Raw genomic sequence first — 57671 nt, 5'->3', positions numbered from 1 at the left:
GTTAATAAACTGGGCGTAAACTCTAATAAAGATGTGCATAACAAATGTAACTTACTGTAATTACGGCAGTATAAAAAACGAACAAAAATGTGTATTTTTAGCACTTTTGACTATACTTAAATAACTTTCTTCTTCTCCCTAAGAATCTGAAAGTGTCTTTAGTTAGCGCAGGGCTCAAATACGAGCCCCTCTATAACCCAGAGTTCTTATAGCTCTGGGTCTTTTTTTGTCTAGGCGAAAGTTAACGGGCTGCGAGAGTCGGGTTACGAGCTTAATCCCTCACCTAGTCCTATTATTACAATAAGCTCTTAAAAATTTATTTACCACAGAGGATAGGAGAAAACAGAGAAAGTGATTAAAGACAAAGATTAAAGAACTGTTGTTAGTTATTAGATTTCCAAAATTGAAGCTTTTTATCTGTGCAGCACGAAGCGCCTCGGTGTTCTCTGTGGTTCAAAAATAAAGGTTTTAGGAGATAGCTAACTGGTTGCGGGGATCGGACAACCGGACCTGGGCATTACAATAAGAACTTAGTGATTTATTTACCACAGAGGATAGAAGAACACAGAGAAAGTAATTAAAGACAAAGATTAAAGAACTGTTGTTAGTTATTAGATTTCCAAAATTGAAGCTTTTTCTCTGTGCAGCGCGAAGCGCCTCGGTGCTCTCTATGGTTCAAAAAAGGTTAAAGTTCAGAGTAGACGAGCTGCGAGGTTCAAGGCCCGTTACCCGAAACCCGTTACTCGAAGCTCGTGGCTCGTGTTTTAACCACAGTATTTATTAAACATCCAGCTGCCTCTGATAGCCTCATAATGAGAACCAAATTGCAGCGATAAACACACTATTGGCAAACGGTTCATTTGCTCAGCCATACTAAACACATCATAAAATTTATAACCATATTTAGAAGCTAATTTAAGCTCATTCACATAAAGGGCTTTGTAGGTAGGTGGTAGTTCACTCCAGTGCATTAACGCAATTTGAATAATGCCTAAATGAATATCTAACTTATATGGGCCTACTTTTTTGGCTTGCTGAATATAATTGTATACCCGCTCTGTTGGCCCCTCTTGATAACTTACAACCTGCGCTAAGCTCATCCAAGTTTGTGCCCAAGTTTGTCTAAGCTCAACCGACTTTAATAACGCCTGCTCAGCTTGTTGATATGTTTGCTTAACTTGTTCGGCTTGATCACTTGATGTGGTATCAACACCACTGAGGCTTAGTAATTTTATATGGGCTAAAAAATGCCAATAATGAGGATGCTCAGGATCCATATTAGTAGCCAATGTAATTGCATTTTCTGCCGCCTGAAGCGATGAGCCAGATAAAGCACCATCCGACTCTTGCACAATATTAAGTGCATTAAAGTACCACGCATTTGCACGCATACTTTGCATGCTGGTATAAGCGATAACAAGTACTATCATGGCTAATATAGCAGCAGGAACTACCTTGAACATGTTTAATTTAGTCATTAAATAAGCACTCGGTTAGCTGCAGCGGGTTAGTTATAAAAAGCATTGTAGCCTGCTCTTCACCTATTAACTGCGCTACTGTTTTTCTAGCTTGGCTCAATATAGGAGGTCGGCGCTTTACTGAATGGGCATCAGAGGCAACATAGTTCACTAAACCATCTTTTAGCATTTGTAACGCTATAGTTTGTGCGCTTTCGCCCCACTCACCTTCAATGCTCGATGCCGTTAGCTGAAAATCGCAGCCTAATTGGTTTAAGTGTTGAATATAATAAAGATTTGACTGAATATCGCGATTACGCTCTGGGTGCGGAATAATAACGCGTATATTTTGTTTAGCGAGCCACTGAATAAACTTATCGTAACCTTGCGGCATGTGTGAATGCGGTAACTCTAATAACAACACGCTTTTGTCTACTATTTTACCAATAAAAGGCAGTTTATTAGCCATCACCATTGCCATCAGTTCTATGTCTAAACGTACTTCAGCAGCGGCAGCCAACTTTACATTAATACCTTCTTTTTTTGCCTCTCGCTTTAAACTCTCTAAATCGTTTTTTATTTGAGCCGTCGCATTATTAAAGCGCCCCACATGTATATGTGGCGTTGCCACCATATGAGTAATACCATCGCTTTCGGCCAATTTCAAAAGCGCCAAAGATTCAGTTAAATCTTTAGCGCCATCATCAATACCCGGCAAAATATGCGTATGAATATCAATCATAAATTACTTAATTACACTTGAGGCTTTTCTGGTTGCTGTGAGTAATCGTAATAATCATAGTAACCATGACTATGCTCATCTTTAGATTTACTCATATCTACCTTATTAAGTACTACACCGGCAACGTGGGCTTTTACCTCAAATAAACGCTCAAGGCCGGCTGTAATTGGCTTAATACGGGTTATGTCGGATTTAACAACATATACTACCGAATCAACACTTTGTGCGATTACTAATGCATCACTTACCGCTTGTGTGGGCGGAGTATCAACAATAATGTGATCGTACTGTGTTTTTAACTCGCCAAGTAATTCAGCAAAACGTGGGTTTGATAAAAGCTCAAGTGGATTAGACGGTATTTGCCCGCTTGGCATAATAGTGACACCCGATTGAATATCAATATGCACACACTCAGTTAATTGCTCAGTACCTATCATTAAATTACTTAAACCTGGGTGAAATACCGGTATATCAAAACGTTTAGCTAATGTTGGTTTACGTAAATCGGCATCAATCAGTAATACCTTGCCCATTTGTGCCAACGACATCGCTAAATTAGCAGAGGTGGTGGTTTTACCCTCTCCTGGTGAAGTAGAGGTAACCGCTATAACCTGATGCGCTCGGTCAAGATGGGTAAGCAATAAACTAGTGCGTAAGGTACGTACAGACTCAGCAAAGCGGCGATAGGTATCTTCTAAATAAGCATGTATCGGGAAAAAGCTCTTTTTAGGCACTACAACATGCGGTAATAATCCTAACATACGCTGAGCAAGTTTATTTTCGACATCATTTTTATTTTTAACTGTATCGTTTAAGGCATCAAAAACAAAAGTCATTACCACCGCAAAACCAAAACTGGCTACAAAGGCTAAAATAACAATTAACTTTTTGTTAGGCTTGCTCGGTTCATTTGGTGCAAAAGCACGGTCTGTAAAGCGCGCAGCTGCAGAGCTAAAGTCACTGGTTACTTCAGTTTCTTTAGAGCGAGATAAAAAGGTATTAAAAATATTACGATTTGTTTCTACTTCACGCTTTAGTTGGTTATATTGGGTTTCTTTGCGGGTAATATCTTGATATTCAGCGCGAATTTTAGCTAAGTCACGCTCAAGCGCATTTACAGTTCGCGTTGTTCTGTTAAGCTCTTTTTCTATACCGGTAATTAACCCTTTAATTTGCTTATTAAGGTTAGTTTTTACGGTTGCAAGCTCAGCTTTAGCTGAGATCATTTTAGGGTGTTTAGGGCCGTAAACTTCACTAAGCTCACTCACCTTACGCTCAACAAGTACAACCTCGCGTTTAACATCTTGTACTACACGGTGCGAAGTAATTTCAGGCATGCTTCCAAGTAACTCTATGTTATCGTTACCATATTCGTTAATAACACGATTTATGCTTTCAAGGTTATTTTTAGTCGCACGCGCATCAACTAACTGTTTTGAGGTTTGCTCAAGCTCTTGGGTAACAAGGCCTGCTATACCTTCTATATCAACCAGCTTTTGTTCTTCTCGGTAAGCTTGTAAACGTACTTCAGAGCTATCTAGTTGTATACGTAATTCAGATAAACGCGTGTTTAACCAGCTTGATGCTTGCTGGGTAATGCCCATTTTAGCGCGCATTTGGCTTTCTATGTAAACCTCGCCTACTGTATTAGCTACTAAAGCTGCCAGCTTAGGGTCGCTCGACTCAAAACTTACACGCACTAATTGCGTTTTCATTATAGGAGAGACACTCAAACGTGACTTGAATGCAGCAAGCAAACCTAACATCTCGCGCTCTGCTTGCTCCTCTTCACTAAGATCAGAACTTTCTTTTTTATTTAAAAAGGGCAGTAACTGCTTAACCATGCCTTTTAACTCACCTGTAAGTGAAGGTTTAGCAATAAAATCGGCATGATCTTTTAAATTAAGTTTAGTAATTACCTCACGGGCAATGCTATTTGACTTAATCACTTCAAACTGGGTTAAATAGTACTCTTTTTTGGTGGAATCTAAGCCATAAATTTCATCAAAGCTGACCGCTTTGGTTTGCTCCGACTCAATCAATAAAGTGGCTGTAGCTACATATTTAGGCACTAAAGTTAAAGCAACCATTATAGTGAGCAATGTAACTACAATAGCAAAACCTAAAATTTTCCATTTGCTTTGCTTAATAACATTAAGATAAGCACCTAAATCAATAACTTCCTCGTTGTTGTTAGGCTTTTCAGAGTGTGTATTCATTTTATTATTACTGCCTTAAACTGCTTAAAACAAGCGCTGTTCTATTTTTATGGTGTCACCTGCCGCAATTTGGCTGTTTAAACTACCTTTTTGTTGCTGCTGTTTGGTTTGCTCTTTAAAAATAAATATTTTATCAACCGAGGCACGCTCGGTTAACCCACCGGCTAATGCTATTGCTTGATTTACTGTCATGGCTGGTTGGTAAGGATATGCACCTGGCTCTTTAACTTCACCATGTATATAAAAAGGCCGGTATTCTATAACTTGCGCATACACGTTAGGGTTAACTAAGTAATCAGGCTGCAGCCCTTCGCTTATTGTTTGCTCAACTTGCGAAACACTTAAACCCACCAGTTTAACCTTACCTAAAAATGGATAGTTAATCTCACCGCTATTACCAAGCAGTGAGGTTACATCTAAATCAGGCTGGCCAAATACTTTTATTTCTATTTTATCACCCGCACCTAAAATGTAGTTTTGCGAATCGTTCGCAAAACTACAAAAGCTCAGTAATAATATTAAGCCCGTTAAAATTTTAACCTTCATTCATTTCCCTTTAATGCAAATGTAAAGTTAAGGCCAACAATTACGCGGTCAAATTCAATATTAGTCTGGGTAGAATTGCGATCAATAAAATCAACATAGCCTGTTACCATACCAAAATTACTAGCTAAATAATTTAAACCTAGGCGGGCATTTTTTACTTTATCTTTTCGGTTAAAATTACCAGAGTATTGCTGGTCAACATAATTAGCACTTACTACAGAGCTTAAGTAGTCGCTCCAATCATGCTGCCACGTTGCACCGTAAACACTTTCGCGAATGTAATCGCCTTCTAATAACGGGTCTTTAGCGGCACGGCTGGTAACTAGTTGTAAAGTTGAATAGGTTAACGGCTTCCAAACTGCAGCAGCCTCCCAACTTAAACCACTAAAGTTATCGCGCAGGTTCGACTCAAAATCTTTATTTTGATAACCCACTTTAAATGAGCCAGTAGTAACCGCTGTGGCTTCCCACTCCATACCTAATAATACTTTTACGTCGTCTGAGTCACGTGAAATACCGTTTGAATCAATAACATCGTATTGATAGTTTTCTTGCTTTACTTCTAAAAAGGCACGCGTACCAGCTTGGGTATTATAGTAACCAATAATACCCAACATCGGTTTATCGTAATCACGGTACTGCGATATGGCCGTAAAATTTTGATAATTTTTGTTATAATAACCCGCTGTTAAAGCAACCTGGGCTTTAGAGCTTTGTGCGCCGTATTCGTAGCGAGCAGTTAAGTTTTGTTGTTGGTAGTTTACAAGCTCATCTAGCGCACTGCCCTGGCCTTCAGTTAATCCGCCACCACGTGGCTCGTACAACCAGTCGGCATCACCAGTAACATCTAAACGGTGTTGACTAGTAAACTCTTTATGTACACCTGCGCCCACATTTACTTGAGTAAAGTTATCGGTTGTGTCTTTATTATGAAACGACGTGCTTGATGCAATATCAAATTTATAGCTATCAGGGCCGTCTTCAATTAAGGCATTTAAACTCGGCGCTATGTTCCATATTAAACGTGACTGAGTGGCAGACGGCGTCATAAAAAAGTTGTCGTTGCTGCTCACGCCTAACTGTAGCGTAGGTGTAATCTCGGCGCCGTCTTTAGTCATTACACTGCCTGGTTGTAATTCTACCGCCAATGCAGGTGCACTTAAGCCCAACGCAACGAGTAAAGTGGTAATTGTATTAGTACGCATTTTCACTTTTAAATCCCTTAAAAATTGTCATAAAAATTATTTTAACATCAAACCATAAAGACCAATGTTTAATGTAATGTAGGTCGTATTCAACTCGCTTGGCCATTTTATCTAAAGTATCTGTTTCGCCGCGCCAGCCGTTAATTTGTGCCCAACCGGTAATACCCGGTTTGGTTTTATGCCTAAACATATAAAACTCTACTTTTTTTCGGTATTCTTCGTTGTGGGCAACCGCATGAGGCCTTGGGCCAACAATCGACATATCGCCTTTTAAAACATTTATAAACTGCGGCAGTTCGTCAAGGCTAGTGCGGCGCAAAAAGCCACCTAACGGAGTTATTCGGGCATCGTTTTTAGTTGCCTGAGTCACCACATCGCTGTTTTCGGTCACCGTCATCGAGCGGAACTTCCACACTTTTATTTTGCGGCCATCTAAGCCATAGCGATCTTGCTTAAATATAATAGGCCCTTTAGATGTCAGCTTTATTGCGGCAGCAATAGTCAATAATAGTGGGGTGATTAAAGTAACAATAATAGCTGAAACGACTATATCTTCTGTGCGCTTTATAAATTCATGAGCACCAATACACGGTGCTTCAAACACGCTTAATGTATCAACATCACCCACATGCTCAATGCGAGCATGTATTAAGTTTGAGAGTAAAAAGTCAGGCACTATGTGCACATCTACTGTGGTATCACCTAGCTGTAATAAAATATCAGCTATGCGCTTTTGTGCTTTCATGGGGAGGGCTATATAAAGTATGTCTATTTCGCCATTGCGTGCTGCGTCTACCGCACTTTGTATACGCCCCTCAACACCTTGCTGTTCGAGTTGTTCAAATAAACGTTCAGGGCTTCTGTCATCGTAAAAACCTTTAAAGTTAAACCCTAACTCATCGTGTTTTACAATTTCAGCATGTAAATAAGCAGCAGACTCTGTAGCACCAATAATGGCCACATTGCGTTGCGATAGTCCTAACTTGCGGCGATTGCGTTTATACAAATAAGCACCCAAACGCCAAATATACAAATAAGCTACACTTAGTAAAAACCAAATAGCTATTCCCACGCGAGAAAGCGACTCGGTAAACTTAAATACAAAAGACACGACTAATAAAAACGCAAAAGCAATGAGCACACTACCCCACGCACACATTACCATTGTTCTAAATTTGCCAGCACGCCAAGAACGGTAAGTAGAAAACAGCTCAGCACTGTACAAGTAGCTAAGTGCAACAGTGAGTGCAGAAACAGCATAAATAGGAGTGAGTTTAAAATTGTAAAGAAGAGCTGCACACTGAAACGCTAAAAACAACGCAAATATATCAAATAGTCGGTAAAAATTGGCATCAGAGGAACCTGAGGGTTTAAATGTCCTTGGAGATGTCATTTTGCTTAATTCCTTATAGCTAATTCAGTGTGAGTAGCACCTCACAAAATCCACGGGGATAATATAGTATTAGCCAATTTTGTTCAATTGCTGATTCCGACAAAAGTACTAAAATTCATGTTTAAATCTTTTAGCTAACTCTTGCTTTGTTCATTAAGTATTAAAATAAATACTCACATTTTATTTAAGTTTAATTAAATAACCCTTTAAACCAACTCCAAACCCCAAACGAATAACCTTCAAAAATATCAATTCCCAATGCCGATTTAATTAAATATATAACCAACAGAACAAATAAAAATAAAAATGTAATCGCAGCACTGAGTAAAAAAGCCTGTGTCATTTTAGCTATTTTTTGTTCTTTAGCGTTAAGCTCGCGCCTATTTCGACCTGCTAATAATACGTAGTAATATCGGTATTTAAATAGTTTAACTACGCCTCTACAATCAACAGTATGGTTACCCCACTGCCTAGCACCAATAGCTATTTTTAAATGGGCTAGCTGTTCATTAGTAAACGTAGTTTGAACGTTTTTAGGCATTCGCTCCAGCAAACTTCTAATTGCAGGATCATGCTTTAAGTTTGACAAAAAAACCTCAGATTAAACAATAACTAATTAACTTAAAAATACTTTTACAGGTTTCAATAATAAAAAGCCAATTAAAAATAATTGGCTTTTAAAGAGAGGTTATTATTTAAGATTAGCCGAACGGAAAGTATTAGACTTTTCCCAGCTGTTCTCTTGTTGTAATGGAAGTGACCCGTTTTGGTTTATATTAGCACCTGAGTAAGAATGCTGATTCCATATACGTGTTGCAGGAGCCCATTTACAACTACCTGTAGTTTTAACATGCACGCCATTAGTCGGCTGTTTATTTCCTAATAGAAGTCTATTAGATCCAGAAATAATTTCACCAGAACCATCACCATCTAAATCAACTACAATTGGATACTCACGTAATGTGCCAGATGACTGAGTAGTAGAGTAAATAACTTGGTTTAAATTAAAATCAAAAACCTCTAACTTTTCTTCATCTTGGTAAATAACTTCAGATTTTCCATCATTATTAAAATCATAAGCCACTGTACCCACTCGCATGCTAGAGATGTCATTCATAGGTGTTGTAGATAAAATAGCACCGTTAGAGTTAATAACCCTAACTTCATTGTATCCGGCATTAATTATTTCAGGAATGCCATCACCATTAATGTCAGCCAGTGAACTTACACCTGCTCCCTCTGATGCTGCTTTTACGCTCCACAATTTATTACCTTCATGATCGTATAAGCTTATGGTACCGTCTAAGTCTGTTTGAACTATTTCAGGATAAGCATCATTGTCAAAATTAACTGGTAATGCGAATGTCTCACCATTATCTGTGCCTTTTGACCAAATAACTTCTCCATATTGGTTATATAAAATACCATTAGCAAGAATTTCTTGAACACCATCCAAGTCAACATCAACGACTGTAGACTCAACAACACGTAAAAAAGAATGACTACTTGGTATCTGTAACGCAGTGACAGAATCATCATACAAATCCCAAATAACTTTTCCAAACAATATTTCAGGGTAACCATCTGCATCTAAGTCGGCGATTGTAGTACTACCGTATAGTAAACCTTCAACTTGTTGAGGTATTGATTTTTTGAGTAAACCTTCATTACTGTATATGTTTAATGTTTTATTTACAGAGTCATAAGCAAATATATCAACTAGCCCATCATTATCTAGATCAGCTACGGCAATAGAATAATACTGGTGAGTGTTAACATGATTGTAACTTACAGATCCGTCTTGGGCCTTAGTTAACCATAGTTCTGAGCCATCAACACCACTAAGAGCTCTTACAATTCCACGTTTTTTAAATTGCACAGAGTCAAAAGTAACAGCAATAATATCAACCACATCAAGCTCATTTATTAAACCATCACCATTATCATCATTTAACTGAGCAGCTAATGGCGTAGAAATTACATCAACATAAGTTGGTTCATATTCACTGGCAGTCCAATTCCATTTATCAACGATATTAATTTCGTTACAAACAGGTGCTACTGTACTAGGTAAGTTACCATCAAATTCACCACCTAATAGCGCCATTGAACCGTAAAAGCTTTGGCCAATAATAGGCATTTTTGCTGTACCATATACACCCCTAATATCAGCATATGGTGCTAATATTACACCCTGCCAACGATTGCCTTTGATATCGAGTTTTTGTGCATTAGTAAAGTTGAATACGGTTTTACTTGCATGGTGGCGTAAACGTGCAAAGCTCTTGCCTTTTACAACTACGTTGTCATCACCTGTAATATTAAAAATTATAGTGGCATCAGCAGGTATACCCCATACTTTAAAAGTATGCGCTTTAGCAAAGTCACGAGCATCTAAATTAAATACTTGTGTATCAGAACTGCCATCACCTTGTAAATAAAGGCCTCCCCATTTACGGTAAACTATACCTGTTTCATCCAGTTCACTTAATTGCGTACTTAAATCTTTGTAGTATTGCTCTTGTTCATCAAAATTAAATGGCATGGCCGATTGATCTTGGTTAGAAAGGATTTTAGAGCCCCACTCCATTCCCCAACGTACACCCCAGTGAATGTCAGTACCACCACCGGCGATCATACTACCTACATATTGGCGACCATATTTAAAGTCGATAGTAGATTCACTAATTAAGTAATATTCTTCAGGGCTGTAAGGGCGAGTGTAACCTACACTGTAACCTTTAAGATCAATTTCACCAGCTGCAATAGCGCCATCTGCACGACCAAAATTCGATTTAAAATCATTAAAAACAAATGCTGAAAAATTATTGGCTACGCCTAAGTCTGCAGCTAGTGTTGTAGAGCTGGCTAAAGTAAGTGCGATCACTGCACTTATCTTTTTAAATTTAAGTAATGAGTTAGTCATTTTTTCCCTCGAAAATGAAAAAGTGCATTATAGGCACCAAGTTTATGTCATTTGTTTAATGAAAGTTAATTCTTTCACTTCTGCTGAACATTATATACACAAATAAAATCAAAAGGAACAAAAAACCCTACGAAAGTACTAATTTTTAGTACCTAAAAGGACACAAAAACATAATATCAATGAGTTACAGTAATAAAAAATCAAAATTAATTTAAAAAAAACACAAAACACACCTTAAAGAACTGCAACTTGTTAATTTTTTGTGAAAGACCAGAGGTTACATAATAATATAAGAGTTACTCTGTTGTAACTCTTATATTATTATATTGTCAGCTTGAAATTTGATGTCTAAAAGTGATTTGCGAGGGAGGGGGGTTTTAGTCAATGTTAAAAAATTAGCTACTAAACTTATTCTTTATTAATAAGTATGCAAATTTAGAATTTGTAATTAAGTAACGTTTCCACATTCTGCCGGGTTCTTGTATAACCCTGTAAAGCCATTCGAGCCCTGCTTTTTGCATCCACTGTGGTGCGCGCTTTACTTTGCCTGCTACAACATCGAACGTACCACCAACTCCCATTACAAAATCAACGCCGAGTTTGTCTTGCCATTTATTAATAAAGTTTTCTTTTTTAGGAGAGGTAATAGCTACAAATAACAACTTAGCGCCCGATTCACGTATTTTAGTGACTACTGCTTCTTCGTCATTCCCCTCTTTATTTCCAAAGAAATAACCATCATGATAACCAGCAATATTTAAATTAGGGTTTTGTGCTTTAACTACTTCCACTGTTTTGCTTACTACCTCTTCGGTAGCGCCAAGTAAAAATACAGGGAAATCGCGCTTGGCACTCATGGCTAATAATTCATGAAATAAGTCAACCCCAGCTACTCGCTCTGGTACATTGTGTCCTAAAAAGCGTGCGCCAAAAACAACGCCCATACCATCAATATTAATTACCTCACAGGCTTTAACCGACTGTGCTAAAACAGGATCTTTTTGCATATTAACTATCTTGGCAACATTAACCACTACATGCTGTAGAAATTGCTTTTGCTCAATTCTGTTTTCAATAAAAGACACTGTCTCTTGCATGGTAGCTATATCCATTGGTGCTTTTAAAAATTCAATACGTTTCATATTAAGTCCGTTTTTTAAAGTTGTTCAGTATCATTTTGCTGCGTTATGCTAACTTTTTGGCGATTAAAATAAGCAAACGAATAGTAGACCCATGCTTGTGTCCAACGCACATAGTCAACCTTATTGGTAAAGTACTTATTTTTTTGATAAATAAAACGCTGCTTTTTAGGCATATACAAGGTTTGAATAGCGCGGTTTATTACTTTTTCGGCCATCGCAAAGTCATCTGACGTTTTACCTACTTTTAATAGCGTAAAAATAGCCTGAGACACGCTGTGCATATCGAGTGGGTAACGATTATTATTGTAATATTTTGCGGTGCCATCTTGCTCAAACAAATGTGCTTTATAATAGGTAAAGCCTTGTGCAATTGCGGCCTCAAACTCATCCGTTTGTAGCTCATCGCTCAGTAAACGCAACGCTTCCAAATTATAACCGGTATGAAAGCCATCAATAAACTGGTGATGATGGCGAGCACCATATACCCACGAGCCATCAGCCCCCTGCTCGCTTACAGACTGGCGAGCCGCATTTAAAGCAAGCTGTTTGTAGTGTTGGTTATTAGTCAGTACAGCAACTTTTGCAACCCATGCTGCGCCCCAAAGGCTAGCATTATGCACAAAAGCAGTTTCACCTGGAATATAACCAAAAAACTGCCTACCATCACATTCTTTGTATAACGTTTTTACAATAAAGTGAGCACTATCTATTGCAGGCTCTAGGTATTTACTTTCATTAGTTACTTCGCTTAACGCATATAACGCCTGTGCTACATATATAGTAGTAATAACATTCGGCTTACCTTTAGGTACAAAAAACGCACGGGCATTCCAATCAAAATGGTAGCCCCAGCAACTATGCTGCCAAATAGTTTTATCACTTTGCTGAGTTAGCAACCAATCAGCTAGCTCTTTGGCCTCATCTAAGTATGTTTGTTCATTTGTAACTTTATAGTCTTCTAATAAACCTAAAATAAATAAGCCAATGCCTTTTGGGTTGCGCTTTTTAGGTACTCCAAATAAAGGCCTTAAATTCACAGCTAAGCGTTTATGTAATTGAATCCACGCAAGGCCAATAACACCTTTTTTCAAACGAGGGAAAAGCTCAAATAACTTGCTATTTAGGCCGTCAAATGGATCAGCTCCACTGTAATTATTGGTTATGGCTTGCTGAAGTAATAACTTATTTAATTTATGTAATTTCATTATAAACTTTTTCTAATGAAGGAATGACAACATCAAATGAAAATTCAGTATTAAATTTTCCAAATGCATTTATTTTAACTGCGTTTTTAAGCTTTTCATTAGAGAGGTAATTGTCTAGGTGTTGTACTAACTGCTCTCGGTCGCCGGCTTTAAACAATAGGCCTGTAACATTATGTTCGATGGCATCTGATATTCCTCCAACGTCAGAGGCTATAACAGCTAAATGGCTTGACATAGCCTCTATTACACCCATAGGAAAGCCTTCTTTGTAGCTAGGTAGACAATAAATATCAGAAGAGCGAAATAATGCTTTTTTAGCCTCGCCACTTACCCAACCAGCAAAAATAATCTTATTTTCAACACCTAACTCAGTGGCTAGTGACTTATAAAAATCGAGATTGCCTGTACCGCCTAAAGTTAGAGTTATAGTAGGATAAATATGGCTCACTTTTGCAAATGCATAAATTAGATCACTTACGCCTTTAGCTTCTTCTAAACGACCTAGAAATAAAATATGGCCAGCGGTAGGATCTGGATTTTCACAAACCTGCTCTGTTGCATTATAAACAATCGAAACTTTTGTTGAATTACCTAGGGTATCGTTTAACCATGCGTACCAACTCTTAGACAAAACAATAATTTTATCTGCTTTAATAAAGGTATTTAAAATATGACGTTTGTTCCCTGCGGTCGATGCATCATAAAATAGCTTAAATCCCCCACCATGTAAGTGAATAATAACCTTGCCACCTAAAAGTTTAATAAGCCTAACAAGTAAAGATTTACGCTTATAACTACCATTTGATGCCATATGAATATGCACAAAGCCAATATCACGACTTAATAAATAAAAGCATACTACAATTAAACACTTTAAAAATAGAAACATAGATGTAGCAATATTAACTTTTTCTTTATGGCTTACAATCAGTTTAATATTCCATTTGTCCAATAAACCGTATTGTCGATACTGTTGGAGTACAGAAGCAATACCACCTTGCCCCTCTATGCTAGTCCCTATCATTAAGTTCATTAAGTTCCCTTTATATGGCAAATTGCTTGAATTGACTTTCCACTTCTTGTCTTTTTTAATTCTTTAACAAAGTTAAAAACAACGAGCATTTCTAGACCAAGACGCGATTTAACTGCTTTTTCTATTATTGTTTTTTGTTTCTCATTAAATTCATCATTAATAATAAGGTGAATGGTTATTTCACCATACTTAAATTGCTCAAATTGACTGCCAATTATTCCTTTTGCTTCTTTTACACATTGATCTAAAGCAAATACTTTATCTTTATTTGTATTATAAACATGCTGCACCTGCCGACCTTTAATCTCTTTTACAATAGGATAAACCCGCCCGCAAGGGCACTCTTTTTCGTCACTTAAAACTACTTGGTCGCCTGTTTTATAGCGAATAAGCGGGTAATATTTATTATTAAAATTAGTTCCAACTATTTCGTATACCTCATCCGACACATGCTCAAGCTCTACGTGCGAATAATCTGTAAGTAAATGGTAACGTCCATGTTCACAATTAGAAATTGCAGCAACACGTTCAAATAAACCATACCAATCAAATACTTTACATTTAAAACGCTCTTCTATTAACGCCCTATCATCTTTCGTTAACTGCTCAGAAGAGGTGATAATTGACTTTAGCCTTGAAGGATAATAATCATTATTTTCTTTTAAAAATTTTGCTAATAACACTATTGATGAGGGATAGGCTTGAATTATATCAACTTTATAACTTACCATTTTATCAATGTACTGCTGCATTGTTTCTTTTGATAAATGAAAAGTGGATAACATCAACATTTTTTCAAAAAAAGAATATCGCCATAAAGCACCCGTTTTTTGCTCTAATGGCACAATTAAGTCACCTCGTAACCAGGCCCTTTTATCTCCTTTTTTGTAACCCGCCCATTCGAGCAAACGTTTAACAAAAGCAAATTCTTTAATCACCGACTCCATAGATTGTGGGATCATCAAAGGCGAACCTGTAGTACCACTCGTTGAGCCTTTTACTATCACTTTGGGTTTATTTTTAGAAAGTAACCCAGACGGTTCTGCTTTTATACTTTCTTTCGTTAATCGAGGAAAAGACTCTAAATCACTTGCATCATATTTTTCGTAGAACATGGTATTTTCAACAGCATTAATTAATGCGCTGTTTAATTCACTTTCAACATAACTATCTAATGTATTCTTGTTGTATTCGTTATTTTCAATTCTTTTTAAAAAGCATTTGCTTTCTCTATTATCTCGTAATTTCAATCTGATGATCGCGCGAACAGAAATTAATAAATTTTGAATTAGTATTGGCGAGTTTTTATAAATTTTTTTTTGAAACATATTATTAAGTAGCTTTTTAATGAATAATACGAGCAGGTATTCCTACCGCAGTTTTGTTATCAGGTATATCGATAATAATAACAGCATTAGCGCCTGTTATTGGTATCCCACTTTCTTCTTCACCACTTATTGTCACACAAGAATCAATAACACAATCGCTGCCAATGGTTGCACTCTTATGAATTAAAGTCGCAATTCCTCCATATCTAAACGTAGTACTTTTTCCTATGCTTGCTTCAGAAAATACAGCACTATTATGAACTAGCCTAATAAGTAAATTAATTACCTTGGGAAATAAAGGGATCTTACTTGTATAGAACCAATTTCCCAAACGATATAGCATCATACTGATAATGTTACTCATTGATGTAAGCTTCGTATTTCTTATACATGTACTCACTAGAAAAACTTGTATTAATCTTGTTAATTGCATTTAAGCCAAGCTTTTTGCGACACTGTTCATCCAATATTAAACCTTCTATTTTATCTGCTAAATCTGTCTGGTTCATAAATTTATACAACAAACCATCATTTGAATCACTAATAATTTCTGCCGACCCTCCTACATTAGCGCCCAGCACAGGTAGGCCTGCAGCCATGGCTTCGAGCAACGCATTTGAAAACGTATCATTTGAGGGTAAAACAAATGCATCGTAATTTGGCAGCAGCTGTCTTACATTATTTCTTTCACCTAAAAAATTAACATGCTTCTGTAAACTTAAGTCATTTACTACGTGCTTTAACTGCTCTTCTTTGCCATCTGAAACTTGACTACCAATACAATCAAGTTCGATTTTAAAGCCTTTATCTAATAATATTTTTACCGCTTTAAAAATATCGGCATGTCTTTTTTCTGGGCGGAGCCTTGCAACAACCACCAACCTAAATACATCGTTTACTTGATAACATTCCTTAACAGGGTAGTTTGTCTCTATCCCATTTTGCAGCGCCTCTATCCGTGTATTTTTAAGCTGATTAAAGCGTTTAAACTCCTCAGCTAATTCGCTATTCCCCATTACAATAGCGTTAGCAAACTTCATTTTTTTGATAGCAATTGTTTGCTTAACTTTACTCATAAAGCCAATTAAATGGGTTGTATTAATAAATACAACTTGTTTTATAAGTTTTGAAGATACAAATAAGGCTGGGTAGTAATTAAAATAAAAAATGGCAGAGGCAGTTTCTGCACTTGCTTGCTGTTTATTTAAATAATTAAAAACACGTTTTTTAGCATCCAAACGCGCTTTTATATTACTGTTAGTATCGATAATGGTAAGTTTAACCTCACTATTAAGCTTCTCTTTTTGTGAATTATTTAAAGAGAGCGATAGTACTTCTACATCTTTGCCCTGTGCTGCAAAATAATTAGCTAAGCGAATAACTTTTTGCTCTGTACCACCAACTTCTAAGCTAGCGATAACTAATATGACATTCATTTATTCTTCTCCATGCTGGATATATAATTGCTACACAATAAAATAAAAACAATAAATTATTTTGTTTTATAAACGAACTACCGCTTATTGAATAAAACGTTAAAAACGTTAAAACGATTAAGGGTAATGTATATGTTAAATCTCCTAAAAATAACCTTTTAATAGATGTAAAATAAGGGATTAAAATAATAATTGGATACATAAAAAGCCCTACATAACCCATATCAATAAGTGCATCGATCATGCCATTATGTGCATGGCCTAAATGGTAATAAAGCCGCCCGACGGTGAACTCTGCTGGCTGGTTTTCGCCCCAAAACACACCACCAAAACCATAGCCGAAAAGTTTATAGTCAATATTATTTAAGATAATCCCCCACATTTCGGAGCGACCAGAGCCTGTTAAATCTTTATCAAAAACATCAGTGATAATAAAAGTAATAATAGAGAACCCAATAAACCCAAGAGAAATAATCACTGGAATGCTAATTAATCTAGCGACAACAGTAATTCTTTTATAAAAGTTTAAAATATAAATCGAAGACAAAACAACAAAGAAGCATATTAACGGGGTAGTTGATTTACTCATTAGTAAACAAATAACAGGGATTAACCAAACAAACCATTTATATTTATCGCCCTTAAAGTGGCTAAATAACATAAACAACATAGTAAATACTGCTGTCCTGCCTAAAATATTTTTAAACCCAAAAATACCTTGCCATAAACCAAGATGCGCAGGATCGTTGCTACCATCATCAATACCAATAGAAGGGATAAAAATCGCGAATAATATACTTACTGATAAAGCCCATAGTAAGGGAGTAACGACTACTTTGATTAAAGCCTCTTCATCGTTACAAACAACTAAAGCCGCTGCAAATAAAAACGTACCCGCTAAAGCGCTTGACGCTATAAATGACTGACCAGCATACATAGAAAAAAAACTGGAGATAAATGCCACTGAGCAAATTATTATAGGAAAGATCGAAGATTGTAATAAACTTTTTAAATTACTCTTATACTTAACTTTATTAATAATAATAAACAAAGAAACAACATAGAAGATTAAACTTATTGGTGTAAATAAGCTACTCGCTGTGCCCTCAGGCATCATTTCAAACAAAAATGTAAAAGCACGGCTAAAAAAAAGTATCCCCAAGGAGAAAAACAGTGATAAATAAGAAAATCTAATCTTCATATTTTCTTATCCCTATTAAGTAATAGGTAGTATAAAAAAGAACTTACTACACAGTAATAAATAACTACAAATACAGATGAAAGTTCAATAAAACTGTATATGTCCATTTCAGTCATGATTGAATAGAGTGCTATAAGTATCTTGATAGGTAAAATAGCTTTTTCTAGATGTGACATAACATTCATCTTGTCAATTGTAAGATAAAGTGATGTGCTAGGGATATTTATAATTTGCATAACAATTATAAAAACATAAGCGTTTAATAATAATGCGACTTCAGTCCACCCGTCTCCTAGGATTAAGTTTATCAACTCAGTTCCAAGAAGAAAGACAACTAAAGCCATCAGTAAAGATGCAAATAATAATAATAGCTGAGTAAAAAAGTAACTTTTTAATAGCTTTTTAGTATTGTTTTGATTATCAACAAAATGCTTGTATATAACTTGGCGTAAGCTGCTTGCTAGTAGGTTTAAAGGCGCATTTAAAATCTTCTCCATAAAGAAATAAGATGCAATGATTTTTTGTGACTCAAAAGCAATTATGTAAAAAGCGACAAACTGAACATTAACAACATTAAACATTGCCTGGACTGCAGCATGGTAATTTTTAGCAAGCTCACTTTTTAACAACAGGTACTTCTCATGGAACTCAGTAAAAATACCGAAAAACTCTTTTTTATACCAATAAAAATAAAAGCATAAAGGTAGTATAACCGAAACAACTAAAGACCAAATAATTCCAAATAATTGAAATGTATTAAGTAAATACATCACTAGAAGTAATATACTGGCTCTAGCGATTTTTAAGAACGCCAAGTGATGAAAACTACCGCTCCTGGTGACTGAAAATGTTGCTATATTTTGCCAAAAAGCACCAATTAAATAAGGCACAAATAAAAAATAGCTATACCAAGGTAAATCTAACCCTTTATATATTAAATACCCAAACAGAAAAAAAGAATAAACAATCCCGCCGCATATTGTAAGCAGATAAAGTGCTTGTGTATAACGAGTTACTGTTTCATCGTCTTTTTTAACTATAAAGAACTCGAGACGAAAAGAACTAAAAATTAAAAATAAAGCGAGTACTGACGTTATTATACCCAATGAAGACAATGCAGATTCGTCATATTGCCTTGAAATATAAGGTAACGTTATTAGGTTTATGAGTTGGGTTAGGATAGTCGCAATAAAAATCCATGTAACTCCTCTAACAACACTCATTTTGCATTCTCACTGCGACATAATTCTAATGAAGTATTAAAAAGTACTATCATCATTTGTTATAAAATTCCGAGTACCATTTTACAAACTTATTAATACCATCTTGAAGATTAGTTTCTGGTTTGAAACCTATTTGTTTATTAAGCTCTTCTATGTCAGCGTATGTGCGAACAACATCACCATCTTGCATTGGTAAATACTTTTTATTCGCTTTTTTAGCAAGGGCATTTTCAATCGTGTTAATAAAAGACTCAAGCTGTACTGGTTGATTGTTGCCAATATTAAATAAACGATAATATTGTGAGCCTTCTTTTGTACTACCATACTCAACACATGGAACATGATCTTGAATACGAATAATGCCTTCAACAATATCGTCTATATAAGTAAAGTCTCTTTGCATCTCACCATTATTAAATACTTTAATTTCTCTATCGCTGGCTATTGCATCGGTGAATAAAAATGGGGCCATATCAGGTCGTCCCCAAGGTCCGTAGACTGTAAAAAAGCGAAGTCCTGTAGTAGGCAATGAATATAAGTGACTATAAGTATGCGCCATCAGTTCATTAGATTTTTTAGTTGCTGCATACAGAGATACAGGGTGATCAACTCTATCTTCTTCTGCAAAAGGTATTTTAGTATTTGCACCATATACAGAGCTTGAAGAAGCATAAACCAGATGCTTCACGTTGTTATGGCGACAACCCTCTAATATTGTTGCCATGCCTACTACGTTTGAATCAATATAAGCCATCGGGTTTTCTATTGAATACCTTACACCCGCTTGCGCTGCTAAATGGATCACTCTTTCGAACTTTTCGTTTGCAAATAGATCTGCAATAGCCTCTCTATCAGCAAGCTCCATTTTTATAAAACTAAAGTTATTAAAGTGTTCTATACGCTTTAAACGCGCAAGTTTTAATGCAGGATCGTAATAATCATTTAAGTTATCAAGCCCTATAACTTCATGACCTAATTGGCATAAACGCTCAGCCACAAAGTTACCGATAAAACCTGCTGCTCCTGTTACAAGATATTTCATAGATTAAACCCAGTTACCGATAGTCCACGGCCAATACTATAATAATTAATGTCTTTTTTGTTTATTCTATTTGGCTCAAATAAGTTTCGTCCATCAAATATGACTGCACTACTTAGTTTCGATTTTATCAAATCAAAATCTGGCGCTCTAAAATTCTGCCATTCGGTACAAATAACTAATGCGTCAGCTTTGTTTAGAGCGGACTCTTTGGTCCCCATTAAGCTTAAATCGTCTCGGCTACCGTAAATTCGTTGGGTTTCTTCCATTGCTTCAGGGTCATATGCTTGTACCTTAGCCCCAGCCTCCCATAACTGTTCCATTAAAATACGACTTGGTGCTTCTCGCATATCATCTGTGTTAGGTTTAAAGCTTAAACCCCACAATGCAAAAGTCTTACCTTTAATTGCATCTGGATTTTTTTCTAAGTCATAGTGTTTTGTGATGTACTCAAATAACTTATGCTTTTGAGCATAATTTACGGCTTCGACTGCTTTGAGTATTTTTGATTCGTAGCCTATGCTATCGGTCGTACGAACAAGTGCTTGTACATCTTTGGGAAAGCATGAGCCTCCATAACCACAACCGGGATAAATAAACTGATAACCGATTCGTGGATCTGAACCTATGCCATGGCGAACATGTTCTATGTCGGCACCTACTCGTTCAGCGATATTCGCCATTTCGTTCATAAAGCTAATTTTAGTAGCTAGCATGCAGTTAGCTGCATATTTAGTAAGTTCAGCACTTTTAATATCCATGACGATAATTTTTTCGTGATTTCGATTAAATGGTGCATAAAGTTCACGCATTTGGTCTTCTGCATCTGTCGAGTCTGTACCAATAATTATGCGATCAGGGCGTTTACAATCATTAACTGCAGCCCCTTCTTTTAAAAACTCAGGATTTGATACCACTGAAAAAGTTAAATCACTTTTTCGGCTATCAAGAATTGACTGCACTGTTGCTTTAACTTTATCTGCAGTGCCCACAGGTACCGTTGACTTATCGATAATAACTTTTGGCTTTTGCATATGTGTAGCAATAGTTTCTGCTACTTTTAATACGTACTTTAAATCTGCCGAGCCGTCTTCATCTGGCGGAGTACCTACTGCAATAAACTGCAGTTCACCAAATTCAACCCCAAATTGGGCATCTGTTGTAAATATTAAACGACCTTCCGCAAAGTTTTTTTCTACCAAAGGCGTTAGCCCAGGCTCGTAAATTGGGATAATACCTTTTTTTAAGTTTTCTATACGGGTTTCATCAATATCAACACAACATACATTATGACCTGCATCTGCGAGCACTGCCGCTTGTACCAAGCCGACATAACCAATACCATAAAAAGTAACTTTCATAACAATTCCTTACAAAATACCGCGAGTATCAATAACAACTTTTGAAGCAAACTCTGTTTTATCTGCTGCTTTAAATTGTTTATGATCAACTAATACTACAACGACGTTTGCTTGCTCTAGTGCGCTTTCTAGCGACACTAAACTAACATTTTTATCTACAAGGTTGGCTGGTAGCTCTGCAATGTTTGGCTCTACCGCGAGTATTTCACCAATATTTTTTGCTGCTAGCTCTTCAACAATATTTAATGCTGGGCTTTCGCGTAGATCGTCAATATCCGCTTTAAACGCAAGGCCTAGGCATGCAATCACTGGGCGTTTAAATTCATCAGCGGCTTTTGCTACTTTTTCTATTACGTAAAAAGGTTTTGCATCGTTTGTTAAGCGCGCTTGTTTAATTATTTTTGCTTCGTCTGGGCAGCTTGCAACAATAAACCAAGGATCAACCGCAATACAGTGGCCGCCAACACCTGGGCCTGGGTTTAAAATATTTACACGCGGATGACGATTAGCGAGCTTAATGAGCTCCCACACATTAATTTTTAATTTGTCACAAATTACCGACAATTCATTGGCAAAGGCAATGTTTACATCGCGAAATGAGTTTTCGGTTAACTTAGCCATTTCAGCAGTACGGGCATTGGTAATAATACACTCGCCGCGCACGAAAGTTTCGTATAACTTAACGGCTTTTTCGCTACACGCTTTGCTCATACCACCTATTACACGGTCGTTTGATACCAGCTCTTGTAATACATAACCAGGTAATACACGCTCAGGGCAATGAGCAACATTGATGTCGGCGGCATCGCCTTTATCTTGTGGGAACGTTAAATCAGGGCGCGCTTCACTTAACCAAGCGGCTAGTTGCTCTGTTGCACCTACAGGTGAGGTGCTTTCTAAAATAACTAAGTTACCTTTTTCAAGCACTGGGGCAATCATTTTTGCAGCCGATTTAATATAGCTTAAGTCTGCACTGTGATTACCACTTTCGCTATGAATAAATGGTGTAGGTACAGCTACCATAAACGCATCGGCTTTTTCTGGCGTTGTAGTCGCTCTTAAATTGCCGGTAGACACTACGCCGCGCACTATTATGTCGAGATCGGGCTCTACTATGTGTATTTCACCGGCATTAATGGTATTAACTGCTTTTTCGCTTACGTCTAAACCAATTACTTTCATACCACGCGATGCAATAACCGCTGCAGTTGGTAAACCTATGTAGCCTAAACCAACAACTGAAACTGTTTTAATTGTCATTACTAAATCCTTGAAAAAGTTTTAAACTTTATTTTAATCTTTAAAGTGTTGCTTAATTTTAGCCACAATGCGGTCACACGCTTTACCATCACCATAAGGGTTATGTGCACGGCTCATTGATTGATATTCTTGAGCGTTAGTTAGTAAGTTATTTACTTCACTCACAATGCGAGCTTTATCTGTACCTACTAACTTAACTGTACCTGCTTCTACCGCTTCTGGGCGTTCTGTGGTGTCACGCATAACAAGTACAGGTTTACCTAGGCTTGGCGCTTCTTCTTGAACACCACCTGAGTCGGTTACGATTATGTGAGCTTGATTCATTAAGTACACAAAGGGTAGGTAGTCTTGCGGCTCGATTAAATGCACATTATCAACATTTTTTAATATGCGGTTTACCGGTTCGCGTACATTAGGATTTAAATGCATTGGGTATAAAATTTGTGTATCTGGGTGCGCAGTTGCAATTTCGACCAATGCCTCACAAATTCGCTCAAATCCGCCACCAAAGCTCTCACGGCGGTGCCCTGTAACTAAAATAAGCTTTTTAGTTTCATCGAGTTCTGGGAATTTAGCTTTTAGAGTTGAAATTAAAGCGGTGTCGGTTTTTACTTTATCAACCACTTGTAATAGTGCATCAATAACGGTGTTACCAGTAATTACGATATCGTCAGCACTTACCGCTTCATTGAGTAAGTTTTGCTGCGATGTTTGCGTTGGTGCAAAATGCAGCTTTGTAATAGCTCCAGTAAGCTTGCGGTTACCCTCTTCTGGCCATGGTGAACTTAAGTTACCTGTGCGTAAACCTGCTTCTACGTGCCCCACTGGAATTTGCTGATAAAACGCCGCTAAACTTGCAGATAAAGTAGTGCTGGTATCGCCATGAACAAGCACTAAATCTGGTTTAAACTCTTCAAGAATAGGTTTTAGACCTAACAAAATATTTGTTGTTACATCGTACAAACTTTGACCCGGCTTCATAATATTTAAATCGTACTCTGGTACAATTTCAAAAAGGTCTAAAACTTGGTCAAGCATTTCACGATGCTGAGCAGTAACACATACTTTTGCATCAATACCGTCTGCTTCATTTAGCGCTTTAACTAGCGGCGCCATTTTTATTGCTTCAGGTCGCGTACCAAAAATACTTAATACTTTAATAGCCATGATTTCCCTTAATTTTTTACTAACCGATTTTGCATAAATTTATGCATTTGCCATTAATTGCTTAACGCGCTTGGTAAATTCTTCACCCAATAGGCTTGATTGCATTGCATACTCTACGTTTGCGAGCATATAGCCTAGTTTTGAGCCGCAGTCATGCGACTTACCTTTTAAATGATACGCTTCAATTGTTTCAAGATGACGTAACTGTAGTAATGCATCTGTTAATTGTATTTCGCCGCCAGCCCCTGGAGGCGTAAACTCGAGTAAATCCCAAATAGCAGGCGATACAACATAACGCCCTGTTATGGCTAAATTACTGGGCGCTTCGTCATTATTTGGTTTTTCAACCATGTTGGTAATGGCTGCATTTTCACCAGGCTGGATTTTTTTACCTGCTAAATCAACCACACCATAGTTGTGCACTTCGTCCTGTGGGACAGGCTCAACCATAATTTGATTATGTTGAGTTCGTTCAAATTGGGCGATCATTTGCGCAAGATTATCAACCTTTAGGTTTGACTTGTATTGATCGATAATTACATCGGGCAATAAAATAGCAAAAGGGTTATTGCCAATGATTGGGCGAGTTTCAAGTATTGCGTGGCCTAGGCCTAACGGCGCCGATTGACGAACCGAAATAATGCTTACATCACGCGGGATTATTGAACGCACCTCTTCTAACAGGCTGCGCTTTACACGGGCCTCTAAGGTTGCTTCTAGCTCAAAGCTAGTGTCAAAATGATTTTCTATTGCGTTTTTGGAAGCATGTGTGACTAGTATAATTTCTTTAATACCTGCTTTTACTGCTTCGTTTACAACGTATTGAATGAGAGGTTTGTCTACTAGTGGAAGCATTTCCTTTGGCGTTGCTTTGGTAGCGGGTAACATACGGGTACCCAAGCCTGCAACAGGCAAGACTGCTTTTAATACTTTCACTTCAATTCCTTTTATAGTTACTTTTGGTTATAACGTAGCTGTTTATAAATGCCGCTGCGAATAGCGAGTTTTAAATACTACTAACCATATGGGCGGGTATTATACACAACACAAACAATCGCTCAATATAAAAAGCAGCCTTTTTGATTGTTTTAGGTTAATTATTTGTTAACGGTTTATTTTGCTTTTTTGTAATCTATCATTTTAGTTTTAATGGGAATATAATTGCTTTGTTAACATTTTAGGGATGGGCTTTGTGCGCGTTGGAATTTGCATCATTATATTAGTGTCTTTTTTTGCTTGTGCACAAGACATGCTTTTACATTTGCGTAATAGCGATATAATAAGCCGTGCCAAACAATTTTACGGCGATGCAGGCCACCAACGAATAAAAACGTGGCTGAGTTTTATAGATGACTCTACCGATAAGAGCGAATGGCAAAAAATTCATTTAGTTAATGATTTTTTTAATAAGCATATAAAGTACAAAACCGATGACGAACTTTGGCAAAAAAAAGATTACTGGGCCACCCCTCTAGAAAGCCTTGGCGTGGGCATGGGTGACTGTGAAGATTATGTTATTGCTAAATATTTTACTTTAATCGCTTTAGGTATCCCCGAAGATAAAATACGCTTTATGTATGTACGCCAGCGTACGGTTAATCAACCTCACATGGTGCTTATATACTTTGAACAACCTAACCAAATACCGCTGGTGCTTGATAACTTTAATACAAAATTAGTGCCTGCAAGTAATCGGGGTGATCTAAAACCTATCTATAGTTTTAATGGCCAAGGTTTATGGTTAGCCAAATCGAAAGGGTTAGGTAATAAGGTTAAAAATAGTCGTGGCGTTTCTGCTTGGAACACCATGCTTGAACGAATTGAACAAGGCGAGCTTGCGCCTGCCAAAGGTAACAATAAAGGAACTAGTAGTTATGTCTCGACTCTTTAAACATGGATTGAGTTTAAAAACCCAAGTATATGGCTTGATCATTTTAATTTCGGTTATTTCATTTTGCGTACGTGTTATCACCGACGTTGATACAACCCGTAATTATTTACAAACGCAAATGGCCAGCCATGCGCAAGACACGGCTACCAGTTTAGGGCTTTCGATATCTCCATATTTAGAAGACGATAGCCTAATGATTGCACAAACGATGGCAACCGCTATTTTTGACTCTGGTTATTACAGCCAAATTAAATTTACCGATGTGCAAAATAATATAGTGTTTGAGTTACAAAACCCTAAACGCGTTGAATCTGTTCCTGGTTGGTTTATTAGTGCTGTTGAACTGAGTGCGCCCACTATGCATTCTGAAATAAACAATGGTTGGATGATGGCAGGTACACTTGATGTAACCAGCCATACTGGGCAATCTTACCTTACCTTATGGCAACACACACTCCGCAGCTTATATAGCTCATTTTTGCTATTAGCAGCATCGCTGGCTATTGCATTTTTAATTTTACGCGCAGTATTTAAACCGTTAAAAGCAGTAGAAGATCAAGCCACTTTAGTGACTCGAAAACGCTTTACCTTAAATAAAGAAATACCAGTAGCACGGGAGCTTCGCACAGTAACCCAAGCCATTAATAACATGGTTATAAACTTACAAAGTACGTTTGATTCGCTGACCAAACAAACACAAGCGCTTACTGAAGAAGTATACATAGATTCGTTAACGGGATTGGGTAACCGTAAGTCGTTTGAAAACCACTTTAATTCTGTTGTAAATAATATTACTGACGATGCGCCAATTACTGCGATGATGCTTACCCTGCCCTCGTTAAATAATATTAACCAAGTGGTAAGCTACCAAGATGGTGATCAGCATGTACTTGATGCTGCTAAAATACTTAAACAGCTTGCTGATGAGTTACCAAATTCAACTATATTTAGGCTTAATGGGGGTACGTTTGTATTACTGGCCCCATATGACGTTTTATTTTTAAATAAAGCCCGCCTAGACCTCATTGATAATTTAAGTCAAAAAGAAAACAGCTTACATATAAACGGTTACGCTAATTTAGCCATTGTTGGCGTTGAGCAAGGAGCGAGTTTAGGTGAAGTGTTATCGCTACTTGATACTGGTTGCACTATAGGTGAAGACACTACGTTTGATAAAAACGATAAAGAGTCATTATTTAGTGTTAACCAATGGCGTACCTTAATTAAGTCGATTATAAATGCTGGCGAAGTGAGTTTTTCGGTGCAACCTGTTAAACAAGCTAATAAAACTGATTCTCAGTGTTACTTTGAGGTATTTGCACACTTTATTCATGAAGGCGAAAAGGTAAATAATGGCCACTTATTCGCGATGGCTGAAAAGTTAAATTTAACCGAAGAACTCGATAAAAAAATTATACGTAGCTTTGTAGATGTAAAAGAGCAATACCCAAATGATGTATTTGCACTTAATATTAGCAAGGCATCCTTGTACTCAACTGACTTTATACAATGGCTTACCCTTTACTCGCACACTAAACCGGTAATTAAAACAAACTTAGTGTTTGAACTACATGAAATTGGTTTGCTTTATAACGTGCATGTTGCGTCTTTACATATAGATGCAATTAAAGAGCTGGGTATTAATGTGTGTATTGAACACTTTGGTACTAGCTTAACGTCGTTTAGGTATTTACAAGGTCTTGATATTGAGTATGTAAAAATTGATGGTAGTTATATTCAAGATTTAGTAACTAACCCACAAAGCCAATTTTATATTCAAACAGTTAATAATATTTGTCATGGTTTTGGTATTAAGGTTTTAGCCTGTTTAATTGAAAAAACCGAGACTTTAGAAATTCTCGAATACTTAGGATGTGATGGGGTACAAGGTAATTTAATACTGCCACCATCAAAAATTATTAAATCTAATGAAAATGGCGTAAATAAAGAGTTTACTTTTTGCACCGATGCGCTAAAATTTTGCAATTAGTACTCAACCAAGGGACGAGAAATGAAAAAATTAATTTTAGCTGGCTTAGTAGCTAGTGCGTCTGCTCTAACTGCTTTGCCAACCTATGCACAAACGGATAATAATGCTGTGGTTCAAGAAGTGAGCATAAATAGCATTATTGATATTCTTAATAACGTAACAGCAGATACTACGCCAGAGCAATTACGCGAAGATTTAGTAGAAGCAATAAAACGTATTTGTAAAAATAAAGAAAAAATCAAGCTAGACGAAAAACTACTTAATGGTGCGTGTGGTGCTGCTGATATAGATGCAATGGTTGCTGCTGTTGTGGCACGTTTTGGTGCAGACAATCCATTAATTTCTGACTTTTTAGCTGCTCTTTCGGATGCTGGTTTAGATACTGATGCAATTACCCTAGCAGCAATTACCGCAGGTGTTGATGCAACAACCGCTTCTGAAGCAACGGCTGCAGGCCCGGGTACTGGCCAGCCTGCTCCGCCAGTAGGCAGCTTACCAACATTACCAACACCTCCAGGTTCTGGTGGTACAGGCGGTGATAACGGTATATCTGAAGTCGGTAACTAGTTTTTACTATTAGTATATTCAAACGCAGCCAATTGGCTGCGTTTTTACTTTGTTTGAGTTTATTTTGAATCGTTTTATATTTTTTCTTATTTGCCTGATCTTATTTTTACTCCCTCTTCCATTAGGTAGTTATAGGCCTTGGGCAATTTTAGCTATTGGTATTTTAACTAGCTTTACCTTTATTACTCACTTGGCAAACAGTGTTTTAAATAACCAACAAGCACTCTTACCTCCTCGATATACTTGGCCGTTATTTACTGCCTTAGGCATTGTTGCTTTGGTGTGCGCGGTTCAGTTATTTGGCGTAAGTGTTGATGCTTTTCAAACAAAACAAATGTTATTAAAAACCAGTTTTTTAATAATGTTGAGCTGGTTAATATTTAATTACTGTAATAATGTAAATCGTATTAAAAAATTAATTTACGCCGTCATTTGCGCCGGTGTTTTTCAGGCTTTGTATGCTAGTTACTTAAACTTATCGCCCGATATTGTTAGCCCTTTATTTGGCTACAAACACACCGACAGAGCTATTGGTACTTTTACCTATTCTAACTTTTTAGCTAACTATTTAGCGCTGTGCTTATGCTTAGGCATTGGTGTTTTAATTAGCGAACTAAAACGCACTAACAACGGCTACAAGCCTACTTTAAAACAAACCTTACGTGCTTGGGCTGAGATTATATTAAGCTCTAAAATAATTTTGCGTATATCGCTAATTATTATAATTGTGGCGCTTATTTTAACCCGTAGTCGCATGGGTAATTCGGCCTTTTTTATTGCCTTAATTATAGTGAGCTTACTGGCGCTGTTTGTTTATAAGCAAAAGCCTAAAGCCTTTAAATTGCTGATTGTGAGTTTTTTCATTATCGATTTAATCATCATTGGTGCCATTTTCGATGTAGAAAAGGTAAAACAACGTATTAGCGAAACCAGTTTACAATCGGAAACTCGCGATGAAGTTGTACGCGACTCAATCCCGCTGATTTTAGATAACCCGTTATTAGGCTCGGGCGGCGGTACTTTTTACACTGCGTTTCCTGCGTATCAGTCTGAGCCCTACTCTGGTTATTACGACAATGCGCACAACGATTATGTGCAATTTGCAGTTGAGCTGGGTATTCCTACTACGGCGCTATTGGGGCTGTTAGTGGTTTATTGTTTATGGTTATGTATTAATACTATGCGAACGCGCAAAACGGCGCTTTATCAGGGTGTGGCGTTTGGTTGTGCTACAGCTATTGTGGCAATGATGCTGCATTCGTCGGTTGATTATTCGCTACAGGCGGGGGCTAATTCTATGTTGTTTATAGTAGTGTTATGTTTAGCTTTATTAACCAATAAGTTGCCAGCACCTAAACGGATTAAAAAACGACGAAGTGAAAGTTAACGGGCTGCGGGGAGCGTGAAGCGGGTTACGAGCCTAATCCCGAAACCCGTAGTTCGCAACCCGCCGTGAGCAAGCTCTAACACCTAACACTTCATCCAGTTATATCATTACAATAAGATCTTAGTGATTTATTTACCACCGAGGGTTGGAGAAAAAAGAGAAAGTGACTAAATACAAACGTTATGAGCATTAGAAAAGTAAAAGGTATTAGGCTTTTTGCTTTGTATTCTCAGTGCAGCGTGTGGCGCCTCGGTGTCCTCTGTGGTTCAAGAATAAAGGTTTTAAATAAAGTTAACGGGTTTCGAGCTTAATCCTTCACCCAGTACTATTATTACAATAAGATCTTAGTGATTTATTTACCACCGAGGGTTGGAGAAAACAGAGAAAGTGACTAAATACAAACGTTATGAGCATTAGAAAAGTAAAAGGTATTAGGCTTTTTGCTTTGTATTCTCAGTGCAGCGTGTAGCGCCTCGGTGTCCTCTGTAGTTCAAGAATAAAGGTTTTAAATAAAGTTAACGGGTTTCGAGCTTAATCCTTCACCCAGTACTATTATTACAATAAGAACTTAGTAATTTATTTACCACCGAGGGTTGGAGAAAACAGAGAAAGTGACTAAATACAAACGTTATGAGCATTAGAAAAGTAAAAGGTATTAGGCTTTTTGCTTTGTATTCTCAGTGCAGCGTGTAGCGCCTCGGTGTCCTCTGTGGTTCAAGAATAATTTTTATGTTTTGGGTTTAAGTGATTTATTCACAAAGAGGGCTAAGAGACGCTGCGCTTTTAGTTATTTAGCCCGCAACTCGAAGCTCGTCGCTCGTTGCCCGTCGCCCGCCGCTCACGACATTAAAGAATGACGCGACATGAAGTCGCTGCTGCAAATCAGCAATAATATCAATCTAAAACCTATCGCCTGTTCAAATTTACTGCTCTTCTAAATCAAATTCGGTGGTGTGGCCGTCGCCGTGTATGAGCTGGTAACGGTCTAAATTACCGCCTTTGAGGGTAACCAAACTAATAGCCGAATCACTTACTAGGTACTTTTGCCCTTTGCCTTTAGTTTGGTGTTTGTCTACTTCCATATGCCAGCGTTTGGTAAAAAAGTTAAGCGGACTTTTAGGACCATATAAAATGGAGTCGAGCTTATCAAGCACATTTATTAGCTTACGCGGGAACTCGTTTTTTATGCCACTGGCTGTAAGCTGCCAAATTCTGTTGGGGTGATCGCCAAAGCGCTTTTGCACTGAAAAACAAAACGAATAATGCACGTCGCCTGATAAAATCAGCGTTTCATTTGGGGTGTCGGTGCGTCTAAATGTGTCGAGCAATTTTTTAGCTGAGCCTTCGTGCGCCATCCAGTTTTCTACATCAACCATAAGCGGTTGCCCACACATGTTAAAAACCGCTTGAATCGCCTCTATTGATTTAACCCCAAACACCGGTGCGGGCGATACAATAATGACTTGGTCATGGCTGAGTAGGCTTTCTTCAAGCTCAGTGAGTCGCTCCCAATCTAACAAGCCTGAGGGTTCATTAAAGTTCTGCTCGTTACGCCAGCGGTGTGTTCGGGTATCAAGCACCACCACTTTAGGAATAGTTGTTAGCTCATAATGCCAATGGTTAAAATCGTTTAGATGTTTATCAAATGCTTTGAATTGCCATTGCTTATCCCCAGCTAGGCTTGTTGTAAATGGAGTAAGTAGCGCACCAGTTTTTTGCAGTGCGTCGTTCCCCATTCCCTGAAACAGCCAATAGCTTGCTAAGCCATTATTTACAATACGCTTGCTACTGGGGTTTTGATTAATGGCTTGCTCCCACCCGGCGGTGAGGTTCCAATCATCAGTGACATCGTGATCATCAAACATCATTAAGGTAGACACATTGGCACATAATCGCTCTACCTCAGCTAAGCCTTTAGCGTAATCAATGAGTGTGGATTTTTCTGTGCTAAACAATGCTTGGCTTTTTTCGTTACCGCCTGAGTAATTTAGCTTTGATAAGTCAACATATTGCCACGCGGTACTACTAAAATTAAGTAAATACAGCGCTACAAACTCTTCAAAATGAATAAGGTGGTTATACGCTTTTACGCTAGAAAAATGCGGCTCGTCTTTTTTTAACCAATAACCTATGCCTAATTTAGAGCGCTTTTTCCACGAGGTGGTGGGTAATAAATGATGGCGGCCATAAAGCTGTTGGCTAATATCGTCGGGTAAATCCAGCGCAAGCGGTTGCTCTTTGTAAATGCCTAATTGCTTAATGAGTTGATGGATAGCTAATAACATAGGCCCTGCTACATCGTCAGCATATACCTGATCGCCCGAGAGCAATAGCAACTGCGCCCCTTGTTGATTATTACTGCGTTGAGTAGCTTGCCACTGACTTGAACTAACTAGGCTGTCTTTTGCGGGATGATGTGCATTGCGACATGAGCCATGCAATATTTGCGTCAGTCTTTTGGGGATCACAAACGCAGGTAACGCACCATCATTAAAACTAAACGCTGATAAATCAACAGGGCTGTCATCAAAAAACAACTGATATTGTAGTAATATATCGCGCGGGAACTGGCTGTTTATGGGTTTAATAACTATAAACTGTAAAAATAAATGTTCACCCAGTCTAACGCTATTTTGTTCGCTATAGCATTCGTAACCCATTAGCTCTATACGGCCGTTTACCTGCTTTGAGGTAGCAAACTGAATACAAACTGTGGTTTTTTCTGCTCGGCGCACCATAGGCCCCATAAGTAACAGCGGGTGTTGCACCGAGAGAGTCGTCATGAGGTTAGCCTTTAGCTGCTAATTTAAATAAAGAATAAAAATTATCGGTAGTGGCCTTTGCCAATTCGTTAAAGCTAATACCTTTTAGTTCACTAATATAGTAAGCAACGTCTTCCACGAACGCTGGCTGATTAGTTTTACCACGATACGGTACTGGGGCTAAATACGGCGAGTCGGTTTCAATAAGCAGTCTATCAAGTGGGATTTGTTTTACCACTTCTTTAAGCTCTATCGCGTTTTTAAAGGTTACAATACCTGAAATAGAAATATAAAAACCCATATCAATGGCTTTTTTAGCCATATCCCAATCTTCGGTAAAGCAATGTAATACCCCACCGCAGTTTTCTGCTTTGTGTTCACGCATTAGATTAATGGTGTCGGCACGTGCGTCGCGGGTATGAATAATAAGTGGCTTTTGTAATTCGTTGGCTACTTCAATATGGCCAACAAAGCTTGCTTGCTGCACTGCGTGAGTATCTTTTGCATAATAGTAGTCAAGCCCGGTTTCGCCAATAGCCACTACTTTGTGGTGCGAGGCTAAATCAATTAATTGCTGTTTGTTGAGCGCGTCTTTTTGATCAAGCGGATGTACACCACATGACGCTGATACGTCGTCGTAATGCTTAATTTGCTCTAGCATATTAGGGAACTGATCAAGTGTGACGCTCACACATAAAAAGTGTTCTACTTTTTTTGCGCGGGCGTTATCAAGTACTTGGTCTAGGTTTAAATCGAGTTTATCAAAATCAAGACGGTCTAAATGGCAATGAGAATCTACAATCAAAATAAGGCCTGTTTTTACTACATGGTATAAGTTGGATTGCCGGAGTTTAACATAGTACCCAGCAGTTTTTCGATCTTCGCGTTTAGGTTTGTTTTATCATCTAAAAAGCTAATGCCGATCCCCGGAGGGTTTGAGCTTTGTGCACCTTGCGGAGTGATCCACGTGACTTTACCGGTGACCACATCGTCTTCTAAGGCATCAGGTAAGGTTACTCGTAAAGCGAGTGAATACCCAGGCTCATAACGCATATTGGTGCGTACAAATAGCCCCCCTTTTTTTAAAAAAGGCATGTAGCAGCGATATAGTTCGTCAAGGTCATCTATATCAACTAATAGCTCTTGCATATCTAATCCTTTTTATTGGTTGCGTAATGTATACGCTAGTCGTGATACCGCAAGCGGTAAGTTTAGCCCAAGAATTTGTATGTTATTTTGTAAAAAATCATTCAAGGCTTGCTGTGCAACTTGGTAGGCTTCAAAACTCATGCCGTTTAAAAGCTGCTGTTTTAGCTGCTCACTTAAAAATAAGGTAAAAATACGAACAAGCTCAGGCTGTTTATTTATTATATCGACTAACGCATTGAAATTATGGCTTTGTTTAAACTCAGTTGCAAATTTATAGAGTGTATCAATACTTTCTAGCTGATTTTGCTGTTGCCACTGCTTTACTTGCAGGGGTTGACTGTAAAACAATGATAACCATGGGTAGTTAGGCACATTTAAAGAGCTTAGCCACTGCTGTGCTAGCTGGCTATTGGTTACTTTGACCTCAGTTTTAGCACAGCGGCTTAAAATAGTCGCTGGTAATTGTGCCACTTGGCTGGTTGTAAGAATTAAAAACCGGCTGTTACTTGGCTCTTCTAAGGTTTTTAATAATGCATTTGCTGCCGCCGTTGTCATTTTTTCGCAGTTTTCAATAATCGCCACTTTGTTGCCATTTTGCGCCGCCGACTGGTGCATAAAATCGCTTATGCCGCGAATGTCGTCTACACCTATGCTTTGCCCTTCTACTTGAGTAACGCGTTTATCTGGGTGCGTCCCAGCTAGGTTTAACGAGCAGCTTTTACACTGCCCACACGGCGTTAGCACGCTATTAGGTGCACTTAACTGCGATTGTGTATTGTGACATAACAAACTGTTAGCTAATTGATCGCTTAGCTCAAACTTGCCTACCCCAATAGGCCCGCAAAATAGCTGCGCGTGATGAAAGCGCTGCGCTTTATAGCTTTGAGCTAAACGTTGCTCTACATCGTTAAGCCATGGCAATGCCATATTATTTTAACCCTGAAAAAAACGTACGCAGTACATTGGTAATATCACGGTGTACTTTATCAATACTTTGGTTGGCATCGACTGTTTTTATGCTGTCGTCATCATTTGCAAGCTCAATGTAACGCATACGGGTGCGCTGAAAAAACTCAATGGCTTCTTGTTCAATTCTATCGAGTTCACCACGCCCTTTTGCCCGTTCAAGACCAATAACAGGGTCAATATCAAGGTAAATGGTTAAATCGGGTTTTAATCCTTTTAACACCATAGAGGATAACGACGCTAACGTGTTTGCACTAATTCCGCGTCCACCGCCTTGATACGCCTGTGACGATAAGTCGTGACGATCAGCCAATACCCATTGCCCTTGTTCTAGTGCAGGGTTTATTACATTGTGCATTAGCTGTGAGCGAGCTGCGTACATAATAAGTAGCTCAGTTTCAAAGGCGATTTCTTCTTGATGCTCTGCTTTTACTAAAGTACGTAAGGATTCAGCTAGTGGTGTACCACCGGGTTCACGCACATTAATAAAATCAATATGATGATGGTTTAAAAAGTTTTGGCACAAGGCAATAGCGGTTGATTTACCTGCGCCCTCTAGGCCTTCTATAACTATAAATTTTGGTTTCATAAACACTAATTCTTTTTATTTAAAATATACCGGTTAACCGCCGCATTATGTTGCTTTAATGTGGTTGAAAACTGATGGCTGCCATCGCCTTTTGCTACAAAGTAAACATACTCGCTTTTAGGCGGGTTTACCGCGGCTAAAATCGCTTCTTTGGATGGCATGGCAATGGGTGTGGGCGGTAATCCGTTAATACGATAAGTATTATACGGTGTGTAATTTCTCAAGTCTTTACGTTTAATATCACCGTCAAAATCTTCGCCTAGCCCATATATTACGGTTGGATCGGTTTGTAAGCGCATATTGGTATTTAATCTATTTATAAATGCCGATGCAATTAACGGACGCTCGCTGGCAAGCGCGGTTTCTTTTTCAATAATAGAGGCCATGATCAGTGCTTCATAGGCGGTATCGTAAGGTAAATCGCTTGCCCGTTGCTGCCAAGCATCAGCCAACGTTTGCTGCATTTTTTGCGCTGCTCGTTTTAATAAACTGCTGGCAGTATCATTGCTATGATAATGATAGGTATCGGGGAATAACCACCCTTCTAGATGGGTTTGCTTACCTATTATTTGCTCGCCAAGTTGCTCAAGTTTTAAATCGTTTTGTAAGTGTGTAGAAGTACTCAGGGTATTTAAAACATCCCTAAGTGCTTGGCCTTCAATAATGGTAAAGCTGAAACTAATTTGCTGACCTTGATTTATTTTTTTGATGTTATTAAGCACGCTATCTGCGCTTAGCTCGTACAAGCCTGCTTTTAAATCGGTCAAGGTTGGGTCGAGCTTCGCTAATATTTGAAAACGCCAACAGTCTTCTACCCACTGTTGCTGCTGCCATTGACGGCACAACTTATTAAAGCCGGTGCCTTTTTTAACTTCAAATTGGGTGTTATCGGCTATCTGTAATGGCGTTTGAATGGTTGCCTGTAATTGCTGATAGCCAATCACTGAGCTAAAAAAAGCCAGCAATAATACTGATACTATAACTTTTAACACTAAGCCTCCTTGGCTACTGTTAGTAATGACTTACTGTGAGCAATATCAAAACAGTGCTCGCCTATGCTTTTTACCGGCACAATTTTCATTAAACTATTACATACAAATACCGCGTCTGCTTGGGTAAGCTCATCAACGCTGATAGTTTTAAATTCAATTGCTAATTTATCACATAAAGATTGCAGAAAAACACCTTTAATGCCGCACTCATCAAGCCTGGGGCTAATTACTTTATTATTTTTTATTGCAAAAATATTAGCCGCTGAGGTTTCAATTACATTGTTGTTGTAGTCAAGTACAAGTGCATCATCACTTTGCTCGGCTTGTAGGGCATTTTTAATCAATACTTGCTCAAGCCTATTTAAGGTTTTAAGCCCTGCTAAGTGCGGTTGTAAAGCCAGTTTAATTGGGCTAATAGCTAAACTAATTCCTGTCTCGTGTAAGCTGTGATAATGCGCTGGATAAGGTAAAACACTAACAATAATGTTTAAATTACATTCGCTTGGTGGCGCATAGCCTCGCCCGCCCTCGCCACGTGTTACCACTATTTTAAGAACCGCGTGAACCTGTGATGCTATTTGCTGAGTAATGTGCGACTCAAGTGCTTTAAACTCAAGCGCCGGAAACCCTAAACGCTGCGCGCATTCAATTAAACGCGCTTTATGATAAGCCCAATGCTCAACCTGTCCATGAGTAATAATTGCGGTTGTAAAAAAACCATCGCCATAGTTTAAGCCCCTATCGCGAATACTTATGCTACTGGTTTCACTTGCTGTTATTATTGTTTGCATATTTTTTTACACATAAAAAAACCCAGTTAAACAACTGGGTTCTTATTGTCGTTCGTTGTTAAAAAAGATTATACCTTTTTAAACAGTAACGAGCCATTAGTACCACCAAAACCAAATGAGTTACACAACGCGTAATCAAGTTTGGCGTCTCGCGCTGTGTGCGGTACGTAATCTAAATCACAGCCTTCATCTGGGTTGTCTAGGTTAATCGTGGGTGTTACTTTTTGCTCGGTCAGCGATAAGATAGACACTATCGACTCAACAGAGCCCGCTGCACCTAGTAAATGACCCATCATCGATTTAGATGAGCTTACCATCACATCTTTCGCTGAATCACCAAAAATGGTTTTAACCGCTGAGGTTTCGGCTTTGTCACCCGCGTGAGTAGACGTACCGTGTGCGTTAATGTAGCCAACTTGCTCTGCATTTACTTGCGCATCGTTTAATGCGTTTTCCATAGCCAGTGCTGCACCTGCGCCGTCTTCTGGTGGCGAGGTCATATGGTAGGCATCGCCACTCATGCCAAAGCCAACAAGCTCTGCATAAATTTTTGCGCCACGTGCTTTAGCGTGTTCGTATTCTTCAACAACCACAACACCAGCGCCATCAGAAAGCACAAAGCCATCACGGTCTTTATCCCACGGACGCGACGCTGCTTGTGGGTCGTCGTTACGCGTTGAAAGCGCACGTGCGGCATTAAAGCCACCCATACCAATTGGCGTACACGCTTTTTCTGCGCCACCGGCAACCATTGCATCGGCATCGCCGTAGGCAATCATACGTGCTGCATGGCCAATGTTGTGCAGGCCTGTGGTACATGCGGTTACAATTGAAATATTAGGACCACGCAAGCCATGCATTATTGATAAATGACCCGAGATCATATTAATAATGGTAGACGGTACATAAAACGGCGATAACTTTCGTGGACCGCTGTTTAGTAATTTAATGTGGTTTTCTTCGATTAGGGTTAAGCCACCAATGCCTGAACCTACCGCTACACCAATACGGGTTGCGTTTTGCTCTGTTACTTCGAGGCCTGAATCTTGAAAAGCTTGAACACCCGCTGCAATGCCATACTGGATAAATAAATCCATTTTTTTAGCATCTTTTGGCGACATATAAGCCGATGCATCAAAATCATTGATTAAACCAGCGAAGTGAGTACCAAATTTTGATGTATCAAAGTGGGTAATATTTTGAATACCACTTTTACCATCTAATAAGCCTTGCCAGGTTGATTGCACATCATTGCCTAGCGGCGTCAACATTCCTAAGCCAGTTACGACGACACGACGTTTAGCCACGGTTTGCCTCCAATAAGGAATTATTATTATACCAATTAACTTAGCTCAGTTTATTTCAGCGTTAACGCTGTTGCTAGTTATGTTATTAGTATTGGGGATGATCATACCCAAGCTACCTCAAAGTGCGAGTCTCAAACCAATAACCAACGCTGAGCAATAACAACTTAATTGCTGATGATAGGTGAGGGTTTGGAATTGAATCATGTACTTTGAGGTGGTTTGGATATAAAGATTAAAGGCAGCGGATGCTGCCCTTAATTTGCGATTAATTACTCAGCGTGAGCTGTAACGTAATCGATTGCAGATTGTACTGTAGTGATCTTTTCAGCTTCTTCATCTGGGATCTCAGTGTCGAACTCTTCTTCAAGAGCCATTACTAATTCAACAGTATCAAGAGAGTCTGCACCTAGGTCATCAACGAATGAAGCTTCGTTTTTAACTTCTTCTTCTTTAACACCTAGCTGTTCGATGATAATTTTCTTTACGCGTTCTTGGATATCGCTCATTCTTCTTTCCTTTATTAAAAACGCCAATGCGTTATTTTCAGATTGCGGCGTAGTTTACGTCCGATAATTCTCTGATTCAATCTTTTGACCATAAATAATTTGCTGGTCAAACCTCTTGAGTGTTTATTTTATCTTTTATCGCTTATTTTCACAGCGATTTCAAGTATGTTTAAAGCAAGTTTGCGAAAAATTCAATATTTTTTAGCAAACTCATTGGTAATTTGTGGTTTAACTATTTCGCATTGCGAAGCTAAACCATGTACATCGCACCATTTACATGCAAAGTTTCACCAGATACGTACGCAGCGGCGTCAGATGCTAAATAACACACAGCTGCTGCAATCTCATCTGGCTGGCCTAAACGACCCGCAGGTACGTTTGCAAGCGTTGCTGCTTTTTGCTCATCTGTCAAATCATCCGTCATGTCTGTTTGGATGAATCCTGGTGCAACCACGTTAACAGTAATACCACGAGAAGCAACTTCACGCGCTAATGATTTAGAAAAACCGATAACACCCGCTTTAGCTGCCGCGTAGTTCGCTTGGCCAGCATTACCCATAGTGCCCACTACTGAGCCAATATTGATAATACGGCCGTTCTTTTTCTTCATCATTGGGCGAAGTACCGCTTTAGATAAACGGAAAATAGAGCTTAAGTTGGTGTCGATAATATCGTCCCACTCACTCTCTTTCATGCGCATTAATAAATTATCGCGCGTAATACCGGCATTATTTACTAAAACATCAATATCACCTAAATCGGCTTTAATTGCTGCTAATGTTGCCTCAATTGACGCAGGATCGGTGACGTTAAGCGCATAACCCTTACCGTTATCACCTAAGTATTCGCTAATTTTAGCCGCACCAGACTCACTTGTCGCTGTGCCCGCTACCTTTGCGCCTTGTGCCACTAAGGTGTTTGCAATCGCTTTACCAATACCACGGCTAGCGCCGGTGATCAGGACAACTTTGCCCTCTAAAGAAAATAAATTACTCATATTATATACTCTTATTTAGCTGTATCGATTGATGCTAGGTCGTTAACTGAGCCACACACCATCGCTTTATCAATGCGTTTTGCAAGTCCTGTTAATACTTTACCAGGGCCAAATTCATAACTTTGCGTTACACCTTGTGCAACTAATGCTTGCACTGTTTCAGTCCAACGAACTGGGCTGTATAACTGACGTACTAATGCGTCTTTAATTGCATCGGCTGAACCTTCAGCTTTTACATCAACATTATTAATTACATCACACTTAGGTGAATTAAATGTTAAAGCCGCTAAGTCAGCGGCTAATTTTTCAGCCGCAGGTTTCATAAGTTCACAATGCGACGGTACGCTAACCGATAATGGCAGTGCACGTTTTGCGCCGGCTTCTTTACATGCGACTGATGCTCTATCTACTGCATCTTTATGACCGGCAATAACCACTTGGCCTGGCGAGTTATAATTAACCGGTGAAACAACCTCACCTTGTGCAGAGGCTTCACATGCTGCTTTAATTTCGTCATCACCTAAACCAATAATAGCGGCCATAGAACCCACACCCGCAGGGACAGCTTCTTGCATGTATAAACCACGGTTTTCAACCAGTTTTACGGCTTCACTTAGACTGATCACATCGCTACATACTAGTGCTGAGTATTCGCCTAAGCTATGCCCTGCCATGACAACGTCTGCATCTGGATTTGCAGCTAACCAATGACGGTAAATAGCAACGCTTGCTGTTAATAAAGCAGGTTGAGTACGGTGAGTTTGATTTAGTTTTTCTTCTGGACCGTTAAGAACGAGATCTGCTAGGTCGTATCCTAGTGCGGTTGATGCTTCTGCAAATGTGGCTTTTACTATGTCTGAGCTTTCAAGTAGCTCGTTTAACATACCCACAGTTTGCGAGCCTTGACCTGGAAAAAGAAGTGCAATTTTTTGTGCCATAGTTTGCTCTTTTAATTAAACAAAATAAATAATGTATAACACGGCACATCAATTTACTGATTGGCCACCGTGTCTTTAGAATGTGTTTTTTCGAAAATAGCAGCAATTTTGTCCGGAAGTTGACGTTCTACTTCTTTCACTGCTTCGTCGATTGCGGCATGAAATGCTTTAGCTGAGGCATTTCCATGGCTTTTAACAACAATACCGCGCAATCCTACCAGAGAAGCGCCGTTATACTGGTCGGGGTTCACTCTTTTATAGAGTTTTTTTATGATTGGCGCCAACATAAAGGCCATGCACTTATAAACAACGTGTTTTTCGAGGGCACGGGTGAACTTTTTCATGATAAGTTTGGCAATACCTTCGCAGGTTTTAAGTGCAACGTTACCGACAAACCCTTCACAGACGATAACATCGGCTTTGCCAGAAAAAATATCGCTACCTTCGCTGTAGCCAATATAATTAATCAGCTCGCTTTGTTGCATTAACTGCGCGGCTTGCTTAATTTCGTCGTGACCTTTGATGTCTTCGGCGCCAATATTTAATAAACTGACTTTTGGGTTATCACACCCGAGTGCTTGTCCTGCCACTACCGAACCCATAATGCCAAACTGATACAGCATTTGCGCATCACAGTGTACGTTGGCACCTAAATCGAGTAAGTAAACAGGATTTTTTCGTTCAGTGGGTACAGCCGATATGAGTGCGGGACGTTTCACTCCTGGAAGCATTTTTAATACGTAATGCGCCATAAAAAATAGCGCCCCAGTATTGCCAGAGCTAACACAGGCTTGCGCTTCACCCGATTTAACTAAATCAAGGGCAACACGCATTGAGGAATCTTTTTTTGAGCGTATAGCAACAGCGGGTTCGCAGGCATTGGTGACAACGTCATTACAATGGCGAATTATTAATCTGGGATGAGAAAGTGAATCGAGTGATTCTAATTGTTTAGCTATTACTTGCTCATTGCCACATAAAATGAGTTTTAAGTTGGCATTAGCATTTACCGCGGAAACGGCTGCGGGGATAGATGAACGGGGGCCATAATCGCCCCCCATCATATCTAACGCTATGGTTAGATTGGTCAGCATATAAGCAATCTCTTAGTTAGAAATTACTTGAACGCCTTTGTAGTAACCATCTGCAGTCACATGGTGACGACGATGAGTCTCACCAGATGTTTGATCTACAGTTAAAGTTGGACCACTGATCGCATCGTGTGAACGGCGCATGCCGCGTCTTGCACGAGACTTTTTGCTTTTTTGTACAGCCATAGTCTTCTCCTAAGAATCTTTCTTAAGTTGTTTCAAAATATCAAATGGATTTGGTTTATCATCTTCCGCCTTTAAAACACCAAAGCTGGCAGGCTCTGCTGTATAACTGCATGAAGCTTCGTTGTGGGTAGGCACTAATGGCACTGCTAAAATAAGCTCGTCTTCGATTAACTCAAACACGTCTATTTCACCATTTTCATCAAGTGCTACTTCGTCGTAGCTTTCTGGAAGATCATCTGACTCTGCATCCAAACCGACTGGCGAATACACAAAGTCTTGATCCAAATCCAACCCTAAATCACCATTACAACGTTGACAAGTGACAGTTACGTGTGTGGACAAATTGCCACTAATCACAACTAAACCTTGCTCATCGTTTTTGCAATGAATTTTTACCGCTATTTCACCTACTTCTTCCTGGATAACCCCTCGTAAACGAGGAAGTTTCTCAAGCGGTACAATGCCGTCATACTTTAAACGGTGTTGCGCTGCTTTGCCCGGATGAAGGGTGATGGGAATTTTCACCTTTTGCATAGGGGCTGCATCATATAGATAGTTAGTGGGTTAGTCAAAGTAAAAAACCAATTTTACGTTGTTTTTCACGTGTTTTACTCACGGATCTGATTTATCCTAACTCAATCTGATTTATGCTAGGAAAACATGCCATGAAGCACTCTCTTATATTAGCCTCAAGCTCGCCTTTTAGGCAGTCTTTATTACAAAAATTTAATCTGCCTTTTGAAACGTTTTCGCCCGATGTTGACGAAACGCCTCACCGCAACGAAACACCTAACGATCTTGTTAAACGTTTAAGCGAACTAAAAGCCGCAGCTGCGGTCGAGCATTTTGGCCAAGGCTTAGCGATTGGCTCCGATCAGGTTGCTGTATTTAATGACCAAATATTAGGTAAACCACACAATAAAGAAAACGCCATGAAACAACTCAGCTTATTTAGTGGGCAAACGGTCACTTTTTTAACTGGCTTGTGTGTGTACGATATAGACACTAAGCAAAGCAAAACCCTTGTTGAGCCCTTTAATGTCACTTTTAAAACGTTAACAACGGCGCAAATAAGTGCTTATTGCGATGCAGAGCAACCTTATAATTGTGCAGGAAGTTTTAAAAGTGAAGGCTTAGGTATTTGTTTATTTGAAAAGCTCAGTGGTGATGACCCAAATAGTTTAATTGGTTTACCACTCATTAAACTCAGCCAATTATTGGCTGAGTTTGGCTTAGATGTATTAAGCGCACAAACTAACTAAGTAAAAGTTGTTGCAACTGCTGATAGTTGTCAGCGGTTGCAATAGGCGTAAACTCGTTTAATTGCGCAGCGTTGTGCACGCCCATGGTTACTCCTAGTCTATCCATACCTGCAGCTTTTGCCATTGCCATGTCGATTTGCGTGTCGCCTATCATCAATGCTTCGTCGGCGCTTATAGCCAGCTCTTCAAGTAGTTGATAGAGCATATCAGGAGCTGGCTTTGATTTGGCGTCGTCGCTGGTACGCGTAGCACTAAAAAAATGACGCAGCTGGCTCTCATCCAATAGACGCTCCAACCCTACCCGACTTTTACCTGTGGCAACCGCCAATATTACGCCTTGATTTTTTAACCCAGTGAGCACCTGTTCAACGTGCTCAAATACCGGTGTTGGGGTGGTATCAAGCGCATACTGCTGTTTATAACCTGCAATAAGCGCTTCGTGATGCTCACTGTAATCAGGAAACAAGCTCGCTATTGCGTTTTCAAGCGACAAGCCAATAATATTTTTACTGGCGATATCGCTCGGCGGTTCAATATTGAGTAACTGCGCACTTTTGCGGATACAATTAACTATTTTGCTAATTGAATCCATAATGGTGCCGTCCCAATCAAAAATCACCAGCTTGTAGTTTTTCATGGTGGGTGAGATCACGCTTTTGCTGCTCTAAGTTTCACTAAACAACTTGATAGTGCTTTATCAAGCGGTGCTTCTACTCGCATAGTGGTTTCGTTTTTAGGGTGGTAAAAACTTAAATCATGGGCGTGTAAAAATAAGCGGTTTAAACCACGTTTACGCATTGACTCGTCAAACCCTTGATCGCCATATTTGTCATCACAGGCAATAGCATGACCTTGACACTGAGTATGCACACGAATTTGGTGAGTACGACCGGTTACAGGGGATGCTTGTACTAATGAGCAATCGTTAAAACGCTCAAGCACTTTAAAGCGGGTATGCGACGGTTTGCCCTCGGTATTATCAACACGTACTACGCGTTCACCCGATTTTAGGGTGTTTTTGCGCAAGCCCTCAGTCACATTTTTTGTTTTAGAGTCCCATTGACCCTCAACAAGTGCCCAATAATTTTTTTCCATGGTTTTTTCGCGTAATTGCTCATGCAAGGCAGTCAGCACAGAGCGGCGCTTAGCAATGAGTAAACAACCTGATGTATCACGGTCTAAACGATGCACAAGCTCAAGGCTGCGCTCTTCTGGGCGTAAAACACGTAATGCTTCAATAAGGCCATAGCTTAGGCCACTGCCGCCATGCACAGCCATACCCGATGGCTTGTTAATAACCATCAGGTATTTGTCTTCAAATAGAATATAGTCTTCAAGGCGCGTTACTTTATCGAGTTTTGAAGGGACAAACTCTTCACGCTCTGACACTCTGATTGGTGGTATACGAATAACGTCGTCTAGCTGCAATTTATACACAGGCTTAATGCGTTTTTTGTTTACACGCACCTCACCTTTACGAAGAATTTTGTAAACTGCGCTTTTAGGCACCCCTTTTAAATGGGTAATAAGAAAGTTATCAATACGCTGACCTAGGTGGTCTTCGTTGATAGTGACAAAAGTTACTTGTAAGCCGGTTTTTTCTGACATTGCCTAATCACTGATTTAAGTAAAATAATTTAGTTGCTAACACAGTTATAATAGTGGGATAATCAGCAGCGCAAATATTTAGTATTTGCAAATAACAACGGTGCTTTTTAACACATTAAAACATTCGTGATGCACATTCTGGGTAACCGATCATACAGATCCGAGTTAAGTTTTCCAAAGCTTTTATACATACCCAGTTAACACGTGCGCACAACTAACGGCAATGCGCGTAATATATTGCTGCTTAAGTTTGAACATGAATTGATTTTTAAAGTGATAGTAAAAGCAATGAACAGATAATTTGTCTGATAGTGGCGGCGTAAAAAAACGCCGTTCAGAATTCGCTCAAATATTGTAGTACCGTACAGCAGCTTATTTAGAACTAAAAAAATCTAATAAATAAGCGTTCATTAACATCGGTAGCGATTTTTGCTCATAAAAACGATAACGGTAGTTTTAAAAACGAAACTATGGTTTGAAGCTAAAGAGCCCTACGCACCTAATATGAATGCATTTAATAAGATTGTTATGACAGGCCAACTTCTGGATAAAACGAGTATTGAGCTAAACAGCCGACACGTTTGTATCCCCTTAGAATTTAATAGCGTGATTACACCCTATTGTTTGCCGGCATTTAAAATACTGCTTACTAAATACAGAGCCGTTCCGTTAAAGACCCAGTCGTGAGGCTGCACATTCTAAAAATAGGAACACCTGAACAGGCGAGAAAACATCGTCATGTCAGCGACACAAACTAGTAGAGTAACATTATGAAACGTATGCTAATCAATGCAACGCAGCAAGAAGAAATGCGCGTAGCACTGGTTGACGGCCAGCGCCTATATGATTTAGATATAGAAAGCCCAGGTCACGAACAGAAAAAAGCCAATATTTACAAAGGTAAAATCACACGTATTGAACCATCTTTAGAAGCAGCATTTGTTGATTACGGTGCTGATCGTCATGGTTTCCTTCCTTTAAAAGAAATTGCCCGTACTTACTTCCCGCAAGGTTACACCTTTCATGGTCGTCCGAATATTCGCGACGTGATCAAAGAAGGTCAAGAAGTTATTGTACAAGTTGATAAAGAAGAGCGCGGCCAAAAAGGGGCAGCACTGACTACCTTTATCAGCGTGGCAGGTAGTTATTTAGTGCTTATGCCTAACAACCCTCGCGCTGGCGGTATTTCTCGCCGTATCGAAGGTGATGAGCGAACTGAACTTAAAGAGTCGCTAAGCCGCTTAGAACTTCCAAAAGGTATGGGCTTAATTGTACGTACCGCAGGTGTTGGTAAGTCGTTTGAAGAACTAAACTACGATTTAAAAGCATTATTAGTCCACTGGGAAGCCATTCAACAAGCGGCAGACAGTGCTAAAGCACCATTTTTAATTCACCAAGAAAGCAACGTAATTTTCCGTGCAATTCGCGATTATTTACGTCGTGACATTGGCGAAATTTTAATTGATAAGCCTCGTGTTTTTGAAGAAGCTAAAGCGCACATAGAGCGTTTTCGTCCTGATTTCATGAGTCGCGTTAAGCTTTATCAAGGTGATACACCGTTATTTACACATTACCAAATTGAAAGCCAAATTGAGTCTGCGTTCCAACGTGAAGTGCGCTTACCTTCAGGTGGTTCTATTGTAATTGACCCTACTGAAGCACTTACCTCTATCGATATCAACTCGTCTAAAGCAACAAAAGGCGGCGATATTGAAGAAACAGCGCTTAACACCAACCTAGAAGCGGCAGATGAAATTGCACGTCAACTTCGTTTACGTGATTTAGGTGGCTTAATTGTTATCGACTTTATTGATATGACACCTCCACGTCATCAACGTGAAGTAGAAAACCGCTTAAAAGATGCTGCTCGCCCAGATCGTGCGCGCGTACAAATTGGTAAAATTTCTCGCTTTGGCTTACTTGAAATGTCGCGCCAACGCCTACGCCCTTCACTAGGCGAAGCAAGCCAAGGTGTTTGTCCACGTTGTAGTGGTCAAGGTACAATTCGTTCTAACGAATCAATCGCATTGTCTATTCTTCGTTTAATTGAAGAAGAAGCGATTAAAGACAACACCGCTCAAGTTAATGCTCAAGTGCCTGTTGCTGTTGCCGCTTATTTATTGAATGAGCAACGTCGTAGCGTTCACCGTATTGAAAAGCATCATAAATGTGATGTAGTGATTATTCCTAATCAACACATGGAAACACCTCACTACGAAGTAATGCGTTTACGTAAAGATGAAACGCTTGAAACTGTAAGCTACGAGCAAGTTGTTGCGCCTGAGCCTGAAGCATTTGAAATGTCTAAATCGCCAGCGGCACCTGTTCGTGAAGAGCCGAAGCTTAAAGGCGTCGTTATGCCTTCAACGCCTGCTCCACAAGCGGCAGCAAAAGCTGCGCCGGTAGTAGAAGCAAAAGCTGAAATTGGTTTATTTGCCGCATTAGGTAAATGGATTAAGTCGTTATTTGGGTCTGATACTGAGCAAAAATCAGAAAAACAGACTGAAAAGCAATCGCAAGATCGCCCTAGTAATAACCGTGGTAATGATAATCGTCGTCGTAATAACAACCAACGTCGTCGTAATAATAACCCTCGTAATAAACCGCGTAACGAACGTACTGCAGACGCTGAAGCTAAAAATGAGTCGGCGCCTGTAAATGATACGCAAGAAAAGAATGAGAATCGCAATAAGCGCCGTCGTAATTCAAATACGCGTAAACGTCCTGAGCATAAAACTGAAGATAAAACGCAAGTAAAAGCAGAGGCAACTCAAAATGCGGATACTGTAGTTAAATCTGATAAGAATGCTGAGCCAAAAGAGCAAAAGCCTAAGGTACGTCGTCAACGTCGTAATTTACGTAAAAAAGTTCGCGTACAAGACGAAAGCACAGAGCAAGTTCAAACAACTGAGCAAGCTGTTGAGCAACCAGTGGTTAAAGAAGACAAGTCACAAGTGAAAGAGCAAGCTCCTGTTGTTGAAAAGCAAGCGCCGGTATCTGATGAAAAAGCACCTGTACCTGCTAAAGAACAAGCTGAGGCTGTTGTTGATGCAAACGATAACGTGGCAACACAAGATGAAGAGCAAGAGCAAACACGTACTCGCTCACGTCGTTCACCGCGTCATCTTCGTGCATCTGGCCAACGTCGTCGTCGTCCTGAAGGTGAAGGCACGCAAGAGAAGTCTGATGAAGCGCCTGCTTTCATTCCAGTTGCGGATCAAGCCGCTGCTGAATACGAAGCAGAGCTAAAAGCAAAAGCACATAAAACGGCCGTTGATGCCTCTGATGCAGTTGAACAAAACATTGTTGAAGAAGAATTAGCGAAAGTTGAAGAGCCTGTAAAAGCTGAAGAACCAGTAAAAACTGAAGAACCAGTAAAAGCTGAAGAACCAGTAAAAGCTGAAGAACCAGTAAAAGCTGAAGAACCAGTAAAAGCTGAAGAACCAGTAAAAGCTGAAGAACCAGTAAAAGCTGAAGAACCAGTAAAAGCTGAAGAACCAGTGCAAGCTGAAGAACCAGTGCAAACTGAAGAGCCAGTGAAAGCTGAAGAACCAGTGAAAGCTGAAGAACCAGTGAAAACTGAAGAACCAGTGCAAGCTGAAGAACCACTAAAAGCTGAAGAACCAGTAAAAGCTGAAGAATCAGTACCAGCTGAAGAAGTTGCTGTTGAAGCTGAAACAGCACCGGTTAGCGCTACTGAAACACCTGTAGAAGCGAAAGAAGCACCTGTGGTTGAAAATAAACCTAAGGCAGTTTCGCAAGCGAGTTCAGCTAATGTAAACGCTAAAACAGTGATTACAGCAGGACATGCAAGTGCGCCAATGGCACAGCCTGCGCCTGTAGCCGATAGCGAAACCAAGCATACATCGGTTGCAATGGCACATGACAAACGTGAGTTAATCCCTGACAGCGGCCTTCGCCCTGGCTCGGTAAAACCTGCCGGTCGTGCAAGCTCAGCAATGACTAAAACGCTGAGTGCTGAATAAGCACTGAGTTTAGCTCAAAGCATTAAAAAAGCCGCGTTAATTGATTTTAACGCGGTTTTTTAATGCCTGGCATTTATGTAACTGGCAAACGGGATTCGGGCTGCGAGGATCGGGTAAGGAGTAAAGACTTAAGGTTAAAGGTTAAAGGTTAAAGGTTAAAACATTCGAAGCTTCGCTTCACACGAGATCAAGCTCTATGTCTACCAGTTATCTGCAATACCTGTTTTATCTTCTCATTTACTCCTCATTCTTTTCTCTCAGTGCAATTAGATATTTAAGAAAATTATTCACAAAGAGGGCTAAGAGACGCTGCGCTTTTAGAGGGTAAAGTTACAATCGAAAGTTAACGGGTTGCGGGGAGCGGGCTTCGAGCCTGATCCCTAACCCCTTAGCTCGCAACTTGCCGTAAGCATGACAATAAGATTTTAGTGATTTATTTACCACAGAGGGTAGAAGAAAAAAGAGGAAATGATTAAATACAAATGTTATGAAATTAAAAAGTACAGGGTATTGGTTTTGTTTTGTATTCTCGGTGCAGCGCGCAGCGCCTCGGTGTTCTCTGTGATTAAAAAACCAAAGATTAGAGTCAAAAAAGTTAGCGGGCTAAAAGGTGCGGATTACGAGCCTGATCCCGAAACCCGTAGCTCGCAGCCCGTTGTGAGTTTAATCTTGCTGTTGTTCCATAAATCGCTGTAGCTGATCTTTTAGGTTTGGTGGAATGCCCTTGATCACTAACGTATCAGTGGATTCATTATAAGTTACACGCTCGCCTAAATGCTTACGCTCAAAACTGATACTGACTCCCCCGCCTAAGCCTGAAAATTTAACCATGCTGGTTACCGTTTTTTTATCAACCGGGAATGACTCTTCTAAGTCATAGCTTTGCTCTTTACAAAAACTTTCAAACGGGTTGTCGTCGCCTTTGGTAAGCGTTGCTGAAAGTTCACTCACATTAGCTTCTTCACCCGTGGTAACACAGTCGTTACAGTAATCGAATACTTGCTTACGTAACTCGTCTTTTTCTGACTTATCAAACTCTTGCTCTGATAAGTAGTCTTCTACCGCATTGAGCATCACTTGACTTTGCTGCTTAGGATCAATGCCCTCTTCACAACCTAAAAAGTCTAAGAAAAAGTCAGCGACTTTACGCCCTGCACGACCTTTAATAAATGAAATATAACGATTGTCTTCTGCCTGGGTATCCCATGCGGTTAAGTCAATACGAGCAGCCAATTGCATACGCGAAATATCTAAATGACGCGATGCGGCTAAATCAAGCTCAGAGGTCATTGAGTAATGCTCTTTAATATTGATCATGGCAATCAACATATAATCAGTCGCCACGTACTGATAATGACAAAATACTAAATAGCCGGTTTCGTTAAAGGCGTATTTATCTAACTCTTCTTTTAATACCGTTGATGCTTGCTCGGTCATATGCCAAAAGCCAAGCTCATTATTGCGATAGCTTTGCATAGTAGAGGCAACAATACTGTTTTTTTCGCCACTAAAAGCACAAAACCCTTTGCCTGGCTTGCCATTGTAGGCATGGTGTAATTGCTCAATGAATACAGCCACTTTATCGTTGATAGTCATTTCGTCGTTACGAAGGTGAATTTGAGTGTCGTCGTCTTTTTTGTCTACATAGTGAACGACTAATTTTTTAACATCTATTGCCATCTTTGTTTTTCACGCCTCTGGTGTTAAAATACGGGAATATAACTCTTTTTATTGAACCAACTGATGCCAATCTTATCAAAATACTCTAATGAAGAAGTAGAACAAATCGTCGATCAGCTTATTGATGTTTTATCAAAACATAATGCGCCGGTTGATTTAAGTCTTATGTGTTTAGGAAATTCTATCACGCATATCTTAAAAGAGCATGTACCAACAGGGAAAAGACAAGCCGTTACCGAGAACTTTGCAAAAGCACTCGCGCAGTCGGTTAAGTAAACTCTATGAATTTATCGCAGCACAACCAGTTTTCATCGAAAGCGAGTCAATTATTAAGTTGGGGTCATTGGTTTACATTTGCCAATATTGGCTTAGCGCTTTTAATTAGCTTAAGCTATTTATTTGCCGATTCGCCACCGACCACTTATATGGGTATAACCTATATGATGGTTACTTGGCTAAGCCACACTAGCTTTATTGCATTTTTAGCGTTTGTGCTGACGGTTTTCCCTTTGAGTTTAGTATTCCCCTACCCACGGCATATACGTGGTATGGCAGCAGTGATTGCAACTGTCGGGGCCTCAATACTGACTTTAGACGCTTACGTCTACTTTAACTTAGGTTATCATTTAAATGCCTCTGCACTGCCTGAAATTATTTCACTGTTGTGGCATCGTGTAACAAACTCACCCGCACTTACTACCTTGCTAGCAGGCAGCATAGTGTTAGCAATATTAGCGTTTCAATTGACTGTTAGTAATTTTACTTGGCATCATTTAGGGCGTTTGAAACAGTTTAAATTTGCCCGTTATGCTGGTTCATTTTTAGTGATTTGTTTTGCGCTAAGCCACAGCATTCATATTTGGGCTGATGCCAATTTAAAATTTGATATCACTAAACAAGATAATGTACTACCGCTTTCGTACCCGACTACGGCAAAAAGCTTACTCGCTAAAAACGATTTGCTGGATGTTGAAAGCTACGAGCAAGCGCACAACGTTAAAATTAATAACCAAGGTATTAATTATCAAGCACCTGCTCCATTAGAAAAATGTGAAGATTACAGCGCAGCAAAAGTTGATATCTTGGTGTTTGATAATGACGAGCAGCTAGCAAAATTTGTTGCCAGCCAACAAAGTATTTATAAAAACACGCAATTTTTACAACCCACCGATCATAGTGATATGTTATTTGGGCTTGTGTACGGCTTGCCAGCATTTTACAAAACGAACATTATTGAGCAGCAAACTTTACCCGTTTGGCAAAGCCAACGTCGTAGTGTGGAAGTGGCCGGTATTGATGAGCTGAGCTTTATTAACGAGCAAGCACACAAAGACAGTGCAATAAGAATTGTCAAAGGGGCTGAAAACGCCACTGTACGTGATGACGCTACTGAATTTTTTGCTTTTAGTATCTCGCAAAATAGCAATGAAATTGTAACCACGTCAACATTGTACAGCTCCGATAAATTTATTTCTAAGGTGAACGGTTTAATTCAGCCCAGCGATATTATCGCTACGAGCCTTGGCCAATACTTAAACTGTAATGCGCTTGCGCAGCAAACTATGCTGGGTGAAAACTTGTACAGTAAAAGTAATAATATTGGGGTTAATTACTCGCAAGGCGTGGTGATTGCTTATAAAAAAGATAGAATCACGCTTATTGATCGTGATGGAAATTTTAGAAATATCTCTGCCGCTGAAGGGTTTTCAATTGAACAAGGGCTTGATATTCCATTCTTAGTGCATGGTATTAAAAAGCTTAAAACATTTTCTCAATAGCACCTCATAATACGAGCGAGTCATTAAAACTGACTCGCTTAGTTTCTGTTATTACTCCTTTGCACTTGCTATCCCCCCAAGCTAGGTTATAGTTTTTATTATTAAAAATTATTAACTCGATCAGAATATACAAAGGATAATCATTATGTTCAGCGTTATTAATCTGATCATTACTGTCTGTATTTTATGTTTTAGCTCTCTTGCATTAGCTCAAACCACCTATTTCAAGTGCGTCACTCCCAAAGGCACCACTTTCTCTCAGTTTCCCTGTAGTGATAATGCTACCTCACACACAATAACCGCCACTGAGCCTAAGCAAACCGGTAAAGAAATAAACTATACCAAACAGTTAAACGAGCTGGAACGAGATACGATTATTTCCAATCTAGAAGCAGAGCTGCGCAGTAATCAGCATAAGTTAGCAATACTTTTACGAGAAAAAGACAGGGCTGATTTTAAACAACAGCAGCGTTTAAATCATATATTGAGCGCAGATGATAAAAAGCGTATTAGCAAAGATATTAGAAACACACAGAAAAAATTAGATAAGCAATATAAAAAAGATAAAGCATTGATTGAAAAGCGTATTAAAAAGTTACAAAAAAAGATTGATGCCTATCAACCTTAATCAGACTAACTTCAATAAATATCATCTTAATTAGCTTGGTTTTAAATATAAAATAACATACCCTTAACATCTATAGAGCATAAACTCTATTGTGTGTTTAGTGGTGTAATTTCCTTTGACCACCTTTTTCGGATTTAATACTAATACCAATTGCATTAAATTAGTGATCTATTATAGCGACAAAGAAATAAGTCGATAACAAGGCGAAAATTATGATACATAGTTGTTCTATATAAATAATTTTTAACGCAGCTAGCGGATTATTTAAAACGCTAGAATGATCATGTTTTTAATAAAATTGGTATAACCACCGGCATTATCCTAAACACCTAAAGGCGTCTATTAAGGAGTACTGATGCAACCACGCCAAATTGCTGAATTAATTTTAACCGGTTTTAAAAAGCATTATTTGCTGTTTCAAAGAACAACAGCCAAGGCTCCCTACGCTTTTGCTAAAAGAGACTGGCAAGCTATTAATGATATAAGTCGCCTGCGTATAAGCTATTACGATGATCGGGTAAACGAAACAACAAAAACACTAAGGGAACGCCAGCAAACAGACGCGCTAAACGAGAGCTTATGGCTTGAAGTGAAAAAGCTTTACCAACACTTTTTATGTTTTCATCCGCAAGCAGAACTTGCTGAAACATTTTATAATTCAGTATTCTGCCGCCTGTACCACCGCCGCTATTTTCACAATGACTTTATTTTTGTAGAAGCCACGCTCAAAGATGCGCCTTCTGTGCCCGTTGAAGCTGAATACCGTAGTTATTTTCCTGTTGTAGATGGTTTAAAGCCCACCATTAAGCGTATTATTAATCACTTTGATTTTAAGGCCGACTTTGTCAACCTAGAACGCGATATTCGTTTATTAGTTAAAGCCTTTTATAAACAAGCACCCGATACACACCACCAGCATTGGCAAATGCGTTTTGATATATTACATACCCCATTTTATCGTAATAAAGCCGCTTACATTGTGGGGCGCGTTGTATCACAAAGTGGCGTTCAGCCTTTTATTATTGCCGTGTTACACCATGAAGATAAAGGCCTCTATTTAGATGCCTTACTTACAAAGTCGTCGCAAATGCGCGTTATTTTTGGCTTTGCGCGTGCCTATTTTATGGTAGAAACTCATGCTCCTTCAGCGTTAGTGCGGTTTTTAAATCAACTTATGCCTAATAAAACCCTCGCCGAGCTTTACAACGCCATAGGCTTTCATAAACAAGGTAAAACCGAGTTTTATCGCGAGTTTTTGAATCATTTAACCCATTCTAATGATGAATTTACCATTGCTCCCGGTACACCGGGTATGGTGATGATGGTATTTACCCTACCCTCGTTTGGTTATGTATTTAAAGTTATTAAAGATAAATTTGGTGAAAGTAAGCCGTTTGGTCGCGATACGGTATTAAAACGCTATCAACTGGTTAAAAGTCATGACCGTGTTGGCCGAATGGCTGACACCATAGAGTATTCAAACGTCGTATTTCCTTTGGCACGATTTGATAGTAACTTGTTAGCACAGTTGCACAAAACCATTGGCTCATCGATGGTGATTGAGGGTGACTGGTTAATCATAAAACATTTATACATTGAACGGCGAATGACACCGCTTAATTTGTTTTTAGAAAATGCAGACGAAAAAAGTGCCGCCGATGCCATTGAAGAGTATGGCCAGGCGCTTAAAGAAATGATTGCCGTGAATATTTTCCCTGGCGATATGCTGTTAAAGAACTTTGGTGTAAGTAAGCACAAACGTATTATTTTTTATGATTACGATGAAGTGCAATATTTAACAGACATGAACTTTAGAGCACTACCCAAAGCAAAAAGTTATGATGATTATTTGATGGATGAACAAAGTTACTCGGTTGCTCCGCAAGATGTATTTCCAGAGCAATTATGTACCTTTGTAATGCCTAACCCAACATATAAACAATTTTTAACCAGTACGCACCCAGAACTACTTGATGTGAGCTTTTGGAAACAAGCACAACAAAATATAAAAAATGGAAAGGTGAGTCATATTTATCCCTATCCTACAGCACAGCGTTTTATCCATTACTGGTAAACGTTAAGGACACACAATGAATATAAGTAAAATAGATTTAAATTTACTGGTTTACCTCGATACATTACTGCGCGAATGTAACGTTACTCGTGCTGCTAACCAGCTTAGTATTACTCAACCGGCAATGAGTAATGGACTTAAACGCCTACGTAACCTTTTTAACGATCCTATTTTAGTGCGTACCAGCGATGGTATGGTGCCGACCGAGCGCGCTATTGAGTTACAGCCTGTTATTCGCGGTATTTTGATGACGCTTGAAGAAACGCTAGCACCTAATCGCGAATTTGAAGCTAAACAAAGTAAACGCGTGTTTAGAATTATGGCCAGTGACTATGCAGCCAGTACCATGGCACCGCGTTTATTAGGGAAATTACATGAAGAAGCCCCAGACACCACATTAGATATTTTAACGCCCAGCGATGTAACTTTTCATGATGTAGAAAACGGTAAAGTAGACATGGCAATTAACCGCTTTGAGAACTTACCGCAATCGTTTCATCATAAGCGAATTTGGAAAGATAGCTTTTGCTGTTTAGTAAAATCCGACAACCCTATTATTGAAAACTTTAGCCTAGATAGCTATTTAAAAGCCCGTCATATTTGGGTAAGTAAAACAGGCTTTGGTGTTGGGGTTGGCATGGATCCTAAAGATGTGCAAAAGCTGGGTTGGGTTGACGAAGCGCTCGCACATTTTGGGAAGCATCGAAATATTGCCACCTTTACTCGTAACTACCATGTTGCGATTCATTTAGCGAAAGAAAAAAACCTCGTGGCGACTTTACCTTCAAAAGCGGCCAATATTTATGTAGACGATCCGGGGCTTAAAATACTTGAACCACCCTTTCCAATTCCACCATTTGAACTTGATATGATATGGAGCCCTTTGTTACACAGAGATGCTAGCCATATTTGGTTACGTCAAAAAGTGGCCGAAGTAGCTGAAGAGCTTAAATAACCTTCTTACATGCTTTTATGTAAATTTTGCTTGCTAGCAGCATGTTAGCAAGCTTGCCTAGACCTCTTCACAATAATAAAACCATGAAAAACAATTAGTTAAAAAAATAAAACCGCATTGGAATGCCGCTTGCTTAGTTATCTATGTATTTTAAATTAACAGAGGTCATTATTATGAGCACCCATCATGGACAAGAGATAAATCATATCACCGACATTATCCAAGTAATGAATAGCGGTATCGACTTTTACGAAAAAGCACAAGATAAAGTACAAGATCCTAGCGTAAGTGCATTATTTCAGCGCATGATCGACGCCCGCAAAGTAAGTGTTGAAAGCTTACAACCCTATGCAATTAATCAACAAGGTGCACGTGAAGATGGCTCTTCGTTCGCGGTAGAAGCACGCAGAGCATTTACCGCTTTGCTCAGTACATTTACTAGCGATAACGACCAAACCTACATTAAAGAGCTTGAAGAAGTAGAAGATAAAACCTTAGAAGAAATCAAAACAGCGTTAAAAAAGCCTCAATCACATGATTGTGAAGCAGCGTTATCAAAAGTATTACTTACTATGCAGAGCTGCCATGCTGAAATGAGTAAAATGCAAAAACATTAAGTTTAAAAACGATAAAAGGGCCTTACGGCCCTTTGGTTGTTAAATAACAATAGGAGAGTTATTAATTAAAAGCGGTACTCTGCACCTAAGTAGTAGTAAGCACCGTTGAAGCCAAATGGCGCTGAACGACGTGAGTACTTAAATACACCATCGCTGCTGACAATGGTGTTACCTTGAGCATCTACAATTGTGCCTGAACGTGAATTACCTATGGTGTTTTCATCTGGGTAAACATCAAATAAGTTATTTGCGCCAATATTTACCGATAAGTCATCAGTCACAAAGTAATTTACTTTGATGTCAGTTAAAATTTCAGCACCATAAGTCTGGCGGCCTCCATCTTCCACTGTGTATTCACCAAAGCGATTAAGCGATAGGTTTACGGTCCAGTCGTCGCGACGATAAAGTGCACTTAAGTTAATTCGATCTTCTGGTTGCCATTCTTCAATAATAGAAATTTCTTGATCAGAAAACACATCATCAACTGGCACGGTCTCAAGCCCAGAACCTGCAGGTGTAAATAACGACACCACATCGGTTTCTGTAAAGTTAGCCGCTAAAGTAAAATCAAGTGTGCCGCCTAGACCTTCTGTATTCCATGTAGCTACAAAGTCGATACCTTGCGTTTCTGTGTCAGCCCCATTTAAGAAAAACTGTCCTGCACCAGCACCCGAGCTCAGTAACGCGGCATCAAGGCTGTTTGATAAACCTTTGCCTAAGCGATTACTAATTACGATACGGTCGTCAATATCGATTGAGTAGTAATCAAGCGTTACATTAATATTATCGCTTACATTATAAACAATACCTAAACTGCGGTTTTGAGATTTCTCTTCTGTTAACTTAGGAATACCTAAACTTTGCGCCAGGGTTGAATCGTTTCTAAACGTGCCCACTTCTTCAGCCACTAAATTGCCATTAGGACCAACAACAAACTGCGTGCTGATGTTGTTAAAGTACAACTGCTGCATTGAAGGCGCTCTAAAGCCTGAACTTAATGCACCACGAAGTGAAATATCTTCGGTTAATGACCAGTTACCCGCGAGTTTAAAGTTAACTGTATCGCCAAATCCTTTGTAATTATCGTAACG

Annotated in this window: 52 protein-coding genes (2 of these 52 cut by a window edge); 13 read left to right on the top strand and 39 right to left on the bottom strand. The window is 39.1% G+C overall.

Annotated elements, in window-relative coordinates:
* Positions 1-19: the 3' portion of a 16S rRNA (cytosine(1407)-C(5))-methyltransferase RsmF gene (gene rsmF / locus QL986_RS09645; RefSeq protein WP_290191488.1), read on the top strand. The gene continues 1421 nt to the left of window position 1, outside the view; 19 of the gene's 1440 nt are visible here — the last part of the coding sequence; the start codon falls outside the window, past its left edge; it ends in the stop codon at positions 17-19.
* Between the two features lie 745 nt (positions 20-764).
* Here rsmF and QL986_RS09640 read toward each other — a convergent pair.
* From QL986_RS09640 to galU, 21 genes are all read right to left on the bottom strand, one after another.
* Positions 765-1478: a VpsP family polysaccharide biosynthesis protein gene (locus QL986_RS09640; RefSeq protein WP_290191487.1), complete on the bottom strand. Its 714-nt coding sequence runs from the start codon at positions 1476-1478 to the stop codon at positions 765-767.
* Positions 1471-2199, bottom strand: coding sequence for a CpsB/CapC family capsule biosynthesis tyrosine phosphatase (locus QL986_RS09635; protein ID WP_290191486.1), 729 nt, complete (start codon positions 2197-2199; stop codon positions 1471-1473). The genes QL986_RS09640 and QL986_RS09635 overlap by 8 nt, the downstream gene beginning before the upstream one ends.
* Before the next feature lie 11 nt (positions 2200-2210).
* The gene (locus QL986_RS09630) at positions 2211-4418 is read right to left on the bottom strand and encodes a polysaccharide biosynthesis tyrosine autokinase (RefSeq protein WP_138764650.1); all 2208 of its coding nucleotides are present in this window, start codon (positions 4416-4418) and stop codon (positions 2211-2213) included.
* A gap of 24 nt (positions 4419-4442) precedes the next feature.
* Complete coding sequence (locus QL986_RS09625) at positions 4443-4964, bottom strand: polysaccharide biosynthesis/export family protein (protein ID WP_013464725.1); 522 nt, start codon at positions 4962-4964, stop codon at positions 4443-4445.
* The gene (locus QL986_RS09620) at positions 4961-6175 is read right to left on the bottom strand and encodes an outer membrane beta-barrel protein (RefSeq protein WP_138764649.1); all 1215 of its coding nucleotides are present in this window, start codon (positions 6173-6175) and stop codon (positions 4961-4963) included. The genes QL986_RS09625 and QL986_RS09620 overlap by 4 nt, the downstream gene beginning before the upstream one ends.
* Positions 6159-7562 (bottom strand): undecaprenyl-phosphate glucose phosphotransferase, encoded by a 1404-nt coding sequence (locus QL986_RS09615; protein WP_138764648.1) that lies wholly within the window; start codon positions 7560-7562, stop codon positions 6159-6161. The genes QL986_RS09620 and QL986_RS09615 overlap by 17 nt, the downstream gene beginning before the upstream one ends.
* A 190-nt stretch (positions 7563-7752) precedes the next feature.
* Positions 7753-8103 (bottom strand): 3-phosphoshikimate 1-carboxyvinyltransferase, encoded by a 351-nt coding sequence (locus QL986_RS09610; protein WP_249365147.1) that lies wholly within the window; start codon positions 8101-8103, stop codon positions 7753-7755.
* A 150-nt stretch (positions 8104-8253) separates the two neighbouring features.
* Positions 8254-10488: a choice-of-anchor A family protein gene (locus QL986_RS09605; protein WP_138764646.1), complete on the bottom strand. Its 2235-nt coding sequence runs from the start codon at positions 10486-10488 to the stop codon at positions 8254-8256.
* A 395-nt stretch (positions 10489-10883) separates the two neighbouring features.
* Positions 10884-11630: a WecB/TagA/CpsF family glycosyltransferase gene (locus QL986_RS09600; RefSeq protein ID WP_138764645.1), complete on the bottom strand. Its 747-nt coding sequence runs from the start codon at positions 11628-11630 to the stop codon at positions 10884-10886.
* 14 nt (positions 11631-11644) lie between these two features.
* Positions 11645-12835: an aspartate-semialdehyde dehydrogenase gene (locus tag QL986_RS09595; protein WP_138764644.1), complete on the bottom strand. Its 1191-nt coding sequence runs from the start codon at positions 12833-12835 to the stop codon at positions 11645-11647.
* Positions 12822-13868, bottom strand: coding sequence for a glycosyltransferase family 4 protein (locus QL986_RS09590; protein WP_083238677.1), 1047 nt, complete (start codon positions 13866-13868; stop codon positions 12822-12824). The genes QL986_RS09595 and QL986_RS09590 overlap by 14 nt, the downstream gene beginning before the upstream one ends.
* Entirely contained in the window at positions 13868-15196 is a 1329-nt protein-coding gene (locus QL986_RS09585) for a phenylacetate--CoA ligase family protein (RefSeq protein WP_138764643.1), read from the bottom strand. The genes QL986_RS09590 and QL986_RS09585 overlap by 1 nt, the downstream gene beginning before the upstream one ends.
* Before the next feature lie 16 nt (positions 15197-15212).
* Positions 15213-15560, bottom strand: coding sequence for a serine acetyltransferase (locus tag QL986_RS09580; protein ID WP_249365146.1), 348 nt, complete (start codon positions 15558-15560; stop codon positions 15213-15215).
* A complete protein-coding gene (locus QL986_RS09575; RefSeq protein ID WP_138764642.1) occupies positions 15553-16632 on the bottom strand; it encodes a glycosyltransferase family 4 protein in 1080 nt (359 codons plus the stop codon). Before QL986_RS09575 ends, QL986_RS09580 begins: the two co-directional genes overlap by 8 nt.
* Positions 16607-17833: an O-antigen ligase family protein gene (locus QL986_RS09570; protein ID WP_138764641.1), complete on the bottom strand. Its 1227-nt coding sequence runs from the start codon at positions 17831-17833 to the stop codon at positions 16607-16609. Before QL986_RS09570 ends, QL986_RS09575 begins: the two co-directional genes overlap by 26 nt.
* A complete protein-coding gene (locus QL986_RS09565; RefSeq protein ID WP_138764640.1) occupies positions 17830-19056 on the bottom strand; it encodes an oligosaccharide flippase family protein in 1227 nt (408 codons plus the stop codon). The genes QL986_RS09570 and QL986_RS09565 overlap by 4 nt, the downstream gene beginning before the upstream one ends.
* A gap of 52 nt (positions 19057-19108) precedes the next feature.
* On the bottom strand, positions 19109-20098 hold the full coding sequence (locus tag QL986_RS09560; protein ID WP_138764639.1) for an NAD-dependent epimerase: 990 nt from the start codon (positions 20096-20098) through the stop codon (positions 19109-19111).
* On the bottom strand, positions 20095-21456 hold the full coding sequence (locus QL986_RS09555; RefSeq protein ID WP_138764638.1) for a UDP-glucose/GDP-mannose dehydrogenase family protein: 1362 nt from the start codon (positions 21454-21456) through the stop codon (positions 20095-20097). The genes QL986_RS09560 and QL986_RS09555 overlap by 4 nt, the downstream gene beginning before the upstream one ends.
* Before the next feature lie 9 nt (positions 21457-21465).
* Entirely contained in the window at positions 21466-22716 is a 1251-nt protein-coding gene (gene wecC, locus QL986_RS09550; protein WP_138764637.1) for a UDP-N-acetyl-D-mannosamine dehydrogenase, read from the bottom strand.
* A gap of 33 nt (positions 22717-22749) precedes the next feature.
* Positions 22750-23883 (bottom strand): UDP-N-acetylglucosamine 2-epimerase (non-hydrolyzing), encoded by a 1134-nt coding sequence (gene wecB / locus QL986_RS09545; RefSeq protein WP_013464709.1) that lies wholly within the window; start codon positions 23881-23883, stop codon positions 22750-22752.
* Between the two features lie 39 nt (positions 23884-23922).
* Complete coding sequence (galU, locus tag QL986_RS09540) at positions 23923-24819, bottom strand: UTP--glucose-1-phosphate uridylyltransferase GalU (RefSeq protein ID WP_138764636.1); 897 nt, start codon at positions 24817-24819, stop codon at positions 23923-23925.
* Between the two features lie 256 nt (positions 24820-25075).
* Here galU and QL986_RS09535 point away from each other — a divergent pair, with 256 nt between their 5' ends.
* From QL986_RS09535 to QL986_RS09520, 4 genes are all read left to right on the top strand, one after another.
* Positions 25076-25774 carry a transglutaminase-like cysteine peptidase gene (locus QL986_RS09535; RefSeq protein ID WP_138764635.1) on the top strand — a complete coding sequence of 233 codons (699 nt, stop codon included), beginning with the start codon at positions 25076-25078 and terminating at the stop codon, positions 25772-25774.
* Entirely contained in the window at positions 25758-27764 is a 2007-nt protein-coding gene (locus QL986_RS09530; protein WP_138764634.1) for an EAL domain-containing protein, read from the top strand. Before QL986_RS09535 ends, QL986_RS09530 begins: the two co-directional genes overlap by 17 nt.
* A gap of 21 nt (positions 27765-27785) precedes the next feature.
* The gene (locus QL986_RS09525) at positions 27786-28331 is read left to right on the top strand and encodes a hypothetical protein (protein WP_033103299.1); all 546 of its coding nucleotides are present in this window, start codon (positions 27786-27788) and stop codon (positions 28329-28331) included.
* 64 nt (positions 28332-28395) lie between these two features.
* Positions 28396-29718 carry an O-antigen ligase family protein gene (locus QL986_RS09520; protein ID WP_171046552.1) on the top strand — a complete coding sequence of 441 codons (1323 nt, stop codon included), beginning with the start codon at positions 28396-28398 and terminating at the stop codon, positions 29716-29718.
* A 923-nt stretch (positions 29719-30641) separates the two neighbouring features.
* Here the strand turns inward: QL986_RS09520 and QL986_RS09515 are convergent.
* From QL986_RS09515 to yceD, 14 genes are all read right to left on the bottom strand, one after another.
* Positions 30642-32501, bottom strand: a complete 1860-nt coding sequence (locus tag QL986_RS09515; protein WP_138764632.1) for an alkaline phosphatase D family protein — start codon at positions 32499-32501, stop codon at positions 30642-30644.
* Between the two features lie 4 nt (positions 32502-32505).
* Entirely contained in the window at positions 32506-33285 is a 780-nt protein-coding gene (locus QL986_RS09510; protein ID WP_138764631.1) for a YchF/TatD family DNA exonuclease, read from the bottom strand.
* A gap of 17 nt (positions 33286-33302) precedes the next feature.
* On the bottom strand, positions 33303-33629 hold the full coding sequence (locus QL986_RS09505; protein WP_008109887.1) for a PilZ domain-containing protein: 327 nt from the start codon (positions 33627-33629) through the stop codon (positions 33303-33305).
* A 12-nt stretch (positions 33630-33641) separates the two neighbouring features.
* Complete coding sequence (locus QL986_RS09500) at positions 33642-34556, bottom strand: DNA polymerase III subunit (RefSeq protein ID WP_138764630.1); 915 nt, start codon at positions 34554-34556, stop codon at positions 33642-33644.
* 1 nt (position 34557) lies between these two features.
* On the bottom strand, positions 34558-35184 hold the full coding sequence (gene tmk / locus QL986_RS09495; protein ID WP_138764629.1) for a dTMP kinase: 627 nt from the start codon (positions 35182-35184) through the stop codon (positions 34558-34560).
* A gap of 5 nt (positions 35185-35189) precedes the next feature.
* The gene (gene mltG / locus QL986_RS09490; RefSeq protein WP_090492912.1) at positions 35190-36176 is read right to left on the bottom strand and encodes an endolytic transglycosylase MltG; all 987 of its coding nucleotides are present in this window, start codon (positions 36174-36176) and stop codon (positions 35190-35192) included.
* Positions 36176-36967 (bottom strand): aminodeoxychorismate lyase, encoded by a 792-nt coding sequence (pabC, locus tag QL986_RS09485; protein WP_138764628.1) that lies wholly within the window; start codon positions 36965-36967, stop codon positions 36176-36178. The genes mltG and pabC overlap by 1 nt, the downstream gene beginning before the upstream one ends.
* A 68-nt stretch (positions 36968-37035) precedes the next feature.
* Positions 37036-38274 (bottom strand): beta-ketoacyl-ACP synthase II, encoded by a 1239-nt coding sequence (fabF, locus tag QL986_RS09480; RefSeq protein WP_008109876.1) that lies wholly within the window; start codon positions 38272-38274, stop codon positions 37036-37038.
* A gap of 269 nt (positions 38275-38543) precedes the next feature.
* On the bottom strand, positions 38544-38780 hold the full coding sequence (gene acpP / locus QL986_RS09475; protein ID WP_008109873.1) for an acyl carrier protein: 237 nt from the start codon (positions 38778-38780) through the stop codon (positions 38544-38546).
* A 250-nt stretch (positions 38781-39030) separates the two neighbouring features.
* Positions 39031-39777: a 3-oxoacyl-ACP reductase FabG gene (gene fabG, locus QL986_RS09470; RefSeq protein WP_013464697.1), complete on the bottom strand. Its 747-nt coding sequence runs from the start codon at positions 39775-39777 to the stop codon at positions 39031-39033.
* 11 nt (positions 39778-39788) lie between these two features.
* Positions 39789-40715 carry an ACP S-malonyltransferase gene (gene fabD, locus QL986_RS09465; RefSeq protein WP_036956225.1) on the bottom strand — a complete coding sequence of 309 codons (927 nt, stop codon included), beginning with the start codon at positions 40713-40715 and terminating at the stop codon, positions 39789-39791.
* A gap of 53 nt (positions 40716-40768) precedes the next feature.
* A complete protein-coding gene (plsX, locus tag QL986_RS09460) occupies positions 40769-41809 on the bottom strand; it encodes a phosphate acyltransferase PlsX (protein ID WP_013464695.1) in 1041 nt (346 codons plus the stop codon).
* A gap of 12 nt (positions 41810-41821) precedes the next feature.
* Complete coding sequence (gene rpmF, locus QL986_RS09455) at positions 41822-41992, bottom strand: 50S ribosomal protein L32 (protein WP_008109865.1); 171 nt, start codon at positions 41990-41992, stop codon at positions 41822-41824.
* A 9-nt stretch (positions 41993-42001) separates the two neighbouring features.
* Complete coding sequence (gene yceD / locus QL986_RS09450) at positions 42002-42526, bottom strand: 23S rRNA accumulation protein YceD (protein WP_013464694.1); 525 nt, start codon at positions 42524-42526, stop codon at positions 42002-42004.
* 131 nt (positions 42527-42657) lie between these two features.
* Here yceD and QL986_RS09445 point away from each other — a divergent pair, with 131 nt between their 5' ends.
* Positions 42658-43254 carry a Maf family protein gene (locus tag QL986_RS09445; protein WP_013464693.1) on the top strand — a complete coding sequence of 199 codons (597 nt, stop codon included), beginning with the start codon at positions 42658-42660 and terminating at the stop codon, positions 43252-43254.
* On the opposite strand, the gene QL986_RS09440 is transcribed toward QL986_RS09445, so the two are convergent.
* Positions 43247-43891 carry an HAD-IA family hydrolase gene (locus QL986_RS09440; RefSeq protein ID WP_013464692.1) on the bottom strand — a complete coding sequence of 215 codons (645 nt, stop codon included), beginning with the start codon at positions 43889-43891 and terminating at the stop codon, positions 43247-43249. The two genes, QL986_RS09445 and QL986_RS09440, sit on opposite strands and share 8 nt — an antisense overlap.
* Before the next feature lie 11 nt (positions 43892-43902).
* Positions 43903-44862: a 23S rRNA pseudouridine(955/2504/2580) synthase RluC gene (rluC, locus tag QL986_RS09435; RefSeq protein ID WP_013464691.1), complete on the bottom strand. Its 960-nt coding sequence runs from the start codon at positions 44860-44862 to the stop codon at positions 43903-43905.
* Between the two features lie 770 nt (positions 44863-45632).
* On the opposite strand from rluC, the gene rne reads away from it, so the two are divergent.
* Positions 45633-48848, top strand: coding sequence for a ribonuclease E (gene rne, locus QL986_RS09430; protein ID WP_290191485.1), 3216 nt, complete (start codon positions 45633-45635; stop codon positions 48846-48848).
* A gap of 663 nt (positions 48849-49511) precedes the next feature.
* Here rne and yejK read toward each other — a convergent pair.
* Entirely contained in the window at positions 49512-50528 is a 1017-nt protein-coding gene (gene yejK / locus QL986_RS09425) for a nucleoid-associated protein YejK (protein ID WP_013464688.1), read from the bottom strand.
* A 63-nt stretch (positions 50529-50591) separates the two neighbouring features.
* Here yejK and QL986_RS09420 point away from each other — a divergent pair, with 63 nt between their 5' ends.
* The 6 genes from QL986_RS09420 (at position 50592) to QL986_RS09395 (ending at position 56580) form a co-directional block, all read left to right on the top strand.
* Positions 50592-50804 carry a DUF1414 domain-containing protein gene (locus QL986_RS09420; RefSeq protein WP_008109847.1) on the top strand — a complete coding sequence of 71 codons (213 nt, stop codon included), beginning with the start codon at positions 50592-50594 and terminating at the stop codon, positions 50802-50804.
* Between the two features lie 5 nt (positions 50805-50809).
* Complete coding sequence (locus QL986_RS09415; RefSeq protein ID WP_013464687.1) at positions 50810-52306, top strand: DUF3413 domain-containing protein; 1497 nt, start codon at positions 50810-50812, stop codon at positions 52304-52306.
* 145 nt (positions 52307-52451) lie between these two features.
* Positions 52452-52934, top strand: coding sequence for a DUF4124 domain-containing protein (locus tag QL986_RS09410; protein ID WP_013464686.1), 483 nt, complete (start codon positions 52452-52454; stop codon positions 52932-52934).
* A 355-nt stretch (positions 52935-53289) separates the two neighbouring features.
* Entirely contained in the window at positions 53290-55008 is a 1719-nt protein-coding gene (gene aceK / locus QL986_RS09405) for a bifunctional isocitrate dehydrogenase kinase/phosphatase (RefSeq protein ID WP_013464685.1), read from the top strand.
* Between the two features lie 16 nt (positions 55009-55024).
* Positions 55025-55963, top strand: a complete 939-nt coding sequence (locus tag QL986_RS09400) for a LysR family transcriptional regulator (protein ID WP_013464684.1) — start codon at positions 55025-55027, stop codon at positions 55961-55963.
* 173 nt (positions 55964-56136) lie between these two features.
* On the top strand, positions 56137-56580 hold the full coding sequence (locus tag QL986_RS09395; RefSeq protein ID WP_013464683.1) for a PA2169 family four-helix-bundle protein: 444 nt from the start codon (positions 56137-56139) through the stop codon (positions 56578-56580).
* A 65-nt stretch (positions 56581-56645) separates the two neighbouring features.
* Here the strand turns inward: QL986_RS09395 and QL986_RS09390 are convergent, their stop codons facing one another.
* Positions 56646-57671, bottom strand: partial view of a TonB-dependent receptor gene (locus QL986_RS09390; protein ID WP_013464682.1) — the end only. The gene runs 2007 nt beyond the window's last position; only the last 1026 of its 3033 coding nucleotides appear in the window; its start codon lies beyond the right edge, outside the window; the stop codon is at positions 56646-56648.

It is taken from the genome of Pseudoalteromonas sp. APC 3250, from assembly GCF_030407915.1.
Lineage (GTDB): Bacteria > Pseudomonadota > Gammaproteobacteria > Enterobacterales > Alteromonadaceae > Pseudoalteromonas > Pseudoalteromonas tetraodonis.
The sequence above is the reverse complement of the archived record's forward strand: the minus strand, read 5'-3'. Positions and strand labels throughout refer to the sequence as shown.

Bases quoted from the DNA above. Each gene is read 5' to 3' on its own strand.
- QL986_RS09640 (WP_290191487.1), bottom strand. From the start codon at position 1,478: ATGACTAAATTAAACATGTTCAAGGTAGTTCCTGCTGCTATATTAGCC.
- QL986_RS09635 (WP_290191486.1), bottom strand. From the start codon at position 2,199: ATGATTGATATTCATACGCATATTTTGCCGGGTATTGATGATGGCGCT.
- QL986_RS09630 (WP_138764650.1), bottom strand. From the start codon at position 4,418: ATGAATACACACTCTGAAAAGCCTAACAACAACGAGGAAGTTATTGAT.
- QL986_RS09625 (WP_013464725.1), bottom strand. From the start codon at position 4,964: ATGAAGGTTAAAATTTTAACGGGCTTAATATTATTACTGAGCTTTTGT.
- QL986_RS09615 (WP_138764648.1), bottom strand. From the start codon at position 7,562: ATGACATCTCCAAGGACATTTAAACCCTCAGGTTCCTCTGATGCCAAT.
- QL986_RS09610 (WP_249365147.1), bottom strand. From the start codon at position 8,103: ATGCCTAAAAACGTTCAAACTACGTTTACTAATGAACAGCTAGCCCAT.
- QL986_RS09605 (WP_138764646.1), bottom strand. From the start codon at position 10,488: ATGACTAACTCATTACTTAAATTTAAAAAGATAAGTGCAGTGATCGCA.
- QL986_RS09600 (WP_138764645.1), bottom strand. From the start codon at position 11,630: ATGAAACGTATTGAATTTTTAAAAGCACCAATGGATATAGCTACCATG.
- QL986_RS09595 (WP_138764644.1), bottom strand. From the start codon at position 12,835: ATGAAATTACATAAATTAAATAAGTTATTACTTCAGCAAGCCATAACC.
- QL986_RS09590 (WP_083238677.1), bottom strand. From the start codon at position 13,868: ATGAACTTAATGATAGGGACTAGCATAGAGGGGCAAGGTGGTATTGCT.
- QL986_RS09585 (WP_138764643.1), bottom strand. From the start codon at position 15,196: ATGTTTCAAAAAAAAATTTATAAAAACTCGCCAATACTAATTCAAAAT.
- QL986_RS09580 (WP_249365146.1), bottom strand. From the start codon at position 15,560: ATGAGTAACATTATCAGTATGATGCTATATCGTTTGGGAAATTGGTTC.
- QL986_RS09575 (WP_138764642.1), bottom strand. From the start codon at position 16,632: ATGAATGTCATATTAGTTATCGCTAGCTTAGAAGTTGGTGGTACAGAG.
- QL986_RS09570 (WP_138764641.1), bottom strand. From the start codon at position 17,833: ATGAAGATTAGATTTTCTTATTTATCACTGTTTTTCTCCTTGGGGATA.
- QL986_RS09565 (WP_138764640.1), bottom strand. From the start codon at position 19,056: ATGAGTGTTGTTAGAGGAGTTACATGGATTTTTATTGCGACTATCCTA.
- QL986_RS09560 (WP_138764639.1), bottom strand. From the start codon at position 20,098: ATGAAATATCTTGTAACAGGAGCAGCAGGTTTTATCGGTAACTTTGTG.
- QL986_RS09555 (WP_138764638.1), bottom strand. From the start codon at position 21,456: ATGAAAGTTACTTTTTATGGTATTGGTTATGTCGGCTTGGTACAAGCG.
- wecC (WP_138764637.1), bottom strand. From the start codon at position 22,716: ATGACAATTAAAACAGTTTCAGTTGTTGGTTTAGGCTACATAGGTTTA.
- wecB (WP_013464709.1), bottom strand. From the start codon at position 23,883: ATGGCTATTAAAGTATTAAGTATTTTTGGTACGCGACCTGAAGCAATA.
- QL986_RS09530 (WP_138764634.1), top strand. From the start codon at position 25,758: ATGTCTCGACTCTTTAAACATGGATTGAGTTTAAAAACCCAAGTATAT.
- QL986_RS09525 (WP_033103299.1), top strand. From the start codon at position 27,786: ATGAAAAAATTAATTTTAGCTGGCTTAGTAGCTAGTGCGTCTGCTCTA.
- QL986_RS09515 (WP_138764632.1), bottom strand. From the start codon at position 32,501: ATGACGACTCTCTCGGTGCAACACCCGCTGTTACTTATGGGGCCTATG.
- QL986_RS09505 (WP_008109887.1), bottom strand. From the start codon at position 33,629: ATGCAAGAGCTATTAGTTGATATAGATGACCTTGACGAACTATATCGC.
- QL986_RS09500 (WP_138764630.1), bottom strand. From the start codon at position 34,556: ATGGCATTGCCATGGCTTAACGATGTAGAGCAACGTTTAGCTCAAAGC.
- tmk (WP_138764629.1), bottom strand. From the start codon at position 35,184: ATGAAACCAAAATTTATAGTTATAGAAGGCCTAGAGGGCGCAGGTAAA.
- pabC (WP_138764628.1), bottom strand. From the start codon at position 36,967: ATGCAAACAATAATAACAGCAAGTGAAACCAGTAGCATAAGTATTCGC.
- acpP (WP_008109873.1), bottom strand. From the start codon at position 38,780: ATGAGCGATATCCAAGAACGCGTAAAGAAAATTATCATCGAACAGCTA.
- fabG (WP_013464697.1), bottom strand. From the start codon at position 39,777: ATGAGTAATTTATTTTCTTTAGAGGGCAAAGTTGTCCTGATCACCGGC.
- fabD (WP_036956225.1), bottom strand. From the start codon at position 40,715: ATGGCACAAAAAATTGCACTTCTTTTTCCAGGTCAAGGCTCGCAAACT.
- plsX (WP_013464695.1), bottom strand. From the start codon at position 41,809: ATGCTGACCAATCTAACCATAGCGTTAGATATGATGGGGGGCGATTAT.
- rpmF (WP_008109865.1), bottom strand. From the start codon at position 41,992: ATGGCTGTACAAAAAAGCAAAAAGTCTCGTGCAAGACGCGGCATGCGC.
- yceD (WP_013464694.1), bottom strand. From the start codon at position 42,526: ATGCAAAAGGTGAAAATTCCCATCACCCTTCATCCGGGCAAAGCAGCG.
- QL986_RS09445 (WP_013464693.1), top strand. From the start codon at position 42,658: ATGAAGCACTCTCTTATATTAGCCTCAAGCTCGCCTTTTAGGCAGTCT.
- QL986_RS09440 (WP_013464692.1), bottom strand. From the start codon at position 43,891: ATGAAAAACTACAAGCTGGTGATTTTTGATTGGGACGGCACCATTATG.
- rluC (WP_013464691.1), bottom strand. From the start codon at position 44,862: ATGTCAGAAAAAACCGGCTTACAAGTAACTTTTGTCACTATCAACGAA.
- rne (WP_290191485.1), top strand. From the start codon at position 45,633: ATGAAACGTATGCTAATCAATGCAACGCAGCAAGAAGAAATGCGCGTA.
- yejK (WP_013464688.1), bottom strand. From the start codon at position 50,528: ATGGCAATAGATGTTAAAAAATTAGTCGTTCACTATGTAGACAAAAAA.
- QL986_RS09420 (WP_008109847.1), top strand. From the start codon at position 50,592: ATGCCAATCTTATCAAAATACTCTAATGAAGAAGTAGAACAAATCGTC.
- QL986_RS09415 (WP_013464687.1), top strand. From the start codon at position 50,810: ATGAATTTATCGCAGCACAACCAGTTTTCATCGAAAGCGAGTCAATTA.
- QL986_RS09410 (WP_013464686.1), top strand. From the start codon at position 52,452: ATGTTCAGCGTTATTAATCTGATCATTACTGTCTGTATTTTATGTTTT.
- aceK (WP_013464685.1), top strand. From the start codon at position 53,290: ATGCAACCACGCCAAATTGCTGAATTAATTTTAACCGGTTTTAAAAAG.
- QL986_RS09400 (WP_013464684.1), top strand. From the start codon at position 55,025: ATGAATATAAGTAAAATAGATTTAAATTTACTGGTTTACCTCGATACA.
- QL986_RS09395 (WP_013464683.1), top strand. From the start codon at position 56,137: ATGAGCACCCATCATGGACAAGAGATAAATCATATCACCGACATTATC.